The sequence below is a fragment of the Pseudomonas sp. NPDC087804 genome, from assembly GCF_044742965.1.
GTDB lineage: Bacteria > Pseudomonadota > Gammaproteobacteria > Pseudomonadales > Pseudomonadaceae > Aquipseudomonas > Aquipseudomonas rustica.
On the sequence record NZ_JBIUVN010000031.1, the window covers coordinates 1 to 55,852 of the forward strand.

Sequence of the window (55,852 nt, forward strand, 5' to 3'; positions counted from 1 at the left end):
GTCACCGGTGTTGATCAGGGCGTTGGTGGTGGACGCGTAGATACGACCTGCACAGCCGGTAGCCAATACGGTGGCTTTGGCGCGGATGTAGGTGGTTTCGCCGGTTTCGATGCAGATCGCGATCACACCGACGAAGTCGCCTTCCTGGTTTTTCACCAGATCGACAGCGTAGTACTCGTTCAGGAACGTGGTACCGGCTTTCAGGTTGCCCTGATAAAGGGTGTGCAGCAGCGCGTGACCGGTACGGTCGGAAGCGGCGCACGTACGGGCAGCCTGCCCGCCCTTGCCGTAATCCTTGGACTGGCCGCCGAACGGACGCTGGTAGATGCGGCCCTGTTCGGTACGCGAGAACGGCATGCCCATGTGGTCCAGCTCATAAACAGCAGCCGGGCCTTCCTGACACATGTATTCGATAGCGTCCTGGTCACCGATGTAGTCGGAACCCTTGACGGTATCGTACATGTGCCAGCGCCAGTCATCGTTCGGGTCAGCGGACGCGATTGCGCAAGTGATGCCGCCTTGAGCGGAAACAGTGTGCGAACGGGTCGGGAAAACCTTGGTGATCACGGCAGTCTTGTGACCGCCCTGTGCCAGTTGCAGCGCAGCGCGCATGCCGGCACCGCCACCACCAATAATGATGGCGTCGAAAGAAATCGTTGGAATGTTAGCCATGACTCAGATACCCCAGAGAATCTGCACACCCCAGACGAAGTAAGCGAACATCGCAACGCCGCATACTGCCTGGAAAAGGAAACGTATAGCCGTCGCGGACTTGCCGAACGCCATTGGCGTCAAGTAGTCAGTCGCGATGGTCCACATGCCGACCCAGGCGTGAGCGCCAAGGGCAACAAGGGCCAGGAGGCTGAAAATACGCATCCCGTTGTGGGCGAACAGTTCATGCCACTGGGCATACTCGAGGCCAGGGTGGGCCACGACGTATCCGATCAGGAAGATGAAGTAAGCCGCGAGAACGACCGCAGACACACGTTGCGCCATCCAGTCATAGAGGCCCGAACGCGAGAGGTTCGTGACGTTAGTTACCATATCCAAACTCCTGCCAGAACGATTACCACCACGGAAACGGCGATAACGATTTTCGAGCCCAGCTTGCCGCCTTCCAGCGTCTCACCGATGCCCATGTCCATGATCAAGTGGCGCACACCGGCTACCAAGTGATACAGCAGAGCGGACAGGATGCCCCAAATCACTAGCTTGGCTAGCGGACTGGTCAGACACGCTTTCACCTGACCGAAGCCTTCCTCGGAGCTCAGCGACTTGTCCAATGCGTAAAGCATGATGGCAAGGCACACGAAGAGGATGACACCGGAGATTCGGTGAAGAATGGACGTGTAAGCAGTGACTGGGAGTTTGATGGTCCTTAGGTCTAGGTTTACAGGTCGTTGGCTTTTCACGGCTTTTTTTTCACACTGAAGAGCCCCTAACAATCAGGGCAAAGTTGTTGGGGAGTGCACTGGTCAGGTAACCACCACCCAGGGATGCGACCCCCAATGAAAGCAAGCCCAAAAGCCCTTGGCGGTCGGTGGCCGAGTATAGACAGTTAGGCTACTAATGACAACGCAATCACCTACCCCCAATAGCTGATTGCACAAGTTGCATAAAAGGCGTAAATGGCAGGCAATTTCGAGGAAAAAGTGCGCTTAAAGCCTTCTGGAGCAAGACTTTAGGCAAATTGACATTCGAATTTATCTCACTATAGTGGTGCGGGCCCTGCGTGGGGGGTCTGTCTGATGGTTCAAGCATAAATAGGAGGCCACATGGCTGACAAAAAAGCGCAGTTGATCATCGAGGGCGCAGCCCCCGTCGAGCTGCCCATTTTAACCGGCACCGTTGGTCCCGATGTAATCGATGTTCGGGGCCTGACGGCCACGGGCCGCTTCACTTTCGACCCGGGTTTCATGTCGACCGCTTCGTGCGAATCGAAGATCACCTATATCGACGGCGACAACGGCATTCTGTTGCACCGCGGCTACCCGATCGAACAGCTGGCTGAAAAGTCGGACTACCTGGAAACCTGCTACCTGCTGCTCAACGGCGAATTGCCGACCGCAGAACAGAAGGCCCAGTTCGTCAGCACCGTGAAAAACCACACCATGGTTCACGAGCAGCTGAAAACCTTCTTCAACGGCTTCCGTCGCGACGCCCACCCAATGGCCGTCATGTGCGGTGTAGTCGGCGCCCTCTCGGCCTTCTACCACGACTCCCTCGACATCAATAACCCGCAGCATCGCGAAATCTCCGCGATCCGTCTGGTTGCCAAGATGCCGACCCTCGCAGCGATGGTTTACAAGTACTCCATGGGTCAACCCATGATGTACCCGCGCAACGACCTGACGTACGCGGAAAACTTCCTGCACATGATGTTCAACACCCCGTGCGAGATCAAACCGATCAGCCCGGTGCTCGCCAAGGCCATGGACCGGATTTTCATCCTCCATGCCGACCACGAGCAGAACGCATCGACTTCCACCGTACGTCTGGCAGGTTCTTCGGGTGCCAACCCGTTCGCCTGTATCGCCGCCGGTATCGCCGCACTGTGGGGCCCTGCTCACGGTGGTGCGAACGAAGCCGTTCTGACCATGCTGGATGAGATTGGCGATGTGTCGAACATCGACAAGTTCATCGCCAAGGCCAAGGACAAGAACGATCCGTTCAAGCTGATGGGCTTCGGTCACCGCGTTTACAAGAACCGCGACCCTCGCGCGACTGTCATGAAGCAGACCTGTGACGAAGTGTTGAAGGAACTGGGCATTAATAATGATCCGCAACTCGAGCTGGCCATGCGCCTGGAAGAGATTGCGTTGACTGACCCGTACTTCATCGAGCGCTCGCTGTACCCGAACGTCGATTTCTACTCGGGGATTATCCTCAAGGCGATCGGCATTCCGACCAGCATGTTTACGGTGATTTTCGCGCTGGCACGTACTGTTGGCTGGATTTCGCACTGGAAAGAGATGCTTTCGAGCCCGTACAAGATTGGCCGTCCGCGCCAGTTGTACACTGGCTACGAGTCGCGTGATATTTCCAAGCTGGAAGATCGCAAATAAGACCTGTCTTGCGATAACGTCTTAAGTTGTACCGGGAACGGCCTCTATTTATATAGGGGCCGTTTTTGTTTGTTTGGTCTCAGCGGCCTGTGGGCCGACTGGATTTGAGGGTTGGGTGTATATCCGTTTTTGCGGGTGCTGCCGCTGGCGGTTTCGCTCTTACAGCGAGTCCCTTTTTCAAACGCCAAAAAGGAACCAAAAGGCTTTGCCCCTGGCGTACGGCACTTCGCTGAGGCTCAGTGTTCCCTCGCTACGGTGTCCATCCGGGGGCATCGCCTACGGTTTGCTTCGCTGCACCTCCTCTCGATGTGTTCGACTTCGTCGAACGGCGCTGCGCGCCTACCCCCTGATGAACACCTCCGCTCGGCCTGCCGATGGGGCAAAAGATCAAAAGCCAAAGCCAGATCAAAATCAACTGCCCCTCACCCTAACCCTCTCCCAGAGGGAGAGGGGACTGACCGAGGTGTTTGGGAGAAAGACGCCGACTTGAAATACCGCGTCGAACTCAGACTTTGAAAGGCTCACAAATCGGCTCCCTCTCCCTCGGGAGAGGGCTGGGGTGAGGGGCAAGAGCACCACAAAAACTAAAACCGTGCGCGCTGTGCTCTTCACCACTCAATAGGCCGAGTGTCAGCTCGCCTGCTCTTGATCTTGACCCACGAGCGACGTCGGAAGGCTGAGTGGAGGGATTGATCCGGGGGTGGGAGCGCAGCGACCGTTTGGCGCAGCCAAACACAGCGAGAGGAGGTGCAGCGAAGCAAACCGTAGGCGCTGCGCCCGGATCGATCCCGCAGCGAAGGAACCCCGAGCCCCAGCGAGCGGGCCGCACGCAGGAGCAAGCGTTTTTTGCTTACTTTTTTTGGCGTTTGAAAAAAAGTGAGTCGCCGTCAGGGCGAAACCCAAAGCCGCCGTTACCGCAGCAACGGATATTCACCCAATCAAAAAAAACACACCAAAGTCCGATAACCGCCCACAAAAAATGCCCCGATCTCTCAACCGGGGCATTCAGCACAACATTACCAAACCATCAAACCATCAGTGAGAAACCGCCCCACTCGCCCCCAACCCAGTCTGCGAACGCACAAACTGCGGGAAGAACAGCGCACGTTCTTTGTCCGCCGCCGCCGACTTATCCGTAATCGAGAAGAACCAAATACCCACAAAGGCAATGATCATCGAAAACAGCGCCGGATACTCGTAAGGGAAGATCGCCTTCTCATGATGCAGAATCTGCACCCAGATGGTTGGGCCAAGGATCATCAGGCCAACAGCACTGATCAACCCCAACCAGCCGCCAATCATCGCGCCACGAGTGGTCAGCTTCTTCCAGTACATCGAAAGCAACAGCACCGGGAAGTTACAGCTCGCCGCGATCGAGAACGCCAGGCCCACCATGAACGCAATGTTCTGACTTTCGAACAAAATACCCAGGCCAATCGCCAACACCGCCAAAGCAATGGTGGTGATCTTCGACACACGAATCTCGTCCTTCTCGTTCGCCTTGCCCTTCTTGATCACGCTAGCGTACAGGTCGTGAGACACCGCCGAAGCACCGGCCAGGGTCAGACCCGCCACAACCGCCAGAATGGTCGCAAACGCTACCGCCGAGATAAAGCCGAGGAAGATGCTGCCGCCGACCGCGTTGGCCAAGTGCACCGCCGCCATGTTGTTGCCGCCCAACAGCGCGCCAGCAGCATCTTTGAAGGCCGGGTTGGTGCTGACCAGCAGGATCGCGCCGAAGCCGATGATGAAGGTCAGGATGTAGAAGTAGCCGATAAAGCCAGTCGCGTACAACACGCTCTTACGTGCTTCTTTTGCGTCACTCACGGTGAAGAAGCGCATCAGAATGTGTGGCAGGCCAGCGGTACCGAACATCAGCGCCAGACCCAGGGAGAAGGCCGAAATCGGATCCTTGACCAGACCGCCCGGGCTCATGATCGCTTCGCCTTTGGCGTGAACCTTGATCGCCTCGGAGAACAGCGTGTTGAAGTCGAAGCCGACATGCTTCATGACCATCAGCGCCATGAACGAGGCACCGGACAGCAGCAGCACAGCCTTGATGATCTGCACCCAAGTGGTCGCCAGCATGCCGCCAAACAGCACGTACATGCACATCAGCACGCCGACCAGAATCACTGCAACGTGGTAATCGAGGCCGAACAACAGCTGGATCAGCTTACCGGCACCGACCATTTGCGCGATCAGGTAGAACGCCACCACCACCAGCGAACCGCAGGCAGACAGGGTGCGAATCTGGGTTTGCCCGAGGCGGTAGGACGCCACGTCGGCAAAGGTGTATTTACCCAGGTTACGCAGACGCTCAGCGATCAGGAACAGAATGATCGGCCAGCCCACCAGGAAGCCGATCGAGTAGATCAGGCCGTCGTAGCCGGAGGTGAACACCAGCGCGGAAATCCCCAGGAAGGACGCCGCCGACATGTAGTCACCGGCAATCGCCAGACCGTTCTGGAAACCGGTGATCTTGCCACCCGCCGCATAGTAGTCGGCGGCCGAGTTGTTTTTCTTCGAGGCCCAGTAGGTGATGTACAGCGTGGCACCGACGAACGCCACGAACATCAGGATCGCAGGAATATTCAACGGCTGTTTGGCCACTTCACCCGTCAGCGCATCCGCCGCCCAGGCACCCGGTGCAAATGCTGCAACACTTAATAAAGCCAGTAGACGCCGGATCATTGCTGAGCCTCCTTGAGAATCGCATTGTTCAGGTCGTCAAACTCGCCATTGGCGCGGCGCACGTAGATACCGGTCAGGATGAAGGCAGACAGAATCAGGCCGACACCGATCGGGATACCCCAGGTAATGGATGATTCAGGACTGATCTTCGCGCCCAGAATATGCGGCCCGTAAGCAATCAGAAGGATGAATGCGGAGTAAAGCCCTAGCATGATTGCCGAGAGAATCCAGGCGAATCGTTCCCTTTTCTGTACCAGCTCCTTGAATCGGGGACTGTTTTGAATCGAGAGGTAAATGCTGTCGTTCATTGTTTTTATCCTCGCAGCACAAATTATTGTTGGAACATAGCTAATGTATGCGGCTGCGGGAGCGGGAACAGACGACCTTAGTAGTAGAACGCCATGACACTTTTGCCAATTTCCGGTACAGCACAAAACAACTGTAGGAGTGAGCCTGCTCGCGATGGCGTTATATCAGTCGATATTTTCATCAACTGACAGGACGCTATCGCGAGCAGGCTCACTCCTACAGGGGTACAGGGGTGTTGCGGTTATTTAGTCCAGTCAGCCACGCGATCCGGGTGTTTGGCCACCCAATCTTTCGCTGCGGCTTCAGGCTTGGCGCCGTCTTGAATCGCCAGCATCACTTCGCCGATTTCGTCTTTCGAAGCCCACTGGAAGTTCTTCAGGAACTTGGCCACTTCCGGTGCCTTGGCTTCCAGCCCTTTGCTGCCGATGCTGTTCACGGTTTCAGCCGCGCCGTACACACCTTTCGGGTCGTCGAGGAAGCGCAGTTTCCACTTGGCGAACATCCAGTGCGGCACCCAACCGGTGACGGCGATGGATTCGTTTTTCTTCTCGGCACGGGTCAGCTCGGCAATCATGCCGGCGCCGGAACTGGCTTTAAGGCTGTATTTGTCGAGGCCGTAATCCTTGATCGCTTGATCGGTCTTGAGCATCACGCCTGAACCGGCGTCGATGCCGACGATGCGGTTTTTGAAGGTGTCGTCGGTTTTCAGGTCTTCGATCGATTTGGCTTTGACGTACTCCGGCACGATCAGGCCGATTTTTGCATCCTTGAAGTTCGGGCCGTAATCGACGACCAGATCCTTGTTTTTCGTCCAGTATTCGCCGTGCGTTACTGGCAGCCAGGCCGAGAGCATGGCGTCGAGTTTGCCGGTGGCAACGCCCTGCCACATGATCCCGGTGGCGACGGCTTGCAGTTTCACGTCGTAGCCGAGTTTCTGTTTGATCACTTCGGCGGCTACGTGGGTGGTCGCCACGCTGTCGGACCAGCCGTCAACGTAACCGATGTTCAGGGTCTGCTTTTCTGCACTGGCGAAAGTGGAGCTCATCGCAAGCACCAGAGCAGCACTTGCGCCTAAAAGTCGTCGCATCTTCATCGTTACTTCCCCGAAATGCTGCGCCCGACGGATGACGGGCGGCGTCAACGTATTGTTATGGTGCACAGCGCCCCCATCACGCCCGACCGCAAACTCGCTGGAACATCAGTGGAGTGCTGATGCTTTGATCATCAACCTCACGCCCCTCGCGACCTGCTCTGTCAGCGACCTCAAGACAATAAGAAACGACATCAGAAGGCCATTAACTGCCTTCGAATAATTGGCGCCAGACAATCCGCCCGAACTTTGCATGTCAAAATCGTGCGGGCCACCAACCCCTCTATAAATGCAGGTAACATGCGTCGCTTTGCAGCCACTCGGCCCGACCATGTCCGCGACGTCCCGCTTCCCCTTCCCTGCTTATTTATTCGCCTGCCTGCTTGGGCTGTTTGCGCTCGGCGGCTTCTGGTATGGCCTCGGCCAACCGGTGATTCTGCCGGACGCCGCGACGCCGACGCACAAGCTGCAATGCGCGTCCTATACGCCGTTCGATAAGGATCAGTCGCCGTTCGACGTGCCGTTCAAACTGCGCCCGGAGCGCATGGACGCTGACCTCGCGCTGCTGGCGACACGTTTTGAATGCATTCGCACCTACTCGATGACGGGCCTCGAAGCGTTGCCGGATCTGGCGCGCAAACACGGTCTGAAATTGATGATCGGCGCGTGGGTCAACAGCAACCCGGTCGACACTGAAAAGGAAGTCGACCTGCTGATCAAATCGGCCAACGCCAACCCGGACGTGGTCAGCGCGGTGATCGTCGGCAACGAAGCGCTGCTGCGCAAAGAAGTCACCGGCGCGCAACTGGCCCGACTGATCAACAAGGTCAAAAGCCAGGTCAAGCAACCGGTCACGTACGCCGATGTCTGGGAGTTCTGGCTCAAGCACCCGGAAGTCGCGCCGGCGGTGGATTTCCTGACCATTCATTTGCTGCCGTACTGGGAAGATGATCCGTCGAACATCGATGCCGCCCTGCAACACGTGGCGGATGTGCGCCGCGTGTTCGGCAACAAGTTCGCGCCGAAGGACGTGATGATTGGCGAAACCGGTTGGCCGAGCGAAGGCCGTCAGCGCGAGACCGCCCTGCCGAGCCGGGTCAACGAGGCCAAATTCATTCGTGGTTTTGTCGCGATGGCCGAAAAAGAAGGCTGGCATTACAACCTGATCGAAGCGTTTGACCAGCCGTGGAAACGTGGCAGTGAAGGCGCTGTCGGCGGGTATTGGGGTCTGTTTGATGCGGATCGTCAGGACAAAGGCGTGCTCGCCGGGCCGGTGACCAATGTGCCGTACTGGAAAGAATGGCTGGCGGTCGGTGGTTTGATTTTCCTCGGCACTTTGCTGCTGGGCGGACGCGTTCGCAGTACGCGCGCTGCACTGGTGTTGCCACTGCTGGGCGCCCTCGCCGCGTGTTCGATTGGCGCATGGGGCGATCTGGCGCGCGTGACCACGCGGTTTACCAGTGAATGGCTGTGGGTTGGTTTGCTGACGGCGCTGAATTTGTTGGTGCTGACGCATGCGGCGCTGACGCTGAGTGTGCGGACGGGATGGCGTGAACGGGCATTCAATCTGCTGGAGCGTCGCGCGGGCTGGCTGGTCGCGGCGGCAGGGTTTGCCGCAGCGGTGATGATGCTGGAGATGGTCTTCGACGCGCGTTATCGCAGCTTTGCGAGCATGGCGTTTGTGTTGCCGGCGCTGGTTTACCTGTGCCGCCCGGTGAGCGTGCCACGTCGGGAGATTGCCTTGCTGGCGTTTATCATCGGCGCGGGGATTGCGCCGCAGTTGTATGTGGAAGGTTTGCAGAATCAGCAGGCTTGGGGCTGGGCGTTGGTGAGCGGGTTGATGGTAGCGGCTCTTTGGCGCTGCCTGCGGGTTCGCAGAGGCTGAAGATCAAAAGATCGCAGCCTTCGGCAGCTCCTACAAGGTGTACGTCATCCCAATGTAGGAGCTGCCGCAGGCTGCGATCTTTTACGCTCTGACCAACCGTAACCCGGCAATCACCAGCGCAAACACCGCCAACGTGGTGTTGTACAACGCCAGCGCCGGCAATCCGGCCACCAGCGCCAACACCGCCAGCCACCACCCTGCCCGCCCGGGCACGACAAAACCGATCAGCGCCGCACCCAGTGCCGTCCAGCCCAGCACCTTGAAATGAATCATCAAACCAAGGTTCGAGCGCACCTGGCATTCCCAACGGCTGGCCTCATCCACACAGATGCCCACCCATTTGCCGTCTTCCATAAAGCCATAACGCGCGCCATAGCTGGCGGCCAGCCATAGCGGCAACAAAACAAGCAGCAAAATCCAGGGCAAGCGGCGGGACATGAAGCACTCCAATCTTCGGAAATCGGCGGCCAGCTTAATCTGCCTTCAATACTTCGCAAGCGATAACAACTGTTAACTGTTCATCAAGGGCGTGCAAAGTGTATCGTCCAGCTACTATTACTCCGAATTCTGCCTGTTTGGTGCCGCTGCATGGCACTTTGGCGCAAACCCGGTGGTCATAGCCTGCGAACTTCATTCGGCACCTTCCTCTAAGGGATCTAGTCATGCTCCGTTCCTTGCGCTTCGCCGCGCTGTTCAGCGGCCTTATTTTGAGTGCGTCCGCACTGGCGGTGGATATCGACCCCGCCAGCTATGGCTACCCCCTCACCAACCCGTTTGAGGCGACTATCGCCACCACCCCGCCGGATTTGCGTCCGGAGCTGCCGCTGGATGACGACATCGATCAGTCCGATCGCAGCCTCACATTGCGCCCGGAGCGTGAATTCATTCTGCCGGACAACTTCTGGGCGGTGAAAAAGCTCACCTACCGCATCGCCACCCAGGACAAACCGGCCCCGCTGATCTTCCTGATCGCCGGCACCGGCGCGCGCTATGACAGCACGCTCAACGAATACCTGAAAAAGCTCTACTACAAGGCCGGCTACCACGTTGTGCAGTTGTCGTCGCCGACCAGTTTCGACTTCATCAGCGCCGCCTCACGTTTTGCCACCCCCGGCATTACCAAGGACGATGCCGAAGACATGTACCGGGTCATGCAGGCCGTGCGGGCGCAGAACCCGAAACTGCCGGTGACCGAGTATTACCTGACCGGTTACAGCCTCGGCGCATTGGACGCAGCCTTCGTCGCGCACCTGGACGAAACCCGCCGCAGCTTCAACTTCAAGAAAGTCCTGCTGCTCAACCCGCCGGTCAACCTTTACACCTCGATCAGCAACCTCGACAAGCTGGTACAGACCGAAGTGAAAGGCATCAACAACAGCACCACGTTCTATGAACTGGTGCTGAACAAGTTGACCCGCTACTTCCAGCAGAAAGGCTACATCGATCTCAACGATGCGCTGCTCTATGATTTCCAGCAGTCCAAGCAGCATTTGACCAACGAGCAGATGGCGATGTTGATCGGCACCTCGTTCCGCTTCTCGGCCGCCGACATCGCGTTCACCTCGGACTTGATCAATCGTCGTGGTCTGATCACCCCGCCGAAAACCGAGATCACCGAAGGCACCAGCCTCACGCCGTACCTCAAGCGTGCGCTGCAGTGCGACTTCGAATGCTACCTGACCGATCAAGTGATTCCGATGTGGCGCGCGCGTACTGACGGCGGCAGCCTGCTGCAACTGGTCGATCAGGCCAGCCTGTATGCGCTCAAGGATTACCTGCATGACAGCCCGAAAATCGCCGTGATGCACAACGCCGACGACGTGATCCTCGGCCCGGGCGACCTCGGTTTCCTGCGCAAGACCTTCGGCGACCGCCTGACCGTTTATCCATTGGGCGGCCATTGCGGCAACATTAACTACCGCGTCAACAGCGACGCCATGCTGGAGTTCTTCCGTGGCTAAATATCTCCTGCTGGCGACAGCGTTACTCTGTGCAGGCGTGGCTCAGGCCGACAACAGCAAAGCCAATGCACCGGTGGTGGTCGACAGTGACGGCTTCAAGGAGCCGCTGTCGAAACTGAAATTCAATCCGGGTCTGGATCAGCGCGAATTCGAGCGTTCGACGCTCAACGCGCTGAACGTCTACGACCCGCTGGAATCGTGGAACCGCCGCGTTTACCACTTCAACTACCGCTTCGACGAATGGGTGTTCCTGCCGGTGGTCGACGGTTATCGCTACGTGACGCCGAGCTTCGTGCGCACCGGCGTGAGCAACTTCTTCAACAACCTCGGTGACGTGCCGAACCTGATCAACAGCTTGCTGCAGTTCAAGGGCCAGCGTTCGATGGAAACCACCGCGCGCCTGCTGTTCAACACCACGATCGGCATCGGCGGTCTGTGGGATCCGGCGACCGCCATGGGCCTGCCGCGCCAGAGCGAAGACTTCGGTCAGACCCTCGGTTTCTACGGCGTACCGGGCGGTGCCTACTTCGTGCTGCCAATCCTCGGCCCATCGAACATCCGCGACACCGCCGGCCTCGCCGTGGACTACACCGCCGAATCGGCGATCAACTTCCTCAACGTTTCGGAAGTCAGCTCCGACCACCCGGAAGTCTGGGCCCTGCGCGCCGTCGACAAGCGCTACCAGACCAGCTTCCGTTACGGCCAGATGAACTCGCCGTTCGAGTACGAGAAAGTGCGTTACGTGTACACCGAAGCACGCAAGCTGCAGATCGCCGAATAGTTTTCGGCGGGTACAAAAAAGGGCCATTCGATGCGAGTCGAATGGCCCTTTTTTTAGATCAAAGGATCGCAGCCTGCGGCAGCTCCTACATGGGCATCGCGTACACCCTGTAGGAGCTGCCGAAGGTTGCGATCTTTCAGCCTTTAACAGATTTCCAGATTTTGCCGACGACGGAAACCACCGCCAGCACCACTGCCCCGGCAATAATCCCCGCCACGCCATTCAGCAACATCGGCACCGCAAACCCGGCCCCACCGGCCGCCGCGCCCACACCTTCAATCCAGTGATGCACCACCGGCACGCCGTGAGTAAGGATGCCGCCGCCAACCAAAAACATCGCCGCCGTACCGACCACCGACAAGGTTTTCATCATGTACGGCGCCGCGCTCAGAATGCCGCTGCCGATTTTCTTGGCTGCCTGCCCAGGCTTCTGCGTCAGCCACAAACCGAGGTCGTCGAGTTTGACGATGCCCGCCACCAACCCGTAAACGCCAACAGTCATGACGATAGCGATGCCCGACATCACGACCACTTGCTGAGTCAGCGACGCATCCGCCACGGTGCCGAGGGTGATCGCGATGATTTCTGCCGAGAGGATGAAATCCGTGCGGATCGCACCCTTGATCTTGTCCTTCTCGTAGGCAACCAGATCGGTCGCAGGATCAGCCACTGCTTCCTTCAGTTGCGCATGCTCGGTGTCGTCTTCAGCCTTGCTGTGCAGAAATTTATGCGCAAGTTTTTCGAAACCCTCGAAGCACAGGTAAGCACCGCCGACCATCAACAGCGGCGTCACCAGCCACGGCACGAACGCACTGATCGCCAGCGCCGACGGCACCAGGATCAGTTTGTTGACGAACGAACCCTTCGCTACCGCCCAGACCACCGGAATTTCCCGCTCGGCACGCACACCGGAGACTTGCTGGGCATTCAGCGCCAGATCATCGCCGAGCACGCCCGCGGTCTTCTTGGCGGCCATTTTGGTCATCAAGGCAACGTCGTCCAGAACGGTGGCGATGTCATCGATCAGCACCAGCAAACTGCTTCCTGCCATGAATCCTGTTTCCTTTTATGTATGAATGTTGCGAAGCATAACGCGACCATAGACCACGCGGTGCATTCTTGAGCGCTGCGCGAGGCCGGTGCTACCATGCGCAACCGCCAGAACAGGCAAGGAACCACCGGGTTTATGAGCACAATCCGCGAGCGCAACAAAGAACTGATCCTGCGTGCCGCCAGTGAGGAGTTTGCCGACAAGGGCTTCGCTGCGACCAAAACCAGCGACATCGCCGCCAAGGCGGGATTGCCCAAGCCCAACGTCTACTACTACTTCAAGTCCAAGGAAAACCTTTACCGCGAGGTACTGGAAAGCATCATCGTGCCGATTTTGCAGGCCTCGACCCCGTTCAATCCGGACGGCGTTCCGAGCGAAGTGCTGAGCGGCTACATCCGCTCGAAGATCCGCATCTCCCGCGATCTGCCGTTCGCCTCGAAAGTGTTCGCCAGCGAAATCATGCACGGCGCCCCACACCTGAGCGCCGACCTGGTCGAACAGCTCAACGGCCAGGCCAAGCACAACATCGACTGCATCCAGAGCTGGATCGACCGCGGCCAGATCGCCCCGATCGACCCTAATCACCTGATGTTTAGCATCTGGGCCGCGACCCAGACTTACGCCGACTTCGACTGGCAGATTTCTGCGGTGACGGGGAAGGAGAAGCTGGATGAGGCGGATTACGAAGCGGCGGCGCAGACGATAATCCGGTTGGTGTTGAAGGGGTGTGAACCGGACTGATGCTATCGCGAGCAGGCTCGCTCCCACAGGTCCAAATGTAGGAGTGAGCCTGCTCGCGATCGAGGCACCACGGTTCCGGCTCAAACCCAAATCGCATCCCACAGTGGATAGTCACCAAGCTTTTCCACCAAGCCAGCCCGCAATGGGTTGGCCACCACATACCGCGCCATTTTCACTAAATCCTCCTCCTGCCTTAATGCCCGGTCATGAAACCCTCTCTGCCAGAGAGGACTGCAATCACCAGTGACCTGCCTCACCGCTTTAGTGCTCAGCGACTTGGTCTTTTGCATCAGCTCACTCAAAGATCCCTGCTGTAACTCAACCAACCAATGAAAATGATCTGGCATGACCACCCAAGCCAGAGAATTCGCCAGCCCGGAATTCTGCGCATTTCGAAATTGATCGACGACCAATCTGCCCAAGGGGAAGTCCTTGAAGATTGGTTTTCGCTGGTGCGTATTGGTGGTTAACAGGTAAATGCGACTGGCTTCGGCATAGCGTCCGACTCGCAATCGATGTGCCGCGGGTAGATCCGGCATTCCTTTGCCTCCCATGTTTAAGTCATGAGAAGGCTAGTTGTGGGGATTCAATTGGGGCGGGCAATCAGTTGGCAGGATGTGTCTGGGAGGTAGCTATCGCGAGCAGGCTCACTCCTACAGGGGATCTGGGGTGTTCAAACATTTTGTGTCTGAACACAAACCTATGTAGGAGTGAGCCTGCTCGCGATAGCGGCTATTCAATCAACGCAGATTCAAGCAGCCACCCCCGCATCCGCCCGCAACTCCAGCGCCTCCACTGCTTTAATCGCCACTTGCTCATCGATATCCGACAGATCGCCGCTGATGCCGATCGCTCCCAGCACATTCCCCGCCTGATCACGAATCAACACACCGCCCGGTGCCGGCACGACGCTGCCCTGGCCCATGCTGTTGAGCGCGGCAATAAAGGCCGGGCGTTGTTGCGCGTCGAGTGCGAGCAGGCGCGAGCCTTTACCCAGGGCAATCGCGCCCCAGGCTTTGCCGATGGCGATTTGTGGGCGGAGCAGGCTGGCGCCGTCTTCGCGTTGCAGGGTCACCAGGTGGCCGCCGGTGTCGAGTACTGCGATGGTCAGGGGTGCGGCGTTGATGCCGCGCCCTGCGTTGATGGCCTCGTTGACCAGTTTGACTGCGACTTTCAAGGTTAAAGCGCTCATGGTGCCGTCCTCATTTTGTTATAGGGAAAGTCGTGGGCCTGCGGTTTTGTGCCGCAGTCCGATGCAACAAATAGAACACAATGAATTATTTTTTTGTATACAATAATTCTCGAAAAGCGCCACATGCGACGAAAAGCCACAGTCATAAAGGCTTCCGACGAATGAAACAGGCGCTTGAGAAAATGGATTGACCTGCGCCGTCCGCCGTGAATACACTCTGCGCAAAGCCACTTGTATACAATTACAAAACGTAAAGAGGCACAAAACCATGAGCAAAATGAGAGCAATCGAAGCCGCCGTTCTGGTGATGCGCCGTGAAGGGGTTGATACCGCTTTTGGCATCCCGGGCGCTGCCATCAACCCGCTGTACTCCGCCTTGCAGAAAGTCGGTGGCATCGATCACGTCCTTGCTCGCCACGTCGAAGGCGCCTCGCACATGGCCGAGGGCTACACCCGCACTAAAGCCGGCAACATCGGCGTGTGCATCGGTACTTCCGGCCCTGCCGGTACCGACATGGTCACCGGGCTCTACAGCGCCTCGGCCGACTCGATTCCAATCCTCTGCATTACCGGCCAGGCACCCCGCGCCCGTATGCACAAGGAAGACTTCCAGGCTGTCGACATCACCAGCATCGTCAAGCCAGTCACCAAGTGGGCGACCACTGTTCTGGAACCAGGCCAGGTGCCTTACGCGTTCCAGAAAGCGTTTTTTGAAATGCGCTCCGGCCGTCCAGGCCCAGTGCTGATCGACCTGCCGTTCGACGTGCAGATGGCCGAAATCGAATTCGACATCGACGCTTACCAGCCGCTGCCATTGGCCAAACCGACCGCTACCCGCATTCAGGTCGAGAAGGCTTTGGCGCTGCTTGATCAGGCTGAGCGTCCACTGTTGGTAGCAGGCGGCGGCATCATCAACGCCGACGCCAGCGATCTGCTGGTTGAATTCGCTGAGCTGACCGGCATCCCGGTAATCCCGACCCTGATGGGCTGGGGCACCATCCCGGACGATCACCCGCTGATGGTCGGCATGGTCGGTCTGCAGACGTCGCACCGCTACGGCAACGCGACCATGCTGAAATCCGACGTGGTGTTGGGCATTGGTAACCGTTGGGCTAACCGCCACACCGGTTCGGTTGACGTTTACACCGAAGGCCGCAAGTTCATTCACGTCGACATCGAAGGCACGCAGATCGGTCGTGTGTTCACGCCGGATCTGGGCATCGTGTCCGACGCCGCTGCAGCACTGACCGTGTTCATCGAAGTGGCGCGTGAATGGCAAGCCGCCGGCAAGCTGAAAAACCGCAGTGCCTGGCTGCAAGATTGCCAGCAGCGCAAAGCCAGCCTGCACCGCAAGACCCACTTCGACAACGTGCCGGTGAAACCACAGCGCGTTTACGAAGAAATGAACCAGGTGTTCGGCAAGGACACCTGCTACGTCAGCACCATTGGTCTGTCGCAGATTGCCGGCGCGCAGTTCCTGCACGTCTACAAGCCGCGTCACTGGATCAACTGTGGCCAGGCCGGCCCGTTGGGCTGGACCATTCCGGCAGCGCTGGGCGTGGTGAAGGCCGATCCGAGCCGGAAAGTCGTGGCCCTGTCGGGGGACTATGACTTCCAGTTCATGATCGAAGAACTGGCGGTCGGCGCTCAGTTCAAACTGCCGTACATCCACGTCGTGGTGAACAACTCGTACCTGGGTCTGATCCGTCAGGCACAGCGCGGGTTCGAAATGGACTACTGCGTGCAGCTGTCCTTCGATAACCTGAACGCGCCGGAACTCAACGGTTACGGTGTTGACCACGTCGCAGTCGCTGAAGGCCTCGGCTGTAAAGCGCTGCGTGTGTTCGAACCATCGGAAATCGCCCCTGCCCTGCGCAAGGCCGAACAGATGATCGAAGAGTTCAAAGTGCCGGTGATCGTCGAGATCATTCTGGAGCGTGTGACCAACATCTCCATGGGTACCGAGATCAACGCCGTCAACGAATTCGAAGACCTGGCGCTGGTCGGCAACGATGCGCCAACGGCGATTTCGCTGCTCGATTAACTGCTGACCGCTGATCGTTCCCACGCTCTGCGTGGGAACGCAGCCCGGGACGCTCTGCGTCCCAAAGCGGACGCAGAGCGTCCATTGAGGCATTCCCACGCAGAGCGTGGGAACGAGAATCTAGAACGGGAGACCACCATGCCGCGTTTCGCAGCCAACCTGTCCATGCTGTTCACCGAACAGGATTTCCTTGCCCGTTTCGACGCCGCCGCCAAGGCTGGTTTCAGCGGTGTCGAGTACCTGTTCCCGTACGATTTCAGCTCTGCCGAAATCAAGGCCAAGCTCGACGCCAACGGTCTGACCCAAGTGCTGTTCAACCTGCCGGCCGGTGACTGGGCCAAGGGCGAGCGCGGTATCGCGTGTCTGCCTGATCGGGTTGAAGAGTTCCGCGCCGGTGTCGATCTGGCGATCGCTTACGCACAAGTGCTGGGCAACACCCAGATCAACTGCCTGGCCGGTATTCGTCCGCAAGGCGTTGATGACGTCACTGTGGAAAAAACCTTCGTTGCCAACCTGAAATACGCGGCTGACAAGCTGCAAGCGGCGGGCATCAAACTGGTGATGGAAGCGATCAACACCCGCGACATCCCGGGTTTCTACCTGAACAACACGGCGCAAGCCCTGTCGATTCGCGAACAGGTCGGCAGCGCCAATCTGTATCTGCAATACGACATCTATCACATGCAAATCATGGAAGGCGATCTGGCCCGCACCCTGCAATCGCATCTGGGCGAGATCAACCATGTGCAGCTCGCGGACAACCCGGGCCGCAACGAGCCGGGCACCGGTGAGATCAACTATCGGTTTCTGTTCGAACACCTCGACCGCATCGGTTATCAGGGTTGGGTGGGTTGCGAATACAAGCCGCTGACCACCACTGAAGCAGGCCTCGGCTGGCTGAAAACCCACAACGCAATCTGACGCAAATCCCCTGTAGGAGTGAGCCTGCTCGCGATGAATTCACCTCGGTACACCTGATGTACCTCAGCGCCTGCATCGCGAGCAGGCTCACTCCTACATAAAAGCAACAGCTTCCCCCTATTTGCTTGAGCAAGACAAAAACAAGAGGATTTTCTCATGGCTAAAATCGGATTTATCGGCACCGGCATCATGGGCCACCCAATGGCTTCGAACCTGCAGAAAGCCGGTCACAGCCTGTTCCTGTCGGCGCACCACGACGCCGCCCCGGCCGATCTGGTTGCCGCTGGCGCCGTCGCCCTGGCCAACCCGCGCGAAGTCGCGCAGGAAGCTGAATTCATCATCGTCATGGTGCCGGATACCCCGCAGGTAGACGACGTACTGTTCCGCGCTGACGGCGTTGCCGCTGGCCTGAGCAAAGGCAAAATCGTGATCGACATGAGCTCGATCTCGCCGACCGCCACCAAGGCCTTCGCGGCGAAGATCAACGAGAAAGGCGCGCAATACCTCGACGCACCGGTATCCGGTGGTGAAGTCGGCGCCAAAGCGGCGACCCTGAGCATCATGATCGGTGGCGACGCCGATGCCTTCGAACGCGCGCTGCCACTGTTCCAGGCCATGGGCAAAAACATCACCCTGGTCGGTGGCAATGGCGACGGTCAAACCGCCAAAGTCGCCAACCAGATCATCGTTGCCCTGAACATTCAGGCCGTCGCTGAAGCCCTGCTGTTCGCTTCGAAAAACGGCGCTGATCCCGCCAAGGTGCGTGAAGCACTGATGGGCGGTTTCGCGTCCTCGAAGATCCTTGAAGTGCACGGCGAGCGCATGATCAAAGGCACTTTCGATCCAGGCTTCCGCATCAGCCTGCACCAGAAAGACCTGAACCTGGCCCTGCAAGGCGCGAAAGAGCTGAACATCAACCTGCCAAACACCGCCAACGCCCAGCAAGTGTTCAGCACCTGCGCAGCGATCGGTGGCAGCAACTGGGATCACTCGGCGCTGATCAAAGGTCTGGAGCACATGGCCAACTTCTCGATTCGCGACAACAAATAAGCCCTGCACAAAACCCTGTGGGAGCGAGCCTGCTCGCGAAAGCGGTTGCACATTCAACATCCATGTTGGCTGACACACCGCCTTCGCGAGCAGGCTCGCTCCCACAAGGGTTCCGAGTTGCCCTTTCGAATAACAAGAATTCCGGGAGCCCGCCATGTCGGTCGATCCGCAACAACTGCTGCGCGAGCTGTTTGCCACAGCCATCGACGCGGCCCATCCGAACCAAGTCCTCGAAGCCCATCTGCCTGCCGATCGTACCGGTCGGGTGATCGTCATCGGTGCCGGCAAAGCCGCTGCTGCGATGGCGCAAGTGGTCGAGAATTGCTGGGAAGGTGACGTGTCTGGCCTGGTGGTGACCCGTTACGGTCACGGCGCCCCGTGCGAAAAAATCGAAGTGGTCGAAGCCGCGCATCCGGTGCCGGACGCTGCCGGTCTGGCCGTGGCCAAACGCGTACTGGAACTGGTCAGCAACCTGAGCGAAGACGACCGCGTGATCTTCCTGCTCTCCGGCGGTGGTTCTGCCCTGCTCGCATTGCCGGCCGCAGGCATCACCCTCGCCGACAAGCAATCGATCAACAAAGCCTTGCTCAAATCCGGCGCGACCATCGGCGAGATGAACTGCGTGCGCAAGCACCTCTCGGCGATCAAGGGCGGCCGTCTCGGCAAGGCCTGCTGGCCTGCCACTGTTTATACCTACGCGATTTCCGATGTGCCGGGCGACCTCGCCACGGTCATCGCTTCCGGCCCGACCGTGGCCGATCCAAGCACCTCCGCCGAAGCGCTGGCGATCATCAAACGCTACGGCATCGAGATTCCCGTTTCGGTGCGCAACTGGTTGCAAAGCCCTGAGTCGGAAACCGTCAAACCCGGTGATCCGAGTCTTGCGCGCAGCCACTTCCAATTGATCGCCCGTCCTCAGCAATCGCTGGACGCGGCGGCGGTGAAATGCCGTCAGGCCGGCTTCAGCACGCTGATCCTCGGCGACCTCGAAGGTGAGTCGCGCGAAGTGGCGAAAGTCCACGCCGGCATCGCCCGCCAGATCATCAACCACGGTCAGCCACTGGCAGCACCGTGCGTGATTTTGTCCGGCGGCGAAACCACCGTGACCGTGCGCGGCAATGGCCGTGGCGGACGCAACGCCGAGTTCCTTCTGAGCCTGACCGAAAATCTCAAAGGCCAGCCCGGCGTCTATGCCCTGGCCGGTGACACCGACGGCATCGACGGCTCGGAAGACAACGCCGGCGCGATCATGACCCCGGACAGCTACGCCCGCGCCGCCGCCCTCGGTTTGAGCGCCAGCGACGAGCTGGATAACAACAACGGCTACGGTTATTTCGAGGCGCTCGATGCGCTGATCGTCACCGAGCCGACCCGCACCAACGTCAACGACTTCCGCGCCATTCTGATCCTTGAGAGCTGCAAATCATGACGCCTGATAAAAAGGTAAAAATCCTCGCCACCCTCGGGCCTGCTGTCGACGGCATCGAAGAGATCCGTGAACTGGTCGAGGCCGGGGTCAATATCTTCCGCCTGAACTTCAGCCACGGCGATCACGCCGACCACGCCAAGCGCTATCAGTGGATCCGCGAAGTCGAGCGCCAGCTCAACTACCCGCTGGGCATTCTGATGGACTTGCAGGGGCCGAAACTGCGCGTCGGCAAGTTCGCTGACGGCAAGGTGCAACTGCATCGCGGTCAGGCCTTCCGTCTCGATCTGGACGCGACACCGGGCGATCAGCGCCGAGTGAATCTGCCGCATCCGGAAATCATCGAAGCGCTGGAAGCGGGCATGGATCTGCTGCTCGACGACGGCAAGCTGCGTCTGCGCGTAGTCAGCAAATACGCCGATGCGATCGACACCACCGTGCTCAACGGCGGCGAGTTGTCGGATCGCAAAGGTGTGAACGTGCCGCAAGCGGTGCTCGACCTCAGCCCGCTGACCGCCAAGGATCGCCGCGACCTGAGCTTCGGTCTGGAGCTGGGTGTGGATTGGGTCGCGCTGTCGTTTGTGCAGCGTCCGCAAGACATCGTCGAAGCCCGCGCGTTGATCGGCGACAAAGCCTTTTTGATGGCAAAAATCGAGAAGCCTTCCGCCGTTGAACAACTGCGTGAAATCGCGGAATTGAGCGACGCGATCATGGTGGCCCGTGGCGACCTTGGCGTTGAAGTGCCGGCCGAAAGCGTGCCGCAGATCCAGAAAAACATCATCACCACCTGCCGCGAACTCGGCAAACCGGTGGTGGTGGCGACGCAGATGCTGGAGTCGATGCGCTTCTCCCCTGCCCCGACCCGCGCCGAGGTGACTGACGTCGCCAACGCCGTGGCTGAAGGTGCCGATGCAGTGATGCTGTCGGCGGAAACTGCGTCCGGCGAGTACCCGCTGGAAGCCGTGCAGATGATGAGCAAGATCATCCGCCAGGTTGAGAACGGCCCGGATTATCAGACCCAGCTCGACGTCAGCCGGCCGAAGGCTGAAGCGACCGTGTCCGATGCGATCAGCTGCGCGATCCGTCGCATCAGCAACGTGCTGCCGGTGGCGGTGCTGGTCAACTACAGCGAGTCGGGCACCTCGAGTCTGCGTGCAGCGCGGGAACGGCCGAAAGCGCCGATCCTCAACCTGACGCCGAATCTGCAAACCGCGCGGCGTCTGAGCGTGGCGTGGGGGATTCACTCGGTGGTCAACGATCGCCTGCGTCAGGTCGACGAAGTCTGCTCGACCGCACTGGAAATCGCCCAGGCCCAAGGCATGGCCGAGCGTGGCGACACGCTGCTGATTACTGCCGGTGTGCCGTTTGGCCAGCCTGGATCGACTAACTCGCTGCGGATCGAAACGTTGATTTAACCGCCCACCATGATCGTTCCCACGCTCCGCGTGGGAATGCGGCCCGGGACGCTCTGCGTCCCAAGAGCAGACGCAGAGCGTCCTTTGAGGCATTCCCACGCAGAGCGTGGGAACGATCAGTACCGAATGAACTGCCCATGTCTGCCAATCATTTCAACACCCACTGCCCCGACTGGGCCGAGGCTTTGCTCAACGGTTTCAGTCAAATATTCCTCCAGCGCCATCCGCTGTGCGGCCTGCTGTGTCTGTTGGCGATCCTGCTGACCGCACCGGTGCTGTTCGCCGGGGCGCTGCTCGGTGCCGTCGCCGGATTGCTCACCGCGCAACGCCGCAATTACGCCAAGGCTGATCGCCAGGCTGGACTGTTCAGCTACAACGGCATCTTGCTCGGTCTGCTGCTGAGCCTGTATTTCCCGTGGTCGCCGATGCTGCCGCCGCTGATCCTCGCTGCTGGTGGCTTAAGCGCGATGGTCACGCAGCAGTGGCTCAAACATGTCTACAGCAGCCGATCGATTCCGGCCTACACCTCGCCATTCGTGGCAATAAGCTGGGTTCTGCTGCTGTTCGCCGAACCGTCGGCGCCGATGGCACACGTCGAAATGAGCACGCTGAACCTGCTCGCCGCCGAACTGCGTGGCCTCGGCCAGGTGATGTTTCTCGGTCATCCACTGGCCGGCGCATTGATCGCCATCGGTTTGCTGGTCGCGGATCGCCGCGCGTTTTGCTGGGCGCTGCTGGCGTCGGCCATCGGCCTCGGTTCCAGTTTGCTGCACCACGAAACCAGCGTCGCGCTGCTCGGCATCGGCAGCTACAACGCCGTGCTCGCCGCCCTCGCCTTCTCGTCGCAACGCCAACAACCTTGGTTGCCGCTGCTCGGAATCGTTCTCGCGCTGCTGGTGACGCCGTTGTTTGCAGCGGTTGGCCTGGCCACTTTGACCGCGCCGTTCATCCTCGCCGGCTGGCTGATCCGCGCCGGGATTCAGATGCTCGGCAAAGCGTCGGTCGAGCGTGCGCCTTGCGCTCACGGTGAGAATCAACCTAGGCTGCGCTGATCTTTGATTCAGGCGTTTTCCATGGACAGCAGCAACAATTGGCGCGAACGGCTCTACGTCATGATTTTCCAGAGCGACACCCTCGCCGGGCGTCGCTTCGACGGCATCTTGCTGTTGATCATCCTCGCCAGTCTGGTGATCGTGATGCTCGACAGCATCGACAGCATTCACCAGAACTACGCGAATGTGCTGGCCTACATCGAGTGGGGCTTCACGATCATCTTTCTCGGCGAGTACATCCTGCGTCTGTACTGCTCACCGAAACCGTTGCGCTACGCCTTCAGTTTTTATGGGTTGGTGGATTTGCTGGCGATCGTGCCCGGCATCCTTGCGCTGTATTACAGCGATGCGCAGTACCTGCTGATAATCCGGATCATCCGCATGCTGCGGATTTTCCGCGTGCTCAAACTCAGCCCGTACCTCAAACAAGCCAACTATTTGATGTCAGCCCTGCGCGGCAGCAAGCAGAAGATCGTCGTGTTTCTGGTCAGCGTCTGCACGCTGGTAACGGTGTTCGGCACGCTGATGTACGTGATCGAAGGCCCGGAGCATGGTTTCACCAGCATTCCCAAAGGCATCTATTGGGCGATCGTCACACTGACCACCGTGGGCTTCGGCGACATCGTGCCGAAGACGCCGTTGGGTCAGGTGATTTCGTCGCTGGTGATGATCACCGGTTACTCGATCATCGCCGTGCCCACCGGTATTTTCACCGCCGAACTGGCCAACGCCATGCGCGGTGAACAGCTGCAACACGACTGCCCGGTGTGCAAGAAAAACAGCCACGAACACGGCGCGGCGTTCTGCTCGCGGTGCGGCAATCAGCTATTCAAGAAAGTGGAATAAGCAAAGAGCTTTTTAATCTTTAAGCGACTATGCGCACCCCGTTATAGTCAGTGGCAATTGAACATCACTCCCCCCGACACATACGCAAACAACAAGGAATGCGCAGTGAAAAAACTCTTTGGCGCCTCACTTCTCGCCGCCGGCCTGGCCTTGGCCAACATCGCTCAGGCAGCCCCGACGCTGCTCAACGTTTCCTACGACGTGATGCGTGATTTCTACAAGGACTACAACACTGCGTTCCAGAAACACTGGCAAGCCGAGCACAACGAAAACATCACCGTGCAGATGTCCTTCGGCGGTTCGAGCAAGCAAGCGCGTTCGGTGATCGACGGCCTGCCGGCTGACGTCATCACCATGAACATGGCCACCGACATCAACGCCCTCGCCGACAACGGCAAACTGGTGCCGGAGAACTGGGTCACCCGTCTGCCGAACAACAGCGCGCCGTTCACCTCGGCCACCGTGTTCATCGTCCGTAAAGGCAACCCGAAAGCCCTGAAAGACTGGCCGGATCTGCTCAAGGATGGCGTGCAAGTGATCGTGCCAAACCCGAAAACCTCGGGTAACGGCCGCTACACCTACCTGTCGGCCTGGGGTTATGTGCTGAAGAACGGCGGCGACGAGAACAAGGCTAAAGCGTTTGTCGGCAAACTGTTCAAGCAAGCGCCAGTGCTGGATACCGGTGGCCGCGCCGCGACCACAACCTTCATGACCAACCAGATCGGCGACGTGCTGGTGACCTTCGAAAACGAAGCGGAAATGATTGCTCGCGAGTTTGGTCGTGATCAATTTGAAGTGATCTACCCGAGCGTTTCGGCCGAGGCTGAGCCACCGGTGTCGGTGGTGGATAAAGTCGTCGACAAGAAGGGTTCACGGGCGGCGGCGGATGAATATCTGAAGTACCTGTGGTCGCCGGAAGGTCAGGAAATTGCGGCGGCAAACTACCTGCGTCCGCGTGATCCGGCGGTGCTGGCGAAGTACACCGATCGTTTCCCTAAAGTTGATTTCCTTTCGGTTGAGAAGACCTTCGGTGACTGGCGTACGGTGCAGAAGACTCACTTCAATGATGGTGGGGTTTTCGATCAGATTTATACCGGGCAGTAAGGTTTAAGCTGACATGAAAAAGGCGATCCGCAAGGGTCGCCTTTTTTGTGGGCGCTTTACCCTCACCCCAGCCCTCTCCCAGAGGGAGAGGGGGCCGACCGAGGTGTCTGGCGAGTTACATCGACCTGAAAGACCTTATCGATTGTCGATTCGGCAATGCAATTTCAGGTCGGTGTATTCCTTCAGCATCCCCCAATCAGTCCCCTCTCCCTCTGGGCGGTCCGACGTTTCGGGAGGGCTAGGGTGAGGGGCTTCTACATCGGTGGGGTCAGGCCATCCTTGCCGGCGGAGATGGATTGCGCCGTCAGCGTGCCATCCGCGCTCTGCGTCACGAACGTGACGATCTTCACCCCAACCTTCAGCAAGCTCCGGTCGCCCGGCACCAGATTCACAATCGGCACATCCTCCGGCACCAGTATCTTCTGCTGTCCGCCCTTGTAGTTCACCGTCAGCACCCGCCCGTTGCTCACCACCAGATCGCCGACGCTGCCATTGGTCATGCTGCTGCCCTTGGCCAGGTCAAACGGCCGATGACCGTCGCCACTCCCCGCCAGCTCCGGTGGAAACACATGCACTTCCAGCGCCTTGAGCGTGCCGTCTTCCTGCGGCATCGCCGCCGAGCCGATGTAGCTGCCGGGTTTGATGTCTTCGATGTTGGCCAGGGTAACGGCGCGAACCTTGGTGTCGCCGGTCAACTGAATCACCACGTTCTCGCCGCTGTTGACGTGGACTTTCAAGCTGTCCGGGCTGACCCCGGTGATCTCGCCGCGCACGCCGAGGCGCATGCCCGGTGCGTCGGCGGCCTGCACGCTGGCGGCGCCGAGCAGGCTGATCAGGACAATCGTTGCGGTATGGCGAAGCGTCTGACGAAACATTGCATTCCTCCGGTGATCAACGTGGAACAAGCCGATGCAAACATAAGCACGCTATCGAAGAAGATGTAAGTGAATGTATCATCAGCCCTCAACGGTCGGACGCAAGGTTCGCCCAGAATGGCCACGGCCGTCATTACCCGACGTAATAACTGATATCAACCGAAGGCTGCTTCTGCCCGTTCGGTTTGTCCCTTAGCCTCACCGCATTCCTTTCGCTGGATCGAGTAACCCCTATGACCGCCACGACTCACGCAATGACCCGAGGCATGGTGCTGCTGTTCGCCTTCTGCTGCGGCGCCATCGTTGCCAACATCTACTACGCGCAGCCAATCATCGGCCTGATCGCGCCGGACATTGGCCTGAGCGACACCATGGCCAGTTTCATCGTCTCGCTGACGCAGATCGGTTATGCGCTGGGCCTGTTCTTTTTGGTGCCGCTGGCGGATCTCCTGGAAAACCGTCGGTTGATGATCATCACCACCGTGGTGGCGATTGCCAGCCTGTTGGCGGCGGCGTTTACCGATCAGCCTAATGTGTTTCTGCTGATCTCGTTGCTGGTGGGTTTCAGTTCGGTGTCGGTGCAGATTCTGATTCCTCTGGCGGCGCACCTTGCTCCGGAGGAATCCCGTGGCCGTGTGGTCGGCGGGATCATGGGCGGTTTGTTGCTGGGTATTCTGTTAGCACGACCGGTATCGAGCGTGGTTGCAGATCACCTCGGCTGGCGGGCGATGTTTATGATTGCTGCGGCACTGATGGCGGCGATCAGCGTGGTGTTGGCGCTGACCGTGCCCAAGCGCCAACCGGATCACAGCGCCACGTATGGCCAACTGCTTGGCTCGTTGTGGACGCTGCTGCGCCAACAACCGGTGCTGCGTCAACGTGCGTTTTATCAGGGCTGCATGTTCGCCACGTTCAGCCTGTTCTGGACGGCCGTGCCGCTGGAACTGGCGCGCAACCATGGTCTGTCGCAAAGCGAGATCGCGATTTTCGCGCTGGTCGGCGCCATCGGTGCCATCGCCGCTCCCATCAGCGGGCGCCTGGCCGACGCCGGCCACACCCGCATCGCCTCGCTGCTGGCCATGATCTTCGCCAGCCTGAGCTTCCTGCCCGCCTTCATCCACCCCGCCTACAGCGTCATCGGCCTGGCCGTAACCGGCGTGGTACTCGACTTCTGCGTGCAGATGAACATGGTGCTCGGCCAACGCGCGGTCTACTCGCTGGATGCAAAAAGCCGTGGCCGCCTCAACGCCTTGTACATGACCAGCATCTTCATCGGCGGTGCGTTCGGCTCGTCGGTGGCCAGTGCGGTGTATGAACATGGCGGCTGGTTGTGGATCGTGATTGTGGGGAGTGTGTTTCCGTTGTTGGCGTTGCTGCGGTTTTTGAGTGCTTCGCAAGGTCGATCGTTGGCCACGGCGTAAGCTGCAAAAGCTTCGCGAGCAGGCTCGCTCCCACAGGTCACTCACCGGGCCTGAGGGAACGAGGACGGTTAATACCGCGCCAGCTTCTCCATTGCCGCATCCGCCAGAAAGGAGGAGCGGCTTTTGACGTTGTGTTCGCGCACATAACGATCAATGCGCTGAATCACGTAACCGGGGAGCGTCACGTTGACCTTCTCGGTCTTGCCCAGATACGGCGAGATATCCAGCTCGAGCATGCCCCAGCCCATCTCGGCGAACTCCGAGTTATTACGGTGCGCCGAGGCAGAGGTCGGCATGGGAATAGCATCGCCATCTGCTGCAATCTCCTGCAGCATGATGTGCGCAATTTCGACGGCCGCATTGTAGGCATCTTCAAAGCTATCCCCGGCCGTCACGGCGCCAGGAATATCGGGGATCTGAATACCGATGGCAGTGTTCTCGTCGCCCCATTCGATGCAGATTGGGTATTGCATTACGGATCTCCTTTGTAACTGACTGACGGGTTGTATAAGCCCGCACGCCGCCTGATGCTCTTGACCGTCCCTAACGGTAAATCCTTCTTCGGATGAGGGACGGGAATCGTGTTCGGGTTATAGCGATGAGTGAAAATGTGATGACTGCCGGTGATCCGATCCAGCGTCCAGCCCGCCTCCTCCAGCTCCTTGATCAATTGCCTGCTTTGCACCAACCGCCTCCTTGCCCTGGCCTTTTAAAAATAACCCTAGAGTTACCTTTACTCAAGCACAGAAATGCTCAGAGCGACGCCCGGTTGTTTTACAACATGTGATTGATCGCATCAAAAGCATCTCCGATCAGAACTCCCCCTGTGGGAGCGGGCTTGCTCGCGAAGGCGTCGTGTCAGTCGACCTTTACTAACCTGACACGCCACTTTCGCGAGCAAGCCCGCTCCCACAGGGTTTCTCGATCCGCTTCAAGATTTGCGCATGACGCAGACAAAAAAAACGGCGATCCGAGGATCGCCGTTTTCATTTACTCCCCGAACTGCTTGCCCAGTCCCGGTGGCACGCCGTGGATGTTGGTGTCTTCCCACGGGCCGTTGGGGCTGATCGAGCGGCTCCAGCCGTTGTTCCAGCGGTAGTAGGTGCGCTGGCGGTAGAAGGTGTTGGTCTGGTCGTCGAGAACGTAGACGCCGAGTTTCTGATCCCAGTGGCTGTTGCCGCCCGGCGGTGGGGCGAAGCTGGCCGAGGTGCGCGGGACGGGTTTTGCCGGTTTCGCCGGGATGCTTTTGCCCGGCGTTGGCGAGGTCGATGGGGGCGGGCTTGGTTGCGACGGCGGGATCGGCGGCAGGTTGGTCGTCGGTTCCGGGCGTTGCACCGCACATGCACTCAAGCCCAGGGCCAGTGTGAGGACTGTGATTCGGGCGATGGTGTGCATGGCGGTGCTTTCCTTGTTTGCCCGATTATTTGTCCGGGCTGTCGATGGTCAGTGTTTGTAGCGCGGTGGTGCTGCTGGCCAGAGGGCCGCTGCGACCGACCCATTCCCCGGCAGTCGGTTGGCCGGCACGGGACACGCGCGCAACCAGTTGGACTTCAGGGAAGTTCGACAGTTTCAACTGCGGCATCATTGCGTCGGCATCGCCCAGTTCGACGGTCACCGGCAGATCCGCCACGGTCAGGCGCTTGGCGGCCAACGGTGCCGGTGGGCCGGAGGTGGCGCGGGCGAAGATGAACACGCTGTCGCCCGGTTGCACTTTGCCTTTGAGCTCGCTGGCCAGATCGACGCTGACTTTCAACAGCGCAGCTTTCGCCGGCGCGGGCGCCTGAGCGACCTTGCCGCCGCTGGCTTCCAGACGTTCGGCGGCGCGTTTGATTCCGCCTTCCAGCGCGGCACGGGAATTGTCGTCCGGCGGCAATTGCGCGAGCAGACGGTTCCAGTAATCGATGGCTTGCTGATAGCGCTCGCCTTCGAACGCGGCGATGCCGAGCAGACCGAGGCTGGTGACTTCTTTCGGATCAGCCTTCAACGCTTCGTCAGTCAGTGACTGAATTTTGTCCGACCACTTTTTGCCATCGGCAAAATACTGCGCCTGCGCCCACTGGCCGAGCAGTTCCGGCTGGCGACCGGCAAGATTGGCGGCGCGCTCGAACATCTTCGCTGCGTCCGCCGGACGATCCTGAGCCATGTAGGTACGGCCGAGGAAATACACGCCCTCAGCGGAATCCGGTTGCGCGGCAACGGCGCGCTCCAGACGCTGGGTCATCTCTTCCATCGACTTCGGTGCTTCGGCGAATTCGCGGGTCAGTTCAACTTTTTCCACGGCACCGAAGTGCATGTACAAGCCCAGCCCCAGCACCGGAACCAGCACGGCGGCCAGCAGCGGCAACGGTTTGCCCAATCGGGAAACCCGTGGCGCCGCAACCCCTTCGGTATCGGCCAGCAACTCACGCGCCGCTTCCGCGCGACCGCTGTCCATTTGCGCCGCGTCGAGCACGCCTTCGGCCTGTTGCGATTGCAACTCGGCAACGCGCTCCTCGTACAACGCGACGTTCAGGGCAGTACGATCCTCTTCACGCTGGGCGCGACGTTCACGCAGAACCGGGATCAGCAGAAAACTCAGGGCGACCAGAAGCAACAGCCCTGCGGCAAGCCAGAAATCAATCATTCTTGGTTTTTATCCAACAGTTGGTCGAGGCGCTGACGCTCTTCGGTGGACAGCGATTGCGGGGTGTCGGCGCGTTGTCCGCGACGACGGCGGACGATCACCGCGATCACCACGAAGCCACCGAGCAGCAGACCGGCCGGGCCGAACCACAGCAGCGCGGTCTTGGCGTTGAGTGCCGGTTTGTAGCGGACGAAATCACCGTAGCGATCGACCATGAAGTCGATGATCTGCTGGTTGTCCTTGCCCTCGCCGAGCATGCGGAAAATCTCTTTGCGCAGGTCAGCGGCAATCGGTGCGTTGGAGTCAGCGATGTCCTGGTTCTGGCACTTGGGGCAGCGCAGTTCCTTGGTCAGTTCGCGGAAGCGCTCGCGATCGCCTTCTTTGGCAAACTCGTAGGTGTCGATGGCGGCATGGGCCACGCCAACCAGACTCAAACCCAATACCACGGCAGCTAAAAAACGCTTCATGGCTTGGCCTCATCGACCAGCGCCTGATACTTGGCCACGAGTTTTTCGCGCCAGACTTGCTCGTCGATCACGCCGACGTATTTGTCGCGGATGATGCCTTTGGCGTCGATGAAGAAGGTTTCCGGCGCGCCGTACACACCGAGATTCAGGCCCAGCGAACCTTCGTCGTCACGGATATCCAGCGCGTATGGATTGTGAAATTCGCTCAACCATTTCAAGGCATCGGCGTTGGTGTCTTTGTAGTTGATGCCATAGATCACCACGCCACGCTCGGCGAGTTTGTTCAGCACCGGATGCTCGACCCGGCAGGAAATGCACCAGGTGCCCCACACATTGACCAGCGCCGGTTTGCCAAGAATGTCAGCCTTGGTCAGGGTCTTGTCGCCCTGCACGCTCGGCAGGGAAAACTCCGGGAATGGCTTGTTGATCATCGCTGACGGTAGCTCAGACGGATCAAGGTACAGACCGCGATACAGAAACACCGCCACCAGCAGAAAAATCGCCAATGGCACCAGCATCAACCAACGTCTCATGCAGCCGCTCCCGTCATGCCCAGTGCTTCACGCACCTTGGATTTCACCTTGACCCGATAACGTCGATCGAGCGCCGCCAGCAACCCACCGAAACCGGTGAGCAAGCCGCCGAACCAGATCCAGCGCACGAACGGTTTGACGTGCACGCGCACGGCCCACGCGCCGTTATCCAGCGGCTCGCCGAGGGCGACATACAGGTCACGGGTGAAACCGGCGTCGATCCCGGCTTCGGTCATTACCGAGTTCTGCACGGTGTACAGACGTTTTTCCGGGTGCAGCACGCTGATTTCCTTGCCATTGCGAATGACGCGGATGGTGCCTTTGTCAGACGTGAAGTTCGGCCCTTCGAAGTGCTTGGCGCCTTCGAAGACGAAGTGATAACCGGCCAGATCCATCGACTCGCCCGGCGCCAGACGCAGGTCACGCTCGGCACTGTTCTGACTCGACAACACCACGCCCAACGCGCAAACCGCGATGCCGAGGTGAGCGATCTGCATGCCCCAATAGCTGCGGGTCAGGGTCGGCAAGCCTTTGATCAGGCCTTTGTGACGGGTCTTGTCGACGATGTCGCGCACACCGGCGAGCAACACCCACGCGGCGAGCAGGAAGGTCGCGATCACCGCCCAGTTGAAATCGCCATAAGCGATACCGGCAACCACGGCCAGCACCACGCTACCCAGCAGCACCGGGGTCAGCATGTTCACCAGCCATTTCACCGGGGTGTCTTTCCAGCGCACCACCATGCCGATTGCCATCACCACCATCAACAACGCCATCAATGGAATGAACAACGCGTTGAAGTACGGCGGGCCGACCGACAGCTTGGCGCCGCTGATCGCATCGAGAATCAGCGGATAGAGGGTGCCAAGCAGGATCATCGACGCGGCCACGACCAGCACCAGGTTGTTGCCCAGCAACAGGGTTTCCCGCGACCACAGGTTGAAGCCGACCTGGCTCTTCACCACTGGTGCGCGCAACGCAAACAGCGTCAACGAACCACCGACCACGAACAACAGGAAGATCAGAATAAACACGCCGCGTTCAGGATCGGAGGCGAACGCGTGTACCGAAGTCAGCACGCCGGAACGCACGAGGAAGGTGCCGAGCAGGCTCAGCGAGAACGCAGCAATCGCCAGCAACACCGTCCAGCTCTTGAACACGCCACGTTTTTCCGTGACCGCCAGCGAGTGAATCAATGCGGTGCCGACCAGCCAAGGCATGAAGGAAGCGTTTTCCACCGGATCCCAGAACCACCAGCCGCCCCAGCCGAGTTCGTAATATGCCCACCACGAACCGAGGGTGATGCCGATGCCGAGGAAGGCCCAGGCGACGATCGTCCACGGACGCGACCAGCGCGCCCACGCCGCATCCAGTCGACCACCCATCAACGCGGCGATGGCGAAAGCGAAGGCCACCGAAAAACCGACGTAGCCCATGTACAGCATCGGCGGGTGAACGATCAGGCCGATGTCTTGCAGCAATGGGTTGAGGTCAGCGCCGTTGCTCGGCATTTGCGGCAGGATGCGTTTGAACGGGTTGGACGTGAGGATCAGGAACAACAGGAAACCGGTGCTGATCATGCCCATCACCGCCAGCACGCGGGCGAGCATGACTTGCGGCAACTGTCGGGAGAACACCGCCACAGCGAACGTCCAGCCGCCAAGAATCAGTGCCCACAGCAGCAACGAACCTTCGTGGGCGCCCCATACGGCGCTGAATTTGTAATACCACGGCAACGCGGTATTCGAGTTGTTCGCCACGTAAGCGACGGAGAAGTCGTCGACCATGAACGCGTAGGTCAAGGCGCCGAAGGCGAACAGCAAAAACGCAAACTGCCCCCAGGCGGCCGGCTGGGCCAGACTCATCCAGAACCGGTCGCCGCGCCAGGCGCCAATCAATGGCACCACGGCCTGCACCAGCGCAAAACACAGCGCCAGAATCATCGCCAGATGGCCCAACTCAGGAATAAAAATCGCCGACGTCATGGATCAACCCTCCTTCGCAGGTGTTGGGGCGGATTGACCGCTGTCTTTCAAGGCTTTGGTCACTTCCGGCGGCATGTACTTCTCGTCGTGCTTGGCCAGCACTTCATCGGCGACGACCACGCCATCAGCGTTGATCTTGCCCAGCGCCACGATGCCCTGCCCTTCACGGAACAAATCCGGAAGAATGCCGCGATAAGTGATGGTCACGGATTTATTGAAATCGGTGACGACGAATTTGACGTCCAGCGAGTCCGGTGAACGTTGCAGCGAGCCCTTCTCAACCATGCCACCGGCACGGATGCGCGTGTCTTGCGGCGCTTCGCCGTTGGCGATCTGCGTCGGCGTATAGAACAGATTGATGTTCTGCTGCAGGGCGCTAAGGGCCAGGCCGACGGCAGCGCCGACCCCGACCAGAATGGCCAGAATAATGATCAGTCGTTTCTTGCGCAGCGGATTCACTTGCCGTTCTCCCGGCGCAGACGACGCGCTTCTTGTTGCAGATACCGCTTGCGGGCCAGGATCGGCGCCGCCACGTTAAGCGCCAGTACCGCCAGACAGATGCCGTAGGCCGACCAGACGTACAGGCCATGATGGCCCATGGCGAGAAAATCGCCGAATGAAGCAAAACTCATCGAGCGGCCTCCAGACTGTTCTGTACTTCTTCTTTCACCCAACTGGCGCGGGCTTCGCGCTTGAGCACTTCAAGGCGCATGCGCAGCAACAGCACGGCGCCGAAGAAACAGTAGAAACCCAGCACCGTCAGCAACAGCGGCAGCCACATCTCGGCCGGCATCGCCGGTTTTTCGGTGAGGGTAAAGGTCGCGCCCTGGTGCAGGGTGTTCCACCACTCCACCGAGTATTTGATGATCGGAATGTTGATCACACCGACGATTGCCAGCACGGCGCAGGCCTTGGCGGCGCTGTCGCGATTGCTGATGGCATTGCCCAGCGCAATCACGCCGAAATACAGGAACAGCAGAATCAGCATCGAGGTCAGCCGCGCATCCCAGACCCACCACGAACCCCAGGTCGGTTTGCCCCAGATCGCCCCGGTGACCAGCGCCACGGCGGTCATCCAGGCACCGATCGGCGCCGCGCATTGCAGGGCGACGTCAGCCAGTTTCATCTTCCACACCAGACCGACAATGCCGCACACCGCCAGCATCACGTAGATCGACTGCGCGAGCATCGCGGCAGGCACGTGGATATAGATGATGCGAAAGCTGTTGCCTTGCTGGTAGTCCGGTGGCGCGAAGGCCAGGCCCCAAACGACGCCGACGCCAATCAACAGCAACGCTGCGATGCTCAGCCACGGCAAGAACTTGCTGCTGATGCCGTAGAACCACTTCGGTGAGCCGAGCTTGTGAAACCAGGTCCAGTTCATACTGTTTCCATCACGGGTGCCGCTCATCGATGTGAGCTGGCATTTGGGTCTTTACTGATCAAATTTTGATCAGACCTCATTATTCGCCGACGCTGATCTTCAGGCCAGCAGCTATTGCAAAAGGTGTCAGGGTGATCGCCAGGGCGGTCAGGCTACCAAGCCACAGCAGATACCCGGTCGCCGGCATGCCTTGGAGGGCGGCCTGCAAGGCGCCACTGCCAAGGATCAACACCGGGATGTACAACGGCAGAATCAGCAGCGCCAACAACAGGCCACCGCGTTTCAAACCGACCGTCAGTGCCGCGCCCACCGCGCCGAGCAAGCTCAGCACCGGTGTACCCAGCAACAACGACAGCAACAAAACCGGCAGACACGCGGCAGGCAAACCGAGCATCAACGCCAGCAGAGGTGAGAGCAAAACCAGTGCCAGACCGGAGAAAAGCCAGTGTGCCAGCACCTTGGCCAATACCAGTAGTGGCAGGGGGTGCGACGAAAGGACCCACTGTTCCAGGGATCCGTCTTCGAAATCACTGCGGAAAAGCCCGTCCAGCGAGAGCAAGACCGACAAAAGCGCCGCCACCCAGACTAACCCCGGGGACAGGTTTTGCAACACTTGAGTTTCTGGGCCGACGGCCAGCGGGAACAAAGCGATGACGATGGCGAAGAAAATCAGCGGATTAGCCAGCTCCGCCGGGCGGCGAAACAGCAGTCGCGATTCACGGGCAACCAGCAGGCCGAAGACACTCATACTGCCCAGTTCCCCAAATCGATATCGCGATAACCGGCCGGCATCCGGCTCAGCGTGTGGTGCGTGGTCAGCACCACCAGGCCACCATGTTCACAATGGTTGGCCAGATGTTCTTCAAGTTGCGCCACGCCTTGTTTATCGAGGGCGGTGAACGGCTCGTCGAGAATCCACAGCGGCGGACTGTCCAGATACAACCGCGCCAGCGCCACGCGGCGTTGCTGGCCGGCGGACAAGCTGTGGCAGGTAACATCTTCAAAACCGCGCAATCCTACGGCTGCCAGCGCTTGCCAGATCGCCTCGCGTTCGGCGGGATGATGCAGGGCGCAGAGCCACGAAAGATTCTCTTCCGGGGTCAGCAAATCCTTGATCCCGGCAGCATGGCCGATCCACAACAGGTTGCGCGCCAGTTCGCTGCGCTGCTCAGTCAGCGGCAAACCGTTGAGCAGGACTTGACCGTCGGTCGGCTGCATCAACCCGGCCAACAGGCGTAATAAACTGGTTTTACCGCTGCCGTTGGGACCGCTGATTTGCACCATATCGCCACTGGCCAGTCTCAATTCGAGATTCTCGAAGAGCAGCCGCAGGTCACGTTCACACGCGAGGGCAACAGTTTGCAGGACAGGACTGGTCAAGGGATCACGGGCCTTATACGGTTCAAGTCGGCTCTGGCGCGGCCGTTAAAGAGATGCAGCATAAATGCAATGACGGCTCGATCTAGAGAGCTGCGTCAAACAATTGCTATGTTTTTTTGAACGAATCGCAAGACGGGCGGCATTATACATGGCGTGCCCGACTCCCCAGAGTGCATTTTCTAAAGGTTGTTTCACTGTATGACAGGCGAAATGAACATCCTCCCGCTCCCGCAGGCCACACCGGCGACTGCTCGCCCGCAGGTCGGTGAGCTACTCAAGCTGCTGACGCCGGTCGAAGGCTTGATCGGCGCCGGCCAGAGTGCCAAGGCCGAGGTGTTGTCGCTGAAGCAGGCGGATCAGACCTTTCAATTGTTGCTGAAAGTGACGCTGGACAGCGGTCGCCAGACCACCGTGCAAGCGACCAGCAATCTGCCATTGCTGCAAGGCACCAGCATTGCGATCACCCAACCCTCGGCCGGCAACCTGGCGATCACCGTGCAACAGGCCATCGCCAGCAGCGTCGCCGCCCTCACCCGCATTGATACGTCGCAATTGCCCGTGGGCACTTTGTTGCAAGGCAAAGTCCTGACTTCGCAGGTACTGCCGCAAACGCCGGGGCAAGCGACGGTATTCCGTTCGCTGGTCAGTTTGCTCAACACCGCGCAGAGCGGCAGCACGCTGACCATCGACAGCCCGCAACCGCTGCGCATCGGCACCTTGCTCTCGGCGTTGGTGGAAGATGCGCAAACCCTGAAATTCCTGCCCCTGAGCAGCCGACAGGAACAACTGGCCGTGAGTCAGCAACTGGTCGGCCAGCAAAGTCGCCAAGCGTCTCTGAGCGGTCTGCTGAACGCACTGCAAAATCTGCCGGCGGATAACGATCAGACTTCAGCGGACTTGCGCGCGGCGGTCGACAAACTGCTCGCCAGCCTCCCCGATCTGCAGCAAATGACCACTTCCAAAGGCGTGGCGCTGGCCTTGGCCAACAGCGGCGCCTTCCTCGAAGCCAAACTGCTCACCGGACAGAACCCAACCCTGACCCCGGACATCAAAGCCGATCTGCTCAAACTGATCGCGCAACTGTCGCCGGGAGCGCCGGGCAACGCCAGTTTCAACGCGATCATTGCGGCCAACACCTTGGCGCAAGCGCTGCCGAGCTTCGTCCGCAATGCCCTCGGCACCCTCGGCCAGGTCAGCGCGAAACCGCTGCCAAGCAGCTTCCCCCTGCCCGATCGGCTGCTGCAAAGTCTCGATGGCGAAGGAGATCTGGAGCATCTGCTGCGCCTCGCCGCCGCTGCTGTGTCGCGCCTGCAAAGCCATCAACTGTCGAGTCTTGAACAGACCGGCGTCACCGATGATGGTCGCTTGCTGAGCACCTGGCAGTTGGAAATTCCCATGCGCAACCTGCAAGACATCGTGCCGTTGCAGGTCAAATTCCAGCGTGAAGAGGCACCGGAACGGGAGCCTCAACCGAACGAGCGTCGTGACGAACGCGAACCCAAGCAGCAACTGTGGCGCGTCGATCTGGCGTTCGACATGGAACCGCTCGGGCCAATGCAGATTCAGGCGCAACTGATCGCCGGCAGCCTGTCCGGCCAACTGTGGGCCGAACGGGCCTACACCGCCGACCTGATCGAAAATAACCTGTTCGCCCTGCGCCAGCGCCTGCTCGATCGCGGCCTCAACGTCGGCGATATCGACTGCCACCAAGGCACGCCGCCGCAAGGCAACCAAACCCGCCTCGAACACCGCTGGGTCGACGAAACCGCATGAACGATTCCACCGCCCCACGCCAGGCCATCGCCCTCAAATACGACGGCAACCACGCCCCGACCCTCACCGCCAAAGGTGACGACGAACTGGCCGAAGAAATTCTGCGCATCGCCCGCGACTGCGAGGTGCCGATCTACGAGAACGCCGAGTTGGTGCGCTTGTTGGCGCGGATGGAATTGGGCGACAGCATCCCCGAGGAGCTGTACCGCACGATCGCCGAGATCATCGCGTTTGCGTGGAATCTGAAGGGAAAATTCCCCGAAGGGCAGGATCCGGAGGCGCCGATGGTGGAGAAGGACATCACCGAGCGCGGGGATGATTATTAGGCCCGCAAAGCAAAAGATCGCAGCCTTCGGCAGCTCCTACATGAGATCTCTGTAGGAGCTGCCGAAGGCTGCGATCTTTTGATCTTGCTTGCCGCTAAAAGCTCGAAGCTCCTAGCTGCCTTTATGCAGTTTGCGCATCAACTCCGCCTCAGCCTGGGTCAACCCGCATGACTGAGTCAGTTCATCAACGCTCGCGCCCATCCCCACCAGTTTCGCCGCTTGGGCGAATGACAGGCTCGACGGGTCGCGTTGTTCCAGTGCAACAAGCTTGTCCGGCAACGGCGCGACGACCGAGCGCAGCTCGTGCAGGGCTTCGCCCATGCGCACGTTGCCGTTCTGGTAGTCGTCGACGCGTTTGGCCAGGTCTTTGATGCGCTGATCACGCAGCGCATCGCCCTGGGCCTGTTGCGCAGCGATTAGTTTCTGCGCCTTGATGTACGCCAGAAACATTGCCAGCGTGCCTGCCCAGAAGAGGAACAGGACAATGACCGCGACTTCAAGAATCAATCAGATGTTCTCCAGATCCGACCATTCTTCTTCGCTCATCATCTTGTCCAGTTCGACCAGAATCAGCAGCTCGCCGTTCTTGTTGCACACGCCCTGGATAAACTTGGCCGACTCTTCGTTGCCGACGTTCGGCGCGGTCTCGATTTCCGACTGACGCAGGTAAACCACTTCGGCCACGCTGTCGACCATGATGCCAACGACTTGCTTGTCGGCTTCGATGATGACGATGCGGGTGTTGTCGCTGATCTCGGCATTCATCAGGCCGAAGCGCTGGCGGGTGTCGATCACGGTGACGACGTTACCGCGCAGGTTGATGATGCCCAGCACGTAGCTCGGCGCGCCCGGCACCGGAGCGATCTCGGTGTAGCGCAGCACTTCCTGAACGCGCATCACGTTGATGCCGTAGGTTTCGTTGTCCAGCTTGAAGGTTACCCATTGCAGGATCGGATCTTCAGAACCCTTTGCCGCCGTCGCCTTGTCGTTCATACCCTAGCCCCTCGAAGTACCGCGTGTGGCGGTTTATGTTTCGTCGCCGGCATTTGTACGCCGGTACTGTCTGTTATGTCGGTTTGTGGTTCGGCTTACTGCCGGACATGTGCTTCGCCCCGCCGCTGGCGATCAACTCGGCCAGTGCAGCGACATCGAGCAAGGCGCACATGTGTTCAATCACGGTGCCGGCGAGCCATGGCCGCTGACCCCGGTGACTTCTCCATTTGATTTCATTCGGATCCAGACGCAACGAGCGGCTGACCTGATGCACCGCCAGCCCCCACTCGTAACCTTGTACCGAAATCACGTACTGCAAGCCCTGACGGAAGTCATCGCGATAGCGATCCGGCATGACCCAGCGCGCGGTGTCCAGGACTTTCAAATTACCGGCCTGACTCGGCAGAATCCCGAGGAACCATTCCGGCTGACCGAACAGCGGCGTCAGCTCTTGCCCGGCCAGCGAATAGATCGAACCGAGGCACACCAGCGGCACCGCCAGGGTCAGCCCGGCAACGTCGAACAACAGGCATTCGAACGCATCCGCGGCCCACGCCGGGCGGCCATCGGTCTCGACCGGTGGCGGCGTGTTGCTTGGCGGCAGATGCACTTCCACCACGGGCGGAATCAGTGTCTGTGGCGCCGGCGCTTCAATTTCAGGCTCAGGCTCAGGCGCCGGGGGTTCCGGCACTGTCAGCAGTTGTGTTTGCAGCAACGGCGCCAATGTTGAAACCGGCGCACGCGTTTCTTCAATCAACGCCACAGGGGCCTTGGCAACAGGCGCCGCGGCAGGCGCGGCAACCGGTGCGGCAGCATTTTGCGCATCACGCGCCTGCTCTTCCAGCACGGCTGCCTGAAACTCATCCAGCGCCTCAGGCTGCGCTTCGACTACCGCCGGCAGTTCTTCCGGAAGATCATTGAGTAAATCCTCCAGATAAGACTGCAACGCCAACTGCGGACGCGAAGTCAGCTTCACCGGCCGATTCATGCGCAGCCCTCTGTAGGAGCTGCCGCAGGCTGCGATCTTTTGCTCTTTTCAAGGAGGCCACACAGCGAGATCAAAAGATCGCAGCCTGCGGCAGCTCCTACACAAGTCAAAGTCATTCAAGCCACCTGCGCGACAAGTTGCTGCGCCAGCAGATGCTTGAGCAGCGCGCGGTAAGCGAGAACGCCACGGCTCTTGCCGTCGAATTGCGAAGGCGTGACTCCGGCACGGCTGGCGTCACGCAGGCGCGTATCGACCGGGATGTAACCTTGCCAGATCTCTTCCGGAAATTTATCGCGCAGCACGCGCAAAGTACCCAGCGACGCCTGCGTACGGCGATCAAACAGCGTCGGCACAATACTGAACGGCAGCGCCTGTTTGCGTGAACGGTTGATCATTGCCAGCGTGTTGACCATGCGCTCCAGGCCTTTGACGGCGAGGTGTTCGGTCTGCACCGGGATCACCAGTTGCTGGCTCGCGGCCAGCGCGTTAACCATCAGCACACCGAGCAACGGCGGGCTGTCGATGATCGCGTAATCGAAGTCCTGCCACAGTTGCGCCAGACTCTTGGCGATCACCAGACCGAGACCACTCTGCCCCGGCGACTGCCGCTCAAGGGTCGCCAGCGCGGTGCTCGACGGCAACAGCGAAATACGTTCGTCACTGGTCGACAACAGCAACTGCCCCGGCAGGCCTTGCGGCACGCTGCCCTTGTGCAGAAACAGGTCGTAGTTGCTGTGCTCCAGGCTGTCGGGGTCGTAGCCGAAATAGCTGGTCATCGAGCCGTGCGGGTCGAGATCGACCACAACCACGCGCTTGCCCGCCTCGGCCAGCAACCCGGCTAAAGCGATGGAAGATGTGGTTTTACCGACACCACCCTTTTGATTGGCGACTGCCCAGACTCTCATTCGGTTCGTTCCTCCCGGCCGATATGCTCGACCGAGACATAGCTCAGCGTGTTAATGCGGGTGACGGAGAATTGACGGCACTCTCGCGTCCCGGCGTCTTGACCGGGGTCGGTGCAGTTTGTGTGCCAGCGCGCTTCAACGCGGCGTCCGGTTGCGCATTGGCCGTCCCGGTGCCCGTCAGGCTGCGGCGGACATCGAGATTGCGCGACACCACCAACACCACCCGACGATTCTTCGCGCGGCCCTCAACGGTGGCGTTGTTCGCCACCGGTTGAAATTCGCCGTAACCCACCGACGCCAACCGGCCAGGGTTCACACCCTGCATCGCCAGCATGCGCACGATGCTCGCCGAACGCGCCGAGGACAGCTCCCAGTTGGTCGGGTACTGCGCGGTGCGGATCGGTTGATCATCGGTGAAGCCTTCAACGTGAATCGGGTTGTCGAACGGTTTCAGAATCGCCGCGACCTTGTCGATGATGTTGAACGCGATATCGCTCGGCATGGCGTCGCCGCTGCCGAACAACAGGCTGGAATTGAGTTCGATCTCGACCCACAACTCGTTGCCGCGCACGGTCATCTGGTTGGACGCAATCAAGTCGCCGAACGCGGCGCTGATGTCATCGGAGATGCTTTTCAGCGGATCGCTAGCCCCGGCGATACCGGCATCAATCTGCTCGGCATCCTTGACCAGCGGCTTGGCCGGAGTGGTGGTTTTCGGTCGCTCATCACCGATCGGAATCGGTTTGAGCGCGCGGTCGGAGTCTTTGAAAACACCGACCAGCGCTTCGGAAATTTCTTTGTACTTGCCTTCGTTGATCGACGAAATCGAGTACATCACCACGAAGAACGCGAACAGCAAGGTGATGAAATCCGCGTAGGACACCAGCCAGCGCTCGTGGTTGACGTGTTCTTCCTGGTGGCGACGACGAGCCATGAGGTTATTCCCTTAATCCATGAAGCCTTGCAGCTTCAACTCAATGGAGCGAGGGTTTTCACCTTCGGCGATCGACAGGATCCCTTCCAACAACATTTCGCGATAACGCGACTGCCGCAACGCGATTGCCTTCAACTTGGCCGCCACCGGCAACAACACCAGGTTGGCACTGGCGACACCGTAAATGGTGGCGACGAATGCGACGGCGATACCGCTGCCCAGTTGCGTCGGATCGGCCAGATTGCCCATCACGTGGATCAGGCCCATCACCGCACCGATGATGCCGATGGTGGGCGCGTAACCGCCCATGCTTTCGAAGACTTTCGCGGCTTCGATATCGCGCGCTTCCTGGGTGTAGAAATCCACTTCGAGGATGCTGCGAATCGCTTCCGGCTCGGCACCGTCGACCAGCAGTTGCAGGCCTTTGCGCGAGTAATTATCCGGTTCAGCATCGGCCACGCCTTCCAGACCCAGCAGGCCTTCCTTGCGCGCGGTGAGGCTCCAGTTGACGACACGGTCGATGCCGCCGGCCAGATCAACCCGGGGCGGAAACAGAATCCACGCCAGAATCTGCATGGCGCGTTTGAACGCGCTCATCGGCGATTGCAGCAGCGCCGCGCCGACGGTGCCGCCGAGGACGATCAACGCGGCAGGACCGTTGGCCAGCGCACCGATGTGGCCGCCCTCAAGGTAGTTGCCGCCGATGATGGCGACGAACGCCATGATGATCCCGATCAGGCTTAGAACATCCATCAGATACACGCCTCGACGATGTGCTTGCCGATCTCGTCCAGGCTGTACACCGCGTCGGCGAGGTCAGCTTTGACGATGGCCATCGGCATGCCGTAGATCACGCAACTGGCTTCGTCCTGCGCCCAGATCGAGCTGCCGCCCTGCTTGAGCAAACGCGCGCCTTCACGGCCGTCGGCGCCCATGCCTGTGAGCACCACCGCCAGAACTTTGTCACCGTAGGACTTGGCCGCAGAACCGAAGGTGATGTCCACGCACGGCTTGTAATTCAGACGCTCGTCGCCCGGCAGAATCTTCACCGCGCCACGGCCGTCGATCATCATTTGCTTGCCACCCGGCGCCAGCAACGCCAGCCCCGGACGCAGGATGTCGCCATCCTCGGCTTCCTTGACGGTGATGCGGCAGAGTTTGTCGAGACGCTCGGCAAACGCTTTGGTGAACGCCGCCGGCATGTGCTGGATCAACACGATCGGTGCCGGGAAGTTCGCTGGCAACTGAGTCAACACCCGTTGCAGCGCAACCGGGCCGCCCGTCGAGGTGCCGATGGCAACCAGTTTGTAAGCCTTGCGTTTCGGTGCTGGCGACGAAGCGCTGGCGGCCGGTGCACGGGTTGCAACCGGCGCATGCACAGGCGCTGGACGCACCGGAGCGCTGCTGCTGTGGCTGCTGCTGTGGCTACTGAAACTTGATGCAGTCGGAGCAGGCGTCGGTGCAGGCGCAGCCACTGGAGCCGGCGCACTGTAAGCACTGAAACGACGATTACTGCGCGAGATGCTGTGCACCTTTTCGCACAGCAGTTGTTTGACCTTCTCGGGATTGCGCGAGATGTCTTCGAAATTCTTCGGCAGGAAATCCACCGCGCCGGCGTCCAGCGCATCGAGGGTGACCCGAGCGCCTTCGTGGGTCAGCGAGGAGAACATCAACACCGGGGTCGGGCAGCGCTGCATGATGTGCCGCACCGCCGTGATGCCGTCCATCATGGGCATCTCGTAGTCCATGGTGATCACGTCCGGCTTGAGCGCCAGTGCCTGATCGATGGCCTCTTTACCGTTGGTGGCGGTGCCGACCACCTGGATGCTCGGATCCGCTGAAAGAATTTCCGAGACGCGGCGGCGGAAAAAACCCGAATCGTCCACCACCAGGACTTTGACTGCCATAAACACTCCATTAGGTGCAGCGGAGCGTGATCGCCCCGCCGCCCCGGATTCAAATACGCCGTGCGGCGTAACGCTTGAGCATGCTTGGAACATCGAGAATCAGCGCGATGCGGCCGTCACCGGTGATGGTGGCGCCGGACATGCCCGGAGTGCCCTGCAGCATTTTGCCCAATGGCTTGATGACCACTTCTTCCTGGCCGACCAGTTGATCGACGACGAAGCCGATCCGCTGAGTGCCCACCGAAAGGATCACCACATGGCCTTCGCGCTGCTCTTCGTGAGCGGCGGAGCTGACCAGCCAGCGCTTGAGGTAGAACAATGGCAGCGCCTTGTCCCGCACGATCACCACTTCCTGGCCGTCGACGACGTTGGTGGTCGACAGGTCGAGGTGGAAAATTTCGTTGACGTTGACCAGCGGGAACGCAAACGCCTGATTGCCGAGCATGACCATCAACGTCGGCATGATCGCCAGCGTCAGCGGCACCTTGATGACAATCTTCGAGCCCTGGCCCTTGGTCGAGTAGATGTTGATCGAACCGTTGAGCTGGGAAATCTTGGTCTTCACCACGTCCATGCCGACACCGCGGCCGGAGACGTCGGAGATCTCGGTCTTGGTCGAGAAACCCGGGGCGAAAATCAGGTTGTAGCACTCGGTATCGCTGAGGCGATCAGCCGCGTCCTTGTCCATCACGCCGCGTTTTACCGCAATGGCGCGCAGGACGTTCGGGTCCATGCCTTTGCCGTCATCGGAAATCGACAGCAGGATGTGATCGCCTTCTTGCTCGGCGGCCAGCACCACACGACCGCCACGGGCCTTACCCGATGCTTCGCGTTCTTCCGGCGACTCGATGCCGTGGTCGACCGCGTTGCGCACCAAGTGGACCAGCGGATCGGCCAGGGCCTCGACGAGGTTTTTGTCGAGGTCGGTTTCTTCGCCGACCAGCTCCAGGTTGATCTCTTTTTTCAACTGACGGGCCAAGTCGCGAACCAGACGCGGGAAGCGCCCGAAGACTTTCTTGATCGGCTGCATCCGCGTTTTCATCACTGCGGTTTGCAGGTCAGCGGTGACCACGTCGAGGTTCGACACAGCCTTTTGCATGGCTTCGTCGCCGCTGTTCAAGCCCAGGCGCACCAGACGGTTACGCACCAGTACCAGCTCGCCGACCATGTTCATGATTTCGTCGAGACGTGCGGTATCGACGCGCACGGTGGTCTCGGCTTCACTCGCCGGTTTTTCCGGTGGCGGTGTTGCCGGTGCACGGGCCGGAGCCGGTGCAGCAGCTTTGGGTGCTTCGGCTTTTGGCTCAGGCTTGGCGACAGGTTTCGGCGCCGCTGCGGCCGGGGCCTTGGCAACTGGCGTGGCCACCGTCGAAGCGCTGCCCGCTGAGGCGGCGCCGACATCGGTGAATTTGCCTTTGCCGTGCAATTCGTCGAGCAGCGATTCGAATTCGTGATCGCTGATCAAATCGCTGCCGGCAGCCGCGGCCGCTGGAGCAGCAGGCGCAGGTGCCGAGGCAATCGCCGACTCCAGCGCTTCGACGGCGAAGTTGCCTTTGCCGTGCAACTGATCGAGCAACGCTTCAAATTCATCGTCGGTGATGTCCGAGCTGTCGCCCGCTGCCGGAGCAACCGGAGCCGCTGGCGTCGCCGCTACAGCGTCCGGCGCGAACTGGCCTTTGCCGTGCAGTTGATCCAGCAACGACTCGAATTCGGCGTCGGTGATTTCATCGCTGGCGGCGCTATCGGCCACCGGCGCTGGCGGGGCTTCGGCTTGTGCCTTGACGGCATTCAGCGAGTCCAGCAGTTGTTCAAATTCGTTGTCGGTGATGTCGCCCGAATCGCTTTCGGCGATCGGCGCTTCAACGACTTCTTCGACCGCGACGGCATCCGCCGATTGCGGCTCGGCCAGACGTGCCAGCGCTGCCAGCAGCTCAGGCGTTGCAGCGGTGATCGGTGCGCGTTCACGCACCTCAGTGAACATGCTGTTCACCGCGTCCAGTGCTTCCAGCACCACGTCCATCAGTTCTGCATCAACGCGACGCTCACCCTTGCGCAGGATGTCGAACACGTTTTCGGCGATGTGACAGCACTCCACCAGCTCATTGAGCTGAAGGAAGCCGGCGCCCCCTTTTACAGTGTGGAAACCGCGAAAAATTGCATTGAGCAGATCCGCGTCATCCGGTCGGCTTTCCAGCTCGACCAGTTGCTCGGACAGTTGCTCAAGAATCTCGCCGGCCTCAACCAGGAAATCCTGAAGGATCTCTTCATCGGCGCCGAAGCTCATTAATGGGGTGCTCCTAACAGGTCTAAAAACCTAAACTCAAAATCCAAGGCTGGATAACAAATCGTCCACATCGTCCTGACCGGACACAACGTCTTCTCGTTTATCGGCATGAATCTGCGGACCTTCACCCTGCGAGAGATGTTTTTGTGGATCTTTTTCTGCAAGCATCGCGGCGCGGTCATGTTCGATGCCCGCAAAGCGGTCCACCTGACTGGCCATGAGTACGAGTTTGAGCAAATTGCTTTCGACTTCGGTGACCAGTTGGGTCACGCGTTTGATCACCTGACCGGTGAGGTCCTGGTAATCCTGGGCCAGCAGAATGTCGTTGAGATTGCTCGACACCGCACGGTTGCCCGTGTGGCTGCGCGACAGAAAACCGTCAACCCGGCGCGCCAGTTCGCGGAACTCTTCAGCCCCGACTTCGCGGCGCATGAAACGGCCCCAATCCGTGCTCAGAGCCTGGGCTTCTTCAGCCAGACCATTGACCACCGGCGTGGCGCTTTCCACCAGATCCATGGTGCGGTTGGCCGCAGCTTCCGTCAGCTTGACCACATAGCCCAGACGTTCGGTGGCGTCGGTGATTTGCGACACTTCCTCGGCCTGCGGCATATGCGGATCGATCTGGAAATTGACGATCGCACTGTGCAGTTCGCGTGTGAGCTTGCCCACTTCCTGATACAGGCCGCGGTCACGGGTCTGATTGAGCTCATGGATCAGTTGCACAGCGTCGCCGAACTTGCCTTTTTCAAGGCTCTCGACCAGTTCGACCGCGTGTTTTTTCAGGGTCGACTCGAAATCGCCCTGTGAAAATTCTTTATGCTCCATAGCTCCCCCGCGCGTTCATCAGCCGATGCGTTCGAAAATCTTCTCGATTTTGTCTTTCAGCGCCTGAGCCGTGAAAGGTTTGACGACGTAGCCGTTCACACCGGCCTGAGCGGCTTCGATGATCTGCTCGCGCTTGGCTTCAGCAGTCACCATCAATACCGGCAGGTGCTTGAGTTTTTCGTCGGCACGCACGTGACGCAGCAGGTCGATACCGGTCATGCCCGGCATGTTCCAGTCCGTTACCAGAAAGTCGATGCTTCCGCTGTTGAGCACTGGAATGGCAGTGGTGCCATCGTCAGCCTCGACGGTGTTGGTGAACCCAAGATCACGCAGCAGGTTCTTGATGATCCGCCGCATCGTTGAGAAGTCATCAACGATGAGGATTTTCATGTCTTTGTTCAATTCGACCTCCAAGCAGTCTTAAACGCGCCCAGCACCTGGACGCGCCACTTCAATCAATCGGCGCAGCACTCGAAGACTGTCTGGAGCACAACAGAGCAAGACCGGTGCCGTTCATCACCGCACCAGCCTCGTTCGCAGTGTCCCCACACTGCCTTCAGCGCGCTCGCCACTCCCCCAAACGCCCCCGCAAACGGGCCGCGCACTGGCTGTGTAACTGGCTGACCCGCGATTCACTGACGCCAAGGACTTCACCGATTTCCTTGAGGTTCAGCTCTTCGTCGTAGTACAGCGCCAACACCAGTCGCTCACGCTCCGGCAAATTGGCAATCGCGTCCGCCAGCGCCGCCTGGAAGCGTTCATCTTCCAGATCGCGTGACGGCTCAAGATGAGCACTCGCGCCATCCTCGTGCAGCCCTTCGTGTTCGCCGTCCTGCAACAGATCGTCGAAACTGAACAGGCGACTGCCCAAGGTGTCATTCAAAATCCCGTAGTAATCGTCGAGACTCAATTGGAGTTCGGCCGCAACTTCGTGATCTTTAGCATCACGGCCGGTTTTAGCTTCAATTGAGCGAATTGCGTCGCTGACCATCCGAGTATTGCGGTGAACCGAGCGTGGTGCCCAATCCCCTTTGCGCACTTCGTCGAGCATCGCGCCGCGGATTCGAATGCCCGCGTACGTTTCGAAACTGGCGCCTTTACTGGCGTCGTATTTGGTCGAGACTTCAAGCAGGCCGATCATCCCGGCCTGGATCAGGTCTTCAACCTGCACACTTGCCGGCAACCGCGCCAGCAAGTGATAGGCAATGCGTTTGACCAGCGGCGCGTAACGCTCGATCAGCTCGTACTGAGCGTCGCGTGCCGACTTCTTGTAGTAATTCATACCGCTAGCGGTCATAGCACGGGCCCTGCCGTTTGCTGCACGAGGCGCTCGACAAAAAACTCAAGGTGGCCGCGCGGGTTGGCGGGCAGCGGCCAGGTGTCGACCTTTTGCGCGATGGCCTTGAACGCCAGCGCGCACTTGGAACGCGGGAAGGCTTCATAGACAGCGCGCTGCTTCTGCACCGCTTTGCGCACGCTTTCGTCGTAAGGCACGGCGCCGACGTATTGTAAGGCGACGTCGAGGAAGCGATCCGTGACCTTGGTCAACTTGGCGAACAGGTTGCGACCTTCTTGCGGGCTCTGCGCCATGTTGGCGAGGACGCGGAAGCGGTTCATGCCGTAATCGCGGTTGAGCAGTTTGATCAGTGCGTAAGCGTCAGTGATCGAAGTCGGCTCATCGCAGACCACCAGCAACACTTCCTGCGCTGCGCGAACGAAACTGACTACCGAGTCACCAATACCTGCAGCGGTGTCGATCACCAGAACGTCGAGATTGTCGCCGATGTCACTGAAGGCCTGAATCAGGCCGGCGTGTTGCGCCGGGCTCAGATGAACCATGCTCTGCGTGCCGGACGCGGCCGGTACGATGCGGATCCCGCCGGGGCCCTGCAACAGTACGTCGCGCAGCTCACAGCGGCCTTCGATGACATCGGCCAGAGTGCGTTTGGGTGTCAGGCCCAGCAGAACGTCGACGTTCGCCAGTCCCAGATCGGCGTCCAGCAGCATGACCCGACGGCCAAGCTCTGCCAGCGCCAGAGACAAGTTCACTGACACGTTAGTTTTGCCGACGCCACCTTTGCCGCCGGTCACCGCGATCACCTGTACGGGATGCATGCTGCCCATGTTATTTCTTTACCTTGTCTTGCATAGACGGAGGCCACATTACTGGCTGCGCGTTCACAAACGGAACAATGCATGGCAGACCATCGATGTAGGTACAAAAACTGTTCATGAATACCTCAGCCTACCTGCTTGGTGGGGCTGTGGTAGATATCAGCGAACATGTCAGCCATGGCTTCTTCGCTGGGTTCTTCCTGCATTTGCACGCTGACGGCGCGGCTGACCAGTTGATGACGGCGCGGCAGATGCAAATCATCCGGAATCCGTGGGCCATCGGTCAGGTACGCGACCGGCAATTCATGACTGATCGCCAGGCTTAACACTTCGCCAAGACTGGCCGTTTCATCCAGTTTAGTCAGGATGCACCCGGCGAGCCCGCAACGCTTGTAACTGTGATAAGCGGCGGTTAGAACCTGTTTCTGGCTGGTGGTTGCCAATACCAGATAATTTTTTGAACGGATGCCACGCCCGGCGAGGCTTTCGAGCTGCATGCGCAGGGCTGGATCGCTGGCTTGCAGGCCGGCGGTATCGATCAGCACCACGCGTTTGCGCAGCAATGGATCCAGCGCCTGCACCAGCGATTGGCCCGGATCAACGTGGGTCACCGGCACATTGAGAATCCGGCCCAGGGTCTTCAGTTGTTCCTGCGCGCCGATGCGGAAACTGTCCATGCTCACCAGCGCGACATTCTGCGCGCCGTATTTCAGCACATAACGTGCGGCCAGTTTCGCCAGCGTGGTGGTCTTGCCCATGCCGGCAGGGCCGACCATGGCGATCACACCGCCCTCTTCCAGCGGCTCGACTTCCGGCACGGCAATCATTCGCGCCAGATGCGCGAGCAGCATGCGCCAGGCCTGACGCGGCTCTTCGATATCGCTGATCATCGACAGCAGATCACGCGACAGCGGGCCAGACAGACCGATGCGTTGCAGACGGCGATACAGATTGGCTTGCGCCGGACGGCTGCCCTGCAGTTGATTCCAGGCCAGCGTGCCGAGCTGCACTTCCATCAGCTCGCGCAGGCTGTTCAATTCAAAACGCATCGAATCCAGGGCGCGTGGATCGACGCCGCCGGAGGACTGCGCCGGTGCCGGGGCTGGACGCGCTGGCGCGGCGTAGGTCGGCTCGGTCAGCGGTTCAGCGGCGGTCAACGGCAGGCCAGCGGTGAGTGGCAGGCCGGCAAAGATCTGGCGATTGCTATTGCCATCGGCTTCGCCACGCAGGCTCAGCTCGGCCTGGGCGGTGACGATGCGCGACTGGGTCTTGCGCAGCTCGTCTTCGAGTTCCATGTTCGGAACCCGTGGCGCCAGCGCCGACAATTTGTAATCGAGCGCAGCCGTCAGCTCGACACCGCCGGCAATGCGGCGGTTGCCAATGATGGCGGCATCAGCGCCCAGCTCATCACGAACCAGCTTCATGGCCTGACGCATATCGGCGGCGAAAAAACGCTTAACTTGCATGAACCACTACCTCAGCCGTTGGGCCCTACTGTCGCAACGATCGTCACTTGCTTGTTGTCCGGTATTTCCTGGTAGGCCAGCACGTGCAGTCCAGGGACTGCGAGGCGGCCAAAGCGCGAGAGCATCGCGCGCACCGGGCCTGCTACCAACAGGATCACCGGCTGACCTTGCATCTCCTGACGCTGCGCCGCTTCGATGAGCGAACGTTGCAGCTTCTCGGCCATGCTTGGCTCCAGCAGAACGCCCTCTTCCGAGCCTTGTCCTGCCTTCTGCAGACTATTGAGCAATATCTGTTCCAACCTTGGTTCCAGGGTGATCACAGGCAGCTCGGACTCAGTGCCTACAATGCTTTGGACGATGGCGCGCGATACGCCAACCCGCACCGCAGCCACCAGCGCGGCGGTATCTTGACTCTTGGCAGCGTTGTTGGCGATGGCTTCGGCAATACTGCGGATGTCACGTACCGGCACGTGTTCGGCCAACAGCGCTTGCAATACTTTAAGCAGTTGCGACAACGAGACCACGCCCGGCACCAGCTCTTCAGCCAGTTTCGGCGAGCTTTTGGCCAGCAATTGCATGAGTTGCTGCACTTCCTCGTGGCCGATCAGCTCACTGGAGTGTTTGTACAGAATCTGGTTCAAGTGCGTCGCAACCACGGTGCTGGCGTCCACCACGGTGTATCCGAGGGACTGTGCCTGCGCACGCTGGCTGATTTCGATCCACACCGCTTCCAGCCCGAAAGCCGGATCTTTGGCGTTTATGCCGTTAAGCGTGCCGTATACCTGCCCCGGGTTGATCGCCAGTTCGCGATCAGGGTAGATCTCGGCTTCGGCGAGGATCACGCCCATCAGGGTCAAACGGTAGGCGCTTGGCGCCAAATCGAGGTTGTCGCGGATGTGCACGGTCGGCATCAGGAAGCCCAGATCCTGCGAGAGCTTCTTGCGCACGCCCTTGATCCGCGCCAGCAATTGACCACCCTGATTGCGATCCACCAACGGGATCAAGCGGTAGCCGACTTCCAGACCAATCATGTCGATCGGCGTCACGTCATCCCAGCCCAGCTCTTTGGTTTCCATGGCGCGGGCCGGCGACGGCAGCAGCTCCTGCTGGCGTTTGACCTCTTGCAGCGCTTCAACCTTGGCGACGTTCTGCTTCTTCCAGAACAGGTACGCGCCGCCAGCAGCCAGTGCGGCCATGCTGAGGAACGAGAAGTGCGGCATGCCCGGCACCAGGCCCATCACCGCCATCAAACCGGCCGCCACCGCCAGCGCTTTTGGCGAGGCGAACATCTGGCGATTGATCTGTTTGCCCATGTCTTCCGAACCGGAAGCACGGGTCACCATGATCGCTGCAGCTGTAGATAACAACAGTGATGGCAATTGCGCCACTAAACCGTCACCGATGGTCAGCAAGGCGTAAACCCGGCCGGCATCGCCGAAGCTCATGTTGTGCTGGAAGATACCGACGGCCATGCCGCCGATGAGGTTGATGAACAGAATCAGCAGGCCGGCGATGGCGTCACCGCGCACGAACTTGCTGGCACCGTCCATCGAACCGTAGAACTCAGCCTCTTGGGCGACTTCCTGACGGCGCATCTTCGCCTGGTTCTGGTCGATCAGACCGGCGTTGAGGTCGGCGTCGATCGCCATTTGTTTGCCGGGCATCGCGTCGAGGGTGAAGCGCGCGCTCACCTCGGAAATTCGTCCGGCACCCTTGGTCACCACGACGAAGTTGATGATCATCAGGATCGCAAACACCACGATACCGACCACGTAGTTACCGCCGATCACCACCTCACCGAAGGCCTGAATCACCTTACCGGCGGCGGCGTGGCCGTCCTGACCGTGGAGCATCACCACCCGTGTCGAGGCCACGTTCAACGCCAGCCGCATCAACGTCGCGACCAGCAGAATCGTCGGGAACACCGCGAAATCCAGCGGCCGCAGCGCGTACACGCAGACCAGCAGCACGACAATCGACAACGCAATGTTGAACGTGAAAAACACGTCGAGCAGGAACGGCGGGATCGGCAACATCATCATTGCCAACATGACCAGCAGCAACAACGGCACGCCCAGATTGCCTCGCGAGAGGTCATTCAGGTTTGTGCGGGCACTGTTGATTAACTGAGAGCGATCCACCGGTTTTCCCCGTTCCTTTAAAGCAAACTTTTGACGCCCAGAGCAGGCGCACGGCGGCTATTGCAAGAAGCCTTCCAACTTTTGCGCAGACAAAAAAGATCGCAGCCCCAACGCGCTCCCTGTAGGGGCTGCCGAAGGCTGCGATCTTTCATTAAAGCTTGGCGCAAATACGAAAAAACCAACCCCTTACGCCCAAATCATACAGACGAGTGGTCACCAAACCTGTAATTTCTGACAGTAGACGCTACCTGTCATTTCTCGTCCCATGAGCACTCCATCGGGCTCATAGGAAACTCATGCCATGCAAGCAAACATTCGACTCATTGAATGCGCGAACCAGATCCTTTTCAGTAACGACGGCAAAACCATGCACCTCGATCAACTGGGACATATCCAGACGCGGGATGCAGTAACAGGCGAACTCATTCATGAATTCCCCCATAGCGGTACCGCCCTTCGAATCGGAGGGCAGAGCCCTGACGGTAGTCTGATTTATGCCACTGACTTTTACAGCAGGCACGTAATAATCACTGATACCCGGAAACACACCCAGACACTGGGTTATGAGACAGACTGGACTGCGATCGGTCTAGCTATCAGTGCTGACGGCAAGCTGTTGTACATTATTACCGGGGAGGCCGAAAAAAACGTTATAGCGGTCGTTGACAGTGCGACTCAGTCTCTGGTCAAAAAAATCCCGATCGGTCGAGTGCATGTTGCAATCAAGCTAAATCCCGTTAATTCGTTTTTCTACATCCTTACCGCGGTCAATGAAACCGAAGGTATTCACGTCTTAAACCCTCAGACAGATAAATTAACGTTGGTCCCGATACCGATAACTATCAGGAGCGACGTTGTATTTGCCCCCTTGAAGCGCCTTGCCTATATCTCCAATTGGGAGCGCAAAAGCATCGCTGTTGTTGACACTATGAACGATGGCATCAGAGCTACTTACTCCGTCGAAGGGACGCCACATGAAATGGCATTGAGTGCCGATGGATCCTTTCTTTACGCCTTGAACGGTCACGGGTCGAATCTGATTGACGTATATGAAACAGCGACCATGACGTTGGTTGAGCAATTGCCGCTCGATCGGAATGATCTTAGAGTGATCGCGACCGGCCCTACCGGTGATATATGGGTTGGCTATTACATTCAGGATCCTCTCAGCAAAAGCTAAAGCGGGCAGAAGTAATGTCATACGCCTAAGCTCGGCGCACTTGCGCGCATTCAGCTTCGGTGCCAATTAAGCAGCACTATTCACTCTATTGAATTCCCGCCTCAGCATGAGCTGCCGAAGGCTGCGATTTTTTAATCTGGCTTTTGAAAATCAAAAGATCGCAGCCTTCGGCAGCTCCTACAGGGAGGTGGTCATTTTCAGGCACAAAAAAACGCCACCCCGTTCAATCGGGGTGGCGTTTTTTGTTTCGTCACAGTTTCAGCGCAAGGAGAAATGCCGGATTCAACCAGCCTTCAGAATCCGCTCCGCGCCAATATCACCAAACGCTAACTCGCGCCCAATCACATACTGCGTGCCGGTATACATCGGTTTCCCCTCCACCGACACCAACGGCTCCTTGCCGTACATCAGCACGACTTTGGTCTCGGATGACTTGAGCCCTGAAAAAACCGGCTCACCTAACAGCAAATTCAGCTGCCACTGAAAAGGGATGATGGGCAGATCGCGGATCTGAATCTGTCGACCACCGTCCAATCGATAGTCTACCCGTGCAGTGACGTGCAACTGCCCGTCAACCACCTCGAAAACCGGTACGCCGTAACGAATCTCCAGGCCTCCCGTCGACCACTCTGACATGTAGTACTCCGTGCGAGTGAAAACCTCGAACAGCGCCTCATTCGTGGAGATCTTGCCCGCCGCACCCAATAAATAGTTGTACGCGTAGTGATAGGCCAAGCCGTCCAGCTCGGGCCGGATCGCATTGAGCGGGTTATCCAGAAAGTTGGGAATATGCTGATTCGCGGCAACTTTGAAGTTAAGAAAATCGAGACTCAGTTTGAATTTGGCCGAGTAGCCAATCGCTCTTTCGCTGACGTTTTCCTCCAGCCGAGCGGAGACGTACTCCAGCTTCATCCCCGGAAGATGTTTGTATACGCGCTCTACCATGATGACTCTCCCTGAACAGATCCGAGCATCTCGAACGCTGTCAGGCCCTTGCCCAAGCGCATCCACGGCGAGACCTCCAACGGGAACATTCCCGGCGCTATGAGTGCGCCTGAAATGGAAAGCCGTCTACTGTCAGAAATGTCAGGTATCGCGGGGATTCAGACAGACGGTTACTTGGTTTTAATGTAGGAGCGGGCTTGCTCACGATGGCAGTGTGTCAGGCGACAAAAATGTTGACGCTGCCGACGCCTTCGCGAGCAAGCCCGCTCCCACAGGTTTTACTTACACCACAAAATCTGATGCTCACCACAAAACCACTGTGGGAGCGGGCTTGCTCGCGAAGAGGCCCGCCCGGCCAACGCAAACGTCAAGAATCGCGACGCAAATTTAGCTTTTAAACACCGTTGTTTAAAAGACACTTCAAGACACGCCTCAAAGGCTACACATCCTTGCGCCTTTGCCTACAGCTAAGCCAGAATCGGCCGGCTTGTGCGCCTTGGGGACGGGTTCTATCGTGGGTCGGTCGCTGATTTTCTCGGTGATCGGGTTTAGCAGCCCGGGATTTTCTCTAGACGCATAAAGTCCGTTGCCGTAATGGCGGCTTTGCGTGGGGCACTTCGGTGCGCCGGGTTCTAGAGTCCTGGTCTGCTAACCCGCGTACAGCCGCCACCTCCTTCGTTAGCAGCGAGCGGTGGCAGCTTCACAACTCTAGAGGCTTCAACATGATCAAACCAACACCAAACCCACCCGAAACCGATCCCACCTCCCCCTACGAATCCCTCGATTCAACAAAGCTCCACGAAGCCGCCGACCGCGCCCTCGATCACTACCTCTTCCCGGGCGCCACGCCACCGCCACGCCGAAACCGCACGATGTACGCCGTCACCGCCGACTTCAAAAACGAAGAGCTATTGGCCAACGCCTGCGAAACCCTCGCCTCGGCAAGAACCATCGCCAATGACTTCGCCAACCTCATACCCGCCTCGCAGCGGAGGACGCTGCAGGGCATTGCGCAACTGATCATGCTCGGCGAACTGGCGGTGAATCGGGCGCTGGATAATCTGGAGTTGCCGCAGTAACAGCACCCCGGTGATCGTTCCCACGCTCTGCGTGGGAATGCCTCAACGGACGCTCCGCGTTCGGTTCTGGAAGGGACGCGGAGCGTTACGGGATGCATTCCCACGCGGAGCGTGGGAACGATCAAGAAGTCAGGCAAGAACCTGTGGCGAGGGGATTCAGCGAAACGTCGCACCGCCCCGCTCGGCTGCGCAGCAGTCGTAAATCCTGAGCACGCGGTATTCCTGAAAGATTGAAGTCACAGGTTTTGGGGCTGCTGCGCAGCCCAACGGGGCGGTGCGACGTTTCGCTAAATCCCCTCGCCACAATGATCTCTGTAAGGTCTAGAGTTTCATCGCAGTAAGGTCAAGAATCGCGGCGCAGATCCGGCGGAATCGGCAGGTCATCCTTAAGCGGATCCGGCCGTTTGCCTTTGCCCGCGCGGTACTGACGGATCTGGTAGACGTACGCCAACACCTGCGCCACCGCCAGATACAACCCGCCAGGGATTTCCTCGTCGAGCTCAGTCGAGTAGTAAATCGACCGCGCCAACCCCGGCGATTCCAGCAGCATCACGTTATTCGCCACGGCAATCTCACGAATCTTCAATGCCAGGAAGTCGCTACCCTTGGCCAGCAGCAACGGCGCGCCACCCTTTTCCGAGTCGTATTTGAGCGCGACGGCGTAGTGCGTCGGGTTGGTGATGACCACGTCGGCGT

General features: G+C 59.2%; 57 protein-coding genes (1 of these 57 cut by a window edge). 18 read left to right on the forward strand and 39 right to left on the reverse strand.

The genetic code is table 11. The features are described from left to right. The 3 genes from ACIOMO_RS24355 to sdhC all read right to left on the reverse strand — a co-directional run. The coding region (locus ACIOMO_RS24355; RefSeq protein WP_401244037.1) for an FAD-dependent oxidoreductase at positions 1-672 on the reverse strand (672 nt) is incomplete at its 3' end. Positions 673-675: 3 nt separating this feature from the next. Next, positions 676-1,044, reverse strand: a complete 369-nt coding sequence (sdhD, locus tag ACIOMO_RS24360; RefSeq protein WP_003222999.1) for a succinate dehydrogenase, hydrophobic membrane anchor protein — start codon at positions 1,042-1,044, stop codon at positions 676-678. Next, positions 1,038-1,412, reverse strand: a complete 375-nt coding sequence (gene sdhC, locus ACIOMO_RS24365) for a succinate dehydrogenase, cytochrome b556 subunit (RefSeq protein WP_016773673.1) — start codon at positions 1,410-1,412, stop codon at positions 1,038-1,040. Before sdhC ends, sdhD begins: the two co-directional genes overlap by 7 nt. A gap of 363 nt (positions 1,413-1,775) precedes the next feature. Here sdhC and gltA point away from each other — a divergent pair, with 363 nt between their 5' ends. Continuing rightward, positions 1,776-3,065, forward strand: a complete 1,290-nt coding sequence (gene gltA / locus ACIOMO_RS24370) for a citrate synthase (protein ID WP_007919904.1) — start codon at positions 1,776-1,778, stop codon at positions 3,063-3,065. 1,035 nt (positions 3,066-4,100) lie between these two features. Here the strand turns inward: gltA and ACIOMO_RS24375 are convergent. The 3 genes from ACIOMO_RS24375 to ACIOMO_RS24385 all read right to left on the reverse strand — a co-directional run bounded on the left by ACIOMO_RS24375 (position 4,101) and on the right by ACIOMO_RS24385 (position 7,161). Beyond that, on the reverse strand, positions 4,101-5,759 hold the full coding sequence (locus ACIOMO_RS24375; protein WP_053118483.1) for a cation acetate symporter: 1,659 nt from the start codon (positions 5,757-5,759) through the stop codon (positions 4,101-4,103). Next, positions 5,756-6,067, reverse strand: a complete 312-nt coding sequence (locus ACIOMO_RS24380) for a DUF485 domain-containing protein (protein ID WP_016987516.1) — start codon at positions 6,065-6,067, stop codon at positions 5,756-5,758. Before ACIOMO_RS24380 ends, ACIOMO_RS24375 begins: the two co-directional genes overlap by 4 nt. A gap of 242 nt (positions 6,068-6,309) precedes the next feature. Then, positions 6,310-7,161: a glycine betaine ABC transporter substrate-binding protein gene (locus tag ACIOMO_RS24385; protein WP_053118481.1), complete on the reverse strand. Its 852-nt coding sequence runs from the start codon at positions 7,159-7,161 to the stop codon at positions 6,310-6,312. A 286-nt stretch (positions 7,162-7,447) separates the two neighbouring features. Here ACIOMO_RS24385 and ACIOMO_RS24390 point away from each other — a divergent pair, with 286 nt between their 5' ends. Next, entirely contained in the window at positions 7,448-9,043 is a 1,596-nt protein-coding gene (locus ACIOMO_RS24390; protein WP_401244039.1) for a glycosyl hydrolase family 17 protein, read from the forward strand. 81 nt (positions 9,044-9,124) lie between these two features. On the opposite strand, the gene ACIOMO_RS24395 is transcribed toward ACIOMO_RS24390, so the two are convergent. Next, a complete protein-coding gene (locus ACIOMO_RS24395; protein WP_401244041.1) occupies positions 9,125-9,481 on the reverse strand; it encodes a hypothetical protein in 357 nt (118 codons plus the stop codon). Between the two features lie 224 nt (positions 9,482-9,705). Here ACIOMO_RS24395 and ACIOMO_RS24400 point away from each other — a divergent pair, with 224 nt between their 5' ends. After that, positions 9,706-11,004 (forward strand): serine/threonine protein kinase, encoded by a 1,299-nt coding sequence (locus tag ACIOMO_RS24400; protein WP_053118475.1) that lies wholly within the window; start codon positions 9,706-9,708, stop codon positions 11,002-11,004. Next, positions 10,997-11,785, forward strand: a complete 789-nt coding sequence (locus tag ACIOMO_RS24405; RefSeq protein ID WP_053118473.1) for a VacJ family lipoprotein — start codon at positions 10,997-10,999, stop codon at positions 11,783-11,785. Before ACIOMO_RS24400 ends, ACIOMO_RS24405 begins: the two co-directional genes overlap by 8 nt. A 136-nt stretch (positions 11,786-11,921) precedes the next feature. Here the strand turns inward: ACIOMO_RS24405 and ACIOMO_RS24410 are convergent, their stop codons facing one another. Next, the gene (locus tag ACIOMO_RS24410; protein WP_053118471.1) at positions 11,922-12,836 is read right to left on the reverse strand and encodes a DUF808 domain-containing protein; all 915 of its coding nucleotides are present in this window, start codon (positions 12,834-12,836) and stop codon (positions 11,922-11,924) included. Between the two features lie 135 nt (positions 12,837-12,971). Here ACIOMO_RS24410 and ACIOMO_RS24415 point away from each other — a divergent pair, with 135 nt between their 5' ends. Further along, positions 12,972-13,577, forward strand: coding sequence for a TetR/AcrR family transcriptional regulator (locus ACIOMO_RS24415; RefSeq protein WP_150647094.1), 606 nt, complete (start codon positions 12,972-12,974; stop codon positions 13,575-13,577). 80 nt (positions 13,578-13,657) lie between these two features. Here the strand turns inward: ACIOMO_RS24415 and ACIOMO_RS24420 are convergent, their stop codons facing one another. Together ACIOMO_RS24420 and ACIOMO_RS24425 are read right to left on the reverse strand one after the other, a co-directional pair. Continuing rightward, a complete protein-coding gene (locus ACIOMO_RS24420; RefSeq protein ID WP_401244044.1) occupies positions 13,658-14,116 on the reverse strand; it encodes an REP-associated tyrosine transposase in 459 nt (152 codons plus the stop codon). 212 nt (positions 14,117-14,328) lie between these two features. Further along, positions 14,329-14,769, reverse strand: a complete 441-nt coding sequence (locus tag ACIOMO_RS24425) for a heme-binding protein (RefSeq protein WP_053118462.1) — start codon at positions 14,767-14,769, stop codon at positions 14,329-14,331. 268 nt (positions 14,770-15,037) lie between these two features. Here ACIOMO_RS24425 and gcl point away from each other — a divergent pair, with 268 nt between their 5' ends. The 8 genes from gcl to ACIOMO_RS24465 all read left to right on the forward strand — a co-directional run bounded on the left by gcl (position 15,038) and on the right by ACIOMO_RS24465 (position 24,627). Continuing rightward, positions 15,038-16,813: a glyoxylate carboligase gene (gcl, locus tag ACIOMO_RS24430; protein ID WP_105709417.1), complete on the forward strand. Its 1,776-nt coding sequence runs from the start codon at positions 15,038-15,040 to the stop codon at positions 16,811-16,813. 138 nt (positions 16,814-16,951) lie between these two features. After that, positions 16,952-17,734 carry a hydroxypyruvate isomerase gene (hyi, locus tag ACIOMO_RS24435; RefSeq protein ID WP_159812681.1) on the forward strand — a complete coding sequence of 261 codons (783 nt, stop codon included), beginning with the start codon at positions 16,952-16,954 and terminating at the stop codon, positions 17,732-17,734. A 156-nt stretch (positions 17,735-17,890) separates the two neighbouring features. Then, a complete protein-coding gene (locus ACIOMO_RS24440; protein WP_007919937.1) occupies positions 17,891-18,784 on the forward strand; it encodes a 2-hydroxy-3-oxopropionate reductase in 894 nt (297 codons plus the stop codon). A 154-nt stretch (positions 18,785-18,938) separates the two neighbouring features. Beyond that, the gene (locus tag ACIOMO_RS24445; RefSeq protein ID WP_401244047.1) at positions 18,939-20,213 is read left to right on the forward strand and encodes a glycerate kinase; all 1,275 of its coding nucleotides are present in this window, start codon (positions 18,939-18,941) and stop codon (positions 20,211-20,213) included. Further along, positions 20,210-21,625 (forward strand): pyruvate kinase, encoded by a 1,416-nt coding sequence (pyk, locus tag ACIOMO_RS24450; RefSeq protein WP_053118455.1) that lies wholly within the window; start codon positions 20,210-20,212, stop codon positions 21,623-21,625. The genes ACIOMO_RS24445 and pyk overlap by 4 nt, the downstream gene beginning before the upstream one ends. A 137-nt stretch (positions 21,626-21,762) precedes the next feature. Continuing rightward, positions 21,763-22,677, forward strand: coding sequence for an urea transporter (locus ACIOMO_RS24455; protein ID WP_401244049.1), 915 nt, complete (start codon positions 21,763-21,765; stop codon positions 22,675-22,677). A gap of 21 nt (positions 22,678-22,698) precedes the next feature. Further along, a complete protein-coding gene (locus tag ACIOMO_RS24460; RefSeq protein WP_159812675.1) occupies positions 22,699-23,523 on the forward strand; it encodes an ion transporter in 825 nt (274 codons plus the stop codon). 105 nt (positions 23,524-23,628) lie between these two features. Further along, the gene (locus tag ACIOMO_RS24465) at positions 23,629-24,627 is read left to right on the forward strand and encodes a sulfate ABC transporter substrate-binding protein (protein WP_053118449.1); all 999 of its coding nucleotides are present in this window, start codon (positions 23,629-23,631) and stop codon (positions 24,625-24,627) included. Positions 24,628-24,881: 254 nt separating this feature from the next. Here the strand turns inward: ACIOMO_RS24465 and ACIOMO_RS24470 are convergent, their stop codons facing one another. After that, entirely contained in the window at positions 24,882-25,502 is a 621-nt protein-coding gene (locus ACIOMO_RS24470; protein ID WP_401244051.1) for a hypothetical protein, read from the reverse strand. A 233-nt stretch (positions 25,503-25,735) separates the two neighbouring features. On the opposite strand from ACIOMO_RS24470, the gene ACIOMO_RS24475 reads away from it, so the two are divergent. Next, positions 25,736-26,923: an MFS transporter gene (locus ACIOMO_RS24475; protein WP_053118445.1), complete on the forward strand. Its 1,188-nt coding sequence runs from the start codon at positions 25,736-25,738 to the stop codon at positions 26,921-26,923. 68 nt (positions 26,924-26,991) lie between these two features. Here ACIOMO_RS24475 and ACIOMO_RS24480 read toward each other — a convergent pair whose 3' ends face one another. The 12 genes from ACIOMO_RS24480 to ccmA all read right to left on the reverse strand — a co-directional run bounded on the left by ACIOMO_RS24480 (position 26,992) and on the right by ccmA (position 35,295). After that, a complete protein-coding gene (locus ACIOMO_RS24480) occupies positions 26,992-27,396 on the reverse strand; it encodes a type II toxin-antitoxin system HicB family antitoxin (RefSeq protein ID WP_401244053.1) in 405 nt (134 codons plus the stop codon). Beyond that, complete coding sequence (locus ACIOMO_RS24485; protein ID WP_053118442.1) at positions 27,396-27,608, reverse strand: type II toxin-antitoxin system HicA family toxin; 213 nt, start codon at positions 27,606-27,608, stop codon at positions 27,396-27,398. The genes ACIOMO_RS24480 and ACIOMO_RS24485 overlap by 1 nt, the downstream gene beginning before the upstream one ends. 305 nt (positions 27,609-27,913) lie before the next feature. Continuing rightward, positions 27,914-28,318, reverse strand: coding sequence for a hypothetical protein (locus ACIOMO_RS24490; protein ID WP_401244055.1), 405 nt, complete (start codon positions 28,316-28,318; stop codon positions 27,914-27,916). A 25-nt stretch (positions 28,319-28,343) separates the two neighbouring features. Then, complete coding sequence (gene ccmI, locus ACIOMO_RS24495; RefSeq protein WP_401244057.1) at positions 28,344-29,546, reverse strand: c-type cytochrome biogenesis protein CcmI; 1,203 nt, start codon at positions 29,544-29,546, stop codon at positions 28,344-28,346. Continuing rightward, on the reverse strand, positions 29,543-30,013 hold the full coding sequence (locus ACIOMO_RS24500) for a cytochrome c-type biogenesis protein (protein ID WP_212544240.1): 471 nt from the start codon (positions 30,011-30,013) through the stop codon (positions 29,543-29,545). The genes ccmI and ACIOMO_RS24500 overlap by 4 nt, the downstream gene beginning before the upstream one ends. Beyond that, positions 30,010-30,546, reverse strand: a complete 537-nt coding sequence (locus tag ACIOMO_RS24505) for a DsbE family thiol:disulfide interchange protein (protein WP_401244059.1) — start codon at positions 30,544-30,546, stop codon at positions 30,010-30,012. The genes ACIOMO_RS24500 and ACIOMO_RS24505 overlap by 4 nt, the downstream gene beginning before the upstream one ends. After that, the gene (locus ACIOMO_RS24510) at positions 30,543-32,531 is read right to left on the reverse strand and encodes a heme lyase CcmF/NrfE family subunit (protein ID WP_401244061.1); all 1,989 of its coding nucleotides are present in this window, start codon (positions 32,529-32,531) and stop codon (positions 30,543-30,545) included. The genes ACIOMO_RS24505 and ACIOMO_RS24510 overlap by 4 nt, the downstream gene beginning before the upstream one ends. Positions 32,532-32,534: 3 nt before the next feature. After that, positions 32,535-32,990, reverse strand: a complete 456-nt coding sequence (gene ccmE / locus ACIOMO_RS24515) for a cytochrome c maturation protein CcmE (protein WP_053118425.1) — start codon at positions 32,988-32,990, stop codon at positions 32,535-32,537. Next, a complete protein-coding gene (gene ccmD, locus ACIOMO_RS24520) occupies positions 32,987-33,163 on the reverse strand; it encodes a heme exporter protein CcmD (RefSeq protein WP_008055370.1) in 177 nt (58 codons plus the stop codon). The genes ccmE and ccmD overlap by 4 nt, the downstream gene beginning before the upstream one ends. Next, a complete protein-coding gene (locus ACIOMO_RS24525; protein ID WP_053118423.1) occupies positions 33,160-33,915 on the reverse strand; it encodes a heme ABC transporter permease in 756 nt (251 codons plus the stop codon). Before ACIOMO_RS24525 ends, ccmD begins: the two co-directional genes overlap by 4 nt. A 79-nt stretch (positions 33,916-33,994) precedes the next feature. Further along, positions 33,995-34,663 (reverse strand): heme exporter protein CcmB, encoded by a 669-nt coding sequence (gene ccmB, locus ACIOMO_RS24530; RefSeq protein ID WP_007919970.1) that lies wholly within the window; start codon positions 34,661-34,663, stop codon positions 33,995-33,997. After that, entirely contained in the window at positions 34,660-35,295 is a 636-nt protein-coding gene (ccmA, locus tag ACIOMO_RS24535) for a cytochrome c biogenesis heme-transporting ATPase CcmA (protein ID WP_401244064.1), read from the reverse strand. Before ccmA ends, ccmB begins: the two co-directional genes overlap by 4 nt. A gap of 198 nt (positions 35,296-35,493) precedes the next feature. On the opposite strand from ccmA, the gene ACIOMO_RS24540 reads away from it, so the two are divergent. Further along, positions 35,494-37,068, forward strand: a complete 1,575-nt coding sequence (locus tag ACIOMO_RS24540; RefSeq protein WP_401244066.1) for a flagellar hook-length control protein FliK — start codon at positions 35,494-35,496, stop codon at positions 37,066-37,068. Next, entirely contained in the window at positions 37,065-37,394 is a 330-nt protein-coding gene (locus tag ACIOMO_RS24545; protein ID WP_212544236.1) for an EscU/YscU/HrcU family type III secretion system export apparatus switch protein, read from the forward strand. The genes ACIOMO_RS24540 and ACIOMO_RS24545 overlap by 4 nt, the downstream gene beginning before the upstream one ends. Positions 37,395-37,505: 111 nt before the next feature. On the opposite strand, the gene ACIOMO_RS24550 is transcribed toward ACIOMO_RS24545, so the two are convergent. From ACIOMO_RS24550 to flhA, 14 genes are all read right to left on the reverse strand, one after another. After that, complete coding sequence (locus ACIOMO_RS24550) at positions 37,506-37,901, reverse strand: DUF2802 domain-containing protein (RefSeq protein ID WP_053118414.1); 396 nt, start codon at positions 37,899-37,901, stop codon at positions 37,506-37,508. Then, positions 37,902-38,387 (reverse strand): chemotaxis protein CheW, encoded by a 486-nt coding sequence (locus tag ACIOMO_RS24555; protein ID WP_053118413.1) that lies wholly within the window; start codon positions 38,385-38,387, stop codon positions 37,902-37,904. Positions 38,388-38,460: 73 nt separating this feature from the next. Beyond that, positions 38,461-39,375 carry a CheW domain-containing protein gene (locus ACIOMO_RS24560; RefSeq protein ID WP_401244069.1) on the reverse strand — a complete coding sequence of 305 codons (915 nt, stop codon included), beginning with the start codon at positions 39,373-39,375 and terminating at the stop codon, positions 38,461-38,463. A gap of 116 nt (positions 39,376-39,491) precedes the next feature. After that, positions 39,492-40,280 carry a ParA family protein gene (locus ACIOMO_RS24565; protein ID WP_053118409.1) on the reverse strand — a complete coding sequence of 263 codons (789 nt, stop codon included), beginning with the start codon at positions 40,278-40,280 and terminating at the stop codon, positions 39,492-39,494. Between the two features lie 43 nt (positions 40,281-40,323). Next, the gene (gene motD, locus ACIOMO_RS24570; RefSeq protein ID WP_053118407.1) at positions 40,324-41,214 is read right to left on the reverse strand and encodes a flagellar motor protein MotD; all 891 of its coding nucleotides are present in this window, start codon (positions 41,212-41,214) and stop codon (positions 40,324-40,326) included. A 12-nt stretch (positions 41,215-41,226) separates the two neighbouring features. Next, entirely contained in the window at positions 41,227-41,967 is a 741-nt protein-coding gene (locus ACIOMO_RS24575; protein WP_159812660.1) for a flagellar motor protein, read from the reverse strand. Beyond that, complete coding sequence (locus tag ACIOMO_RS24580; protein WP_401244072.1) at positions 41,967-43,121, reverse strand: chemotaxis response regulator protein-glutamate methylesterase; 1,155 nt, start codon at positions 43,119-43,121, stop codon at positions 41,967-41,969. The genes ACIOMO_RS24575 and ACIOMO_RS24580 overlap by 1 nt, the downstream gene beginning before the upstream one ends. Positions 43,122-43,170: 49 nt before the next feature. Next, on the reverse strand, positions 43,171-45,405 hold the full coding sequence (locus ACIOMO_RS24585; protein ID WP_401244074.1) for a chemotaxis protein CheA: 2,235 nt from the start codon (positions 45,403-45,405) through the stop codon (positions 43,171-43,173). 36 nt (positions 45,406-45,441) lie between these two features. Further along, the gene (locus ACIOMO_RS24590) at positions 45,442-46,230 is read right to left on the reverse strand and encodes a protein phosphatase CheZ (RefSeq protein WP_053118398.1); all 789 of its coding nucleotides are present in this window, start codon (positions 46,228-46,230) and stop codon (positions 45,442-45,444) included. Between the two features lie 18 nt (positions 46,231-46,248). After that, the gene (locus tag ACIOMO_RS24595; protein ID WP_024012118.1) at positions 46,249-46,620 is read right to left on the reverse strand and encodes a chemotaxis response regulator CheY; all 372 of its coding nucleotides are present in this window, start codon (positions 46,618-46,620) and stop codon (positions 46,249-46,251) included. 166 nt (positions 46,621-46,786) lie between these two features. Beyond that, entirely contained in the window at positions 46,787-47,527 is a 741-nt protein-coding gene (gene fliA, locus ACIOMO_RS24600; RefSeq protein WP_007920004.1) for an RNA polymerase sigma factor FliA, read from the reverse strand. Further along, positions 47,524-48,354: a flagellar synthesis regulator FleN gene (fleN, locus tag ACIOMO_RS24605; protein WP_003222917.1), complete on the reverse strand. Its 831-nt coding sequence runs from the start codon at positions 48,352-48,354 to the stop codon at positions 47,524-47,526. The genes fliA and fleN overlap by 4 nt, the downstream gene beginning before the upstream one ends. 116 nt (positions 48,355-48,470) lie before the next feature. Then, positions 48,471-49,811, reverse strand: coding sequence for a flagellar biosynthesis protein FlhF (gene flhF / locus ACIOMO_RS24610; RefSeq protein ID WP_053118396.1), 1,341 nt, complete (start codon positions 49,809-49,811; stop codon positions 48,471-48,473). 11 nt (positions 49,812-49,822) lie between these two features. After that, positions 49,823-51,952, reverse strand: a complete 2,130-nt coding sequence (gene flhA / locus ACIOMO_RS24615) for a flagellar biosynthesis protein FlhA (protein WP_282353828.1) — start codon at positions 51,950-51,952, stop codon at positions 49,823-49,825. Between the two features lie 301 nt (positions 51,953-52,253). Between flhA and ACIOMO_RS24620 the strand changes: the two genes are divergently transcribed. Beyond that, positions 52,254-53,132, forward strand: a complete 879-nt coding sequence (locus ACIOMO_RS24620; protein WP_401244077.1) for a YncE family protein — start codon at positions 52,254-52,256, stop codon at positions 53,130-53,132. Positions 53,133-53,414: 282 nt separating this feature from the next. Here the strand turns inward: ACIOMO_RS24620 and ACIOMO_RS24625 are convergent, their stop codons facing one another. Beyond that, positions 53,415-54,077 (reverse strand): hypothetical protein, encoded by a 663-nt coding sequence (locus tag ACIOMO_RS24625; RefSeq protein ID WP_401244079.1) that lies wholly within the window; start codon positions 54,075-54,077, stop codon positions 53,415-53,417. Positions 54,078-54,799: 722 nt separating this feature from the next. Here ACIOMO_RS24625 and ACIOMO_RS24630 point away from each other — a divergent pair. Continuing rightward, entirely contained in the window at positions 54,800-55,156 is a 357-nt protein-coding gene (locus tag ACIOMO_RS24630; RefSeq protein WP_159812655.1) for a DUF6124 family protein, read from the forward strand. Positions 55,157-55,499: 343 nt separating this feature from the next. Here the strand turns inward: ACIOMO_RS24630 and flhB are convergent, their stop codons facing one another. Beyond that, positions 55,500-55,852: the final stretch of a flagellar biosynthesis protein FlhB gene (flhB, locus tag ACIOMO_RS24635; RefSeq protein WP_053118388.1), read on the reverse strand. It continues 787 nt past the right edge of the window; only the last 353 of its 1,140 coding nucleotides appear in the window; the start codon falls outside the window, past its right edge — the gene reads right to left on this strand; its stop codon occupies positions 55,500-55,502.

Excerpts from the sequence above, each read along its gene's own strand:
- sdhD (WP_003222999.1), bottom strand. The coding sequence starts at position 1,044 with ATGGTAACTAACGTCACGAACCTCTCGCGTTCGGGCCTCTATGACTGG.
- gltA (WP_007919904.1), top strand. The coding sequence starts at position 1,776 with ATGGCTGACAAAAAAGCGCAGTTGATCATCGAGGGCGCAGCCCCCGTC.
- ACIOMO_RS24375 (WP_053118483.1), bottom strand. The coding sequence starts at position 5,759 with ATGATCCGGCGTCTACTGGCTTTATTAAGTGTTGCAGCATTTGCACCG.
- ACIOMO_RS24380 (WP_016987516.1), bottom strand. The coding sequence starts at position 6,067 with ATGAACGACAGCATTTACCTCTCGATTCAAAACAGTCCCCGATTCAAG.
- ACIOMO_RS24385 (WP_053118481.1), bottom strand. The coding sequence starts at position 7,161 with ATGAAGATGCGACGACTTTTAGGCGCAAGTGCTGCTCTGGTGCTTGCG.
- ACIOMO_RS24390 (WP_401244039.1), top strand. The coding sequence starts at position 7,448 with ATGCAGGTAACATGCGTCGCTTTGCAGCCACTCGGCCCGACCATGTCC.
- ACIOMO_RS24395 (WP_401244041.1), bottom strand. The coding sequence starts at position 9,481 with ATGTCCCGCCGCTTGCCCTGGATTTTGCTGCTTGTTTTGTTGCCGCTA.
- ACIOMO_RS24400 (WP_053118475.1), top strand. The coding sequence starts at position 9,706 with ATGCTCCGTTCCTTGCGCTTCGCCGCGCTGTTCAGCGGCCTTATTTTG.
- ACIOMO_RS24410 (WP_053118471.1), bottom strand. The coding sequence starts at position 12,836 with ATGGCAGGAAGCAGTTTGCTGGTGCTGATCGATGACATCGCCACCGTT.
- ACIOMO_RS24415 (WP_150647094.1), top strand. The coding sequence starts at position 12,972 with ATGAGCACAATCCGCGAGCGCAACAAAGAACTGATCCTGCGTGCCGCC.
- ACIOMO_RS24420 (WP_401244044.1), bottom strand. The coding sequence starts at position 14,116 with ATGCCGGATCTACCCGCGGCACATCGATTGCGAGTCGGACGCTATGCC.
- ACIOMO_RS24425 (WP_053118462.1), bottom strand. The coding sequence starts at position 14,769 with ATGAGCGCTTTAACCTTGAAAGTCGCAGTCAAACTGGTCAACGAGGCC.
- gcl (WP_105709417.1), top strand. The coding sequence starts at position 15,038 with ATGAGCAAAATGAGAGCAATCGAAGCCGCCGTTCTGGTGATGCGCCGT.
- hyi (WP_159812681.1), top strand. The coding sequence starts at position 16,952 with ATGCCGCGTTTCGCAGCCAACCTGTCCATGCTGTTCACCGAACAGGAT.
- ACIOMO_RS24440 (WP_007919937.1), top strand. The coding sequence starts at position 17,891 with ATGGCTAAAATCGGATTTATCGGCACCGGCATCATGGGCCACCCAATG.
- ACIOMO_RS24445 (WP_401244047.1), top strand. The coding sequence starts at position 18,939 with ATGTCGGTCGATCCGCAACAACTGCTGCGCGAGCTGTTTGCCACAGCC.
- pyk (WP_053118455.1), top strand. The coding sequence starts at position 20,210 with ATGACGCCTGATAAAAAGGTAAAAATCCTCGCCACCCTCGGGCCTGCT.
- ACIOMO_RS24455 (WP_401244049.1), top strand. The coding sequence starts at position 21,763 with ATGTCTGCCAATCATTTCAACACCCACTGCCCCGACTGGGCCGAGGCT.
- ACIOMO_RS24460 (WP_159812675.1), top strand. The coding sequence starts at position 22,699 with ATGGACAGCAGCAACAATTGGCGCGAACGGCTCTACGTCATGATTTTC.
- ACIOMO_RS24470 (WP_401244051.1), bottom strand. The coding sequence starts at position 25,502 with ATGTTTCGTCAGACGCTTCGCCATACCGCAACGATTGTCCTGATCAGC.
- ACIOMO_RS24475 (WP_053118445.1), top strand. The coding sequence starts at position 25,736 with ATGACCGCCACGACTCACGCAATGACCCGAGGCATGGTGCTGCTGTTC.
- ACIOMO_RS24480 (WP_401244053.1), bottom strand. The coding sequence starts at position 27,396 with ATGCAATACCCAATCTGCATCGAATGGGGCGACGAGAACACTGCCATC.
- ACIOMO_RS24490 (WP_401244055.1), bottom strand. The coding sequence starts at position 28,318 with ATGCACACCATCGCCCGAATCACAGTCCTCACACTGGCCCTGGGCTTG.
- ccmI (WP_401244057.1), bottom strand. The coding sequence starts at position 29,546 with ATGATTGATTTCTGGCTTGCCGCAGGGCTGTTGCTTCTGGTCGCCCTG.
- ACIOMO_RS24500 (WP_212544240.1), bottom strand. The coding sequence starts at position 30,013 with ATGAAGCGTTTTTTAGCTGCCGTGGTATTGGGTTTGAGTCTGGTTGGC.
- ACIOMO_RS24505 (WP_401244059.1), bottom strand. The coding sequence starts at position 30,546 with ATGAGACGTTGGTTGATGCTGGTGCCATTGGCGATTTTTCTGCTGGTG.
- ACIOMO_RS24510 (WP_401244061.1), bottom strand. The coding sequence starts at position 32,531 with ATGACGTCGGCGATTTTTATTCCTGAGTTGGGCCATCTGGCGATGATT.
- ccmD (WP_008055370.1), bottom strand. The coding sequence starts at position 33,163 with ATGAGTTTTGCTTCATTCGGCGATTTTCTCGCCATGGGCCATCATGGC.
- ACIOMO_RS24525 (WP_053118423.1), bottom strand. The coding sequence starts at position 33,915 with ATGAACTGGACCTGGTTTCACAAGCTCGGCTCACCGAAGTGGTTCTAC.
- ccmB (WP_007919970.1), bottom strand. The coding sequence starts at position 34,663 with ATGAGTGTCTTCGGCCTGCTGGTTGCCCGTGAATCGCGACTGCTGTTT.
- ACIOMO_RS24540 (WP_401244066.1), top strand. The coding sequence starts at position 35,494 with ATGACAGGCGAAATGAACATCCTCCCGCTCCCGCAGGCCACACCGGCG.
- ACIOMO_RS24545 (WP_212544236.1), top strand. The coding sequence starts at position 37,065 with ATGAACGATTCCACCGCCCCACGCCAGGCCATCGCCCTCAAATACGAC.
- ACIOMO_RS24555 (WP_053118413.1), bottom strand. The coding sequence starts at position 38,387 with ATGAACGACAAGGCGACGGCGGCAAAGGGTTCTGAAGATCCGATCCTG.
- ACIOMO_RS24560 (WP_401244069.1), bottom strand. The coding sequence starts at position 39,375 with ATGAATCGGCCGGTGAAGCTGACTTCGCGTCCGCAGTTGGCGTTGCAG.
- ACIOMO_RS24565 (WP_053118409.1), bottom strand. The coding sequence starts at position 40,280 with ATGAGAGTCTGGGCAGTCGCCAATCAAAAGGGTGGTGTCGGTAAAACC.
- motD (WP_053118407.1), bottom strand. The coding sequence starts at position 41,214 with ATGGCTCGTCGTCGCCACCAGGAAGAACACGTCAACCACGAGCGCTGG.
- ACIOMO_RS24575 (WP_159812660.1), bottom strand. The coding sequence starts at position 41,967 with ATGGATGTTCTAAGCCTGATCGGGATCATCATGGCGTTCGTCGCCATC.
- ACIOMO_RS24580 (WP_401244072.1), bottom strand. The coding sequence starts at position 43,121 with ATGGCAGTCAAAGTCCTGGTGGTGGACGATTCGGGTTTTTTCCGCCGC.
- ACIOMO_RS24585 (WP_401244074.1), bottom strand. The coding sequence starts at position 45,405 with ATGAGCTTCGGCGCCGATGAAGAGATCCTTCAGGATTTCCTGGTTGAG.
- ACIOMO_RS24590 (WP_053118398.1), bottom strand. The coding sequence starts at position 46,230 with ATGGAGCATAAAGAATTTTCACAGGGCGATTTCGAGTCGACCCTGAAA.
- ACIOMO_RS24595 (WP_024012118.1), bottom strand. The coding sequence starts at position 46,620 with ATGAAAATCCTCATCGTTGATGACTTCTCAACGATGCGGCGGATCATC.
- fliA (WP_007920004.1), bottom strand. The coding sequence starts at position 47,527 with ATGACCGCTAGCGGTATGAATTACTACAAGAAGTCGGCACGCGACGCT.
- fleN (WP_003222917.1), bottom strand. The coding sequence starts at position 48,354 with ATGGGCAGCATGCATCCCGTACAGGTGATCGCGGTGACCGGCGGCAAA.
- flhF (WP_053118396.1), bottom strand. The coding sequence starts at position 49,811 with ATGCAAGTTAAGCGTTTTTTCGCCGCCGATATGCGTCAGGCCATGAAG.
- ACIOMO_RS24620 (WP_401244077.1), top strand. The coding sequence starts at position 52,254 with ATGCAAGCAAACATTCGACTCATTGAATGCGCGAACCAGATCCTTTTC.
- ACIOMO_RS24625 (WP_401244079.1), bottom strand. The coding sequence starts at position 54,077 with ATGGTAGAGCGCGTATACAAACATCTTCCGGGGATGAAGCTGGAGTAC.
- ACIOMO_RS24630 (WP_159812655.1), top strand. The coding sequence starts at position 54,800 with ATGATCAAACCAACACCAAACCCACCCGAAACCGATCCCACCTCCCCC.